Origin of the sequence: Pseudarthrobacter defluvii, assembly GCF_030323865.1 — a bacterium.
GTDB classification, from domain to species: domain Bacteria; phylum Actinomycetota; class Actinomycetes; order Actinomycetales; family Micrococcaceae; genus Arthrobacter; species Arthrobacter sedimenti.
Genome location: NZ_CP066362.1, coordinates 3,637,991 through 3,693,376, shown reverse-complemented (window position 1 = coordinate 3,693,376; position 55,386 = coordinate 3,637,991). Strand labels below are relative to the sequence as shown.

Below are 55,386 nucleotides of genomic sequence, written 5' to 3'. Positions count from 1 at the left end.
GTCGCCGATTTCGACGGCGGAGGGCAGCCAGGCGTAGGCGATGGGCTTGCGGACCGTATAGCCGTAAGCCGCGCTGGTGACGTACCCGGCGGCTTCGCCGGCCACGTACACCGGTTCCTTGCCCAGCACCACTGACGTGCCGTCGTCGACCGTCAGGCAGCGCAGCGTCTTGGCGGCCGGCTGTTCCTTGAGTCCGGCGAGTGCCTCGGCGCCGACGAACCCGGTCTTGTCCTTGGCCACGGAGAAGCCCAGGCCAGCCTGGTACGGGTGGTGCTCGGAGTTCATGTCCGTGCCCCAGAGCCGGTAGCCCTTCTCCAGGCGCATGCTGTTGAAGGCGCCGCGGCCGGCGGCGATGATGCCGTGCTCCCGGCCGGCTTCGAACAGCACGTCCCACAGCTTCAGCCCGTACTCGGCGGTGGTGTAGAGCTCCCAGCCGAGTTCGCCCACGTAGGAGAGCCGCATCGCCGTGACGGGGATGCCGGCCACGGAGATTTGCTTGGTCCGGAAGTACTTGAGGCCGTCGTTGGTCAGGTCGTCCTCGCTGACCTTGCCGATGACTTCGCGGGCCAGCGGGCCCCACAGGCCGATGCAGCAGGTGCTGCCGGTGATGTCCGTGACGTGCGCCCACTGGGCGGGATCCGCCGCCGACTGCCGGCGGGCCTCCACCCGGAGGTAGTCGAAGTCCACGTTGCTGTTCACGCCCAGCTGGAACTCTTCCTCCGCGAGCCTGGCCACGGTCACGTCGCTGCGGATGCCGCCGTCGTGCTCAAGTAGGAGGCAATACGTCACTGCGCCGGGCTTCTTGGCGATGTTGCCCGTGCTCAGCCGGTGCAGCAGTGCCTGGGCGCCGGGTCCGGTGACGGAGAGCCGCTTGAGCGGCGTCATGTCATAAAGTCCGACGGCGGTACGCGTCTTCCAGGCTTCGGCGGCGGAGATGGGGGAGTGGAACATGTTTGCCCACTCCTCGCGCTCCGGGGCGCGCCATTCTTCCGGCAGTTCGGCCAGGAGTCCGCGGTTGGCTTCGAACCAGTGCGGGCGTTCCCAGGCGGCGGACTCCAGGAAGAAGGCGCCGAGCTCCTTCTGGCGGACGTTGAAGGGGCTGACGCGCAGGTCCCGCGGTGATTCGCGGGGCTGCAGCGGGTGCATGACATCGTAGATCTCCACGAAGTTCTGCTGCGAGGTCTCGCTGACGTACGCGTCGGAGGTCTGCACCTTTTCGAAACGGGTCAGCTCGCAGCCGTGCAGGTCGGTCTGCGGCCGGCCGTCGACGATCAGTTCTGCCATGGCCTTGGCAACTCCGGCCGAGTGCGTAACCCAGACGGCCTCGGCCACGAAGAAGCCCTCAAGGTCCGGCGCTTCACCCATGAGCGGGCCGCCGTCCGGTGTGAAGGAGAAGATGCCGTTGAAGCCGTCCTGGATTTCGGTGCTGCGCAGTGCCGGCAGCAGGTCCTGGCTGTCCTCCCAGGCCGGCAGGAAGTCTTCGAGGGTGAAGTCCAGGCGGGAGGGCATGCGGTGGTCCGACATCTCCCCGGCCGGGACCTTCGGCAGTGCGGACATGTCCACGGGCATCGGGCGGTGGGCGTAGCTGCCGATGCCGATCCGGTCGCCCCATTCGCGGTAGTACAGGTCCTTGTCCTGGTAGCGCAGGATGGGCTTGCTGGCGCCCTTTGGAAGCTCGTTGACGCCCTCAAGTTCGGCCAGGGGCGTGCTGACGGCGTACTGGTGTGCCAGCGGCAGGAGCGGCACCTCCAGTCCCACCATCCGGCCGAGCTCACGGCCCCAGAACCCTGCGCAGGACACCACGATGTCGGCAGGGATCACACCGGCGGAGGTCTCGACGCCGGTGACCTTGCCGCCCTCCTGGGCGATGCCGGTGACGGTGGTGGAGCCGCGGTAGGTGACGCCTCGTCCGCGCGTGCGCTCGATCAGCAGCTGCACGGCCCGGGCCGCCAGGGCGATCCCGTCGGTGGGGATGAGCAGGCCGCCCAGGACCTCGCGGCCGCCGGAAAGCTTGCCGGAGTTCAACAGCGGGTAGATCTTTTCGCATTCGTCGGCGTCGATGATCCGGCTTTCGACACCCCAGGAGGTCATCAGGCCCATCTTGCGCTTGAGGTCGGCCAGCCGCTCGGGCGTGGTGGCCAGCTCGAGGCCGCCCACTTGGTTGAAGCAGGACTCGCCGTCCTTGCCCAGGGCGAGGAGCTTGTTGACGGTGTACGTGGCGAACTCCGTCATGGTCCTGGACGGATTGTTCTGGAACACCAGGCCCGGAGCGTGGGACGTGGAGCCGCCGGCGAGCTCCAGCGGGCCCTGCTCGACCACGGTGATGTTGTTCCAGCCGCGGCTTGCCAGCTCGTCGGCGAGGTTGGTGCCGACGATGCCGGCTCCGATGATGACGACGCGGGATGATGCGCTCATAGTTCCTGATTCTCCTGGTTGGTGCTGGAATCCGCCTGACCGGGTGATGGTTCGTGCTTCGCTATGAGCAACGCGCATCACTATATGCAACAGGGTGTCCTAGCTCACAGGCGATGTCAAGGGTTTTCTGCTTTGTTGCGGGGGTCCGGGGCGCTGTGTCGGGAGGTGACGAAGAGGCCCCCGCCGCTGGTGCGGCGGGGGCCTCTTGTAGTTACTGTGCAGTCCCGGTGTCAGTGGGTGACGTCTGCTGAGATTTCGGCGAGGGTACGTCCCTTTGTCTCAGGCGCGAGCCATTGCGAGAGGATTGCGCCGAGTAGGGCGACGGCGGCGGCTACAACCATGCTCGGGCCCATGCCGATGTTGCTGATCGCCCACGGCAGGGCGAACGTCCCGAGTGCGGCTCCGATGCGGCTGAAAGCCGCCGAGAAGCCCATGCCGATGCCCCGCAGGTGGCCGGGGAACAGCTCGGCCGGATAGACCTGGGTCAACGTGGTGTAGCCGGCGTTGAAGAAGGAGAAGGCGAGAAACAGGGCGAGCACGAGGATGGCTGGTGCGTCCGCCCAGACGCCGATGACCAGTAGGATGCCTGCGCAGAGCCACTGTCCGGGCACGGTGAGGATCCGGCGGCCCAGCTTGTCAATCAGAAGCACGGTGGTGACAACACCCGCGGTGGCAAGTGCGGAGAGCCCGACTCCACCGGCCCAGCCGCCGCCGAAGCCAAACTGGGTGAGCACGTCATCGGCGAAGGTCGCGATCGCGAAGTACGGCGTGACAGCGCAGAACCAAAAACCCGAGGTGAAGAGGGTGGTGCGCCAGTTCTGCTTCGAGAACAGCATTCCAACCGAGGCGCTCTTGATTTTGGTCCTGCCCTGCGCGGCCTGGGCTTCCTGGATCATCCTCAGGTCGATTTCTTCGGTGATGCTGTTGTGCATCTGGGGCGATTCCACGTATTTGTGTGCGATTGCGAGTGCTTCCTCACGCCGTCCCTTCGTGATGAGCCAACTCGGCGATTCGGGGAGGCCTATGCGTGCGAGGAACAGGACGAAGGCGAGAATCGTGCTCGTGCCGATGACAAGGCGCCAGGGGGTGCCGGCGTCGTGCAGGAGCGTGCCAATGATAAATGCCATCATGAAACCGACGTACCAGGCGATCAGGGTCAGCCCGAGCAGCCGCCCGCGGAGCTTTGGAGGGGAGAACTCTGACAGCAGTGGGCCGCCGATTGAGTACTCGCCGCCGATCGCGACGCCCATCAGGAACCGGATGAGCGCCAGCTGGATCACGGCGCCGTCTCCGGAGGTTACGAAGAACTGGGCCGCTGAGGCGACCAGGAACAGGCCCATGTCCACGAGGAACATGGGCTTGCGTCCAAACTTGTCAGTAGCCCAGCCGGCCAGCGGGGAGCCGATGAAGATACCTGCGAGGGGGCCTGCGGCGATCATGCCCAGCGACAGTGCGTCGAGCTGGAGATCTGACCGCATGGGTCCGGTGACGGGGCCGATGATTCCCAGGATGTAACCGTCGAGGAACATCCCGCCGATGAAGACCGCAACAAGCCGCACCATGAAGCGGCGTTTGAACCTGGAGCTGGTCTCTTTTGATGAGGAGGTGTCGACGGTTGCCGTCGTCTTGGTCGGATTGATCATTGAGATTCGTTCCCTTCCGGCTTCAGCGCAAACCGCTGAAGGTGCCAGAGTGCCGTTTTGTGGACGCAGGGACAGACTCCGGTGTCGCCCCCAGGTTCCGGCGCTCCGCGCTGCGTTGATCGATGGTGCTGCCACCTTTGATAGTCATAAACAGATTCCTTCTGTGACTTAGCGCTGCCGCATGGATGCTGGCAATGTTTGTGCGGCCGATGCGCGGGCAAGGGCCCCTTATGGATCGGCCATCGTGGACTCGTTCGTCTGTTCCCCAGGCCGGCCCGGGTGGTGTCCGGGGACGAGGGGAGCATGTCCGGGCGAATTTCGTTCCGTGATGATCAACAACGTTCGCTTTATGCAACAAAATCGTGCGCTGGGTCACACTCAATGTCAAGAGTGTGACCCGAGAAACACGGAGTATGTAGGCGTACTGGCTGGTAATCCCGGGCACGCCGAAGGCACCACCCGTTACGGGGCCCCGTTTTCCGAAAACGGTGCTTCGATGGGGAATACCTCCCCAGGTCTTAGGCCCACCGAAGCACCTTTTACGAAAAACGGGACACCCGTTGTTGACGCTGTGCTTTCCCTAGCCAGCGGCCTCCAGTACCTGGGCCTACCGCGCTTCGGCCGGCAGTGGCATGGAAGACGCTTGACGGCGTGCGGCCTCCACTGTATGCAGGAGCAGCAGCGCGGTGGTCACGGAGCCGACGCCGCCGGGAACGGGAGTGAGCCCCGCTGCGGTCCCGGTGACGCTGGCTTTGTCCACATCACCCACCAGCGAGCCGTCGGCAAGGACATTCGTGCCGACGTCGACCACTACGGTCCGGGAGGAGACATGGCGGCCGGTCAGCAGCCCGGCGCGGCCGGCTGCGACCACCACCACGTCGGCATCCTTCGTGTAGCGCTCCAGCGGGCCCGACCTCGAATGGCAGACCGTTACCGCGGCGTCCCGTGCCAACAGGAGGAGGGACAGCGGCTTGCCCACAACGGCGGACCGCCCCACCACCACCACGCCCTTGCCCGTGACGGGAACCTGGTAGTGGTCCAGGATTTCGACGACGGAACGGGCGGTAGCGGGAGCAAAGGCCGGCTGACCGACGGCCAGGCGTCCCAGGCTGAGGGGATTGGCACCGTCAATGTCCTTTTCCGGAGCGATGAGGCCCACGAGGTTGTCGGTCCGGACCCCCGCCGGCAGCGGGGTTTGCAGGATGATGCCGTTTACGGACGGTTCAGCGCTCAGGTCCCGCAGGACGTTGGCCAGCACTGGTTCCGTTGCATCATGGCCCAGGTCGACGATCCGGCAGCCGACTCCTGCGCGCTCCGCTGCCCGCTCGATGGAACGGACGTACCAGCGCGTTGACTCATCGGCGGTGGCCATGACCACCGCCACGAGCGGGCGGACGCCGTCCAGTTCAAGCGACCGGACCTGGTCCTGGACCTTCTGTTGGAACAAACCGGCCAAGGGCTTTCCGGAAAGTTCTGCGGCGCTCAACCGAGGATCCTTTCCCGGACGCGGGCGGAGAGGGCATCTGCGGCCAGGACCACCTTCTCTTCAATGCCGTCCGTCTGTTGGGCAAGCAGCGCGCGTGCCTTCGGATCCTTGACCGCCACGACGTTGATGTCGATGTTGACGCGCGCCGTGGTGGCAGCTGCGCGGGCGGCGTCAGCGGCCGCGGCAACGTCGCTGATGACGTTGGCGTTGGCCACGTCGAACAGCTCGGTGGCGAGGTCCACAACGCCGCCGGACAGCTCGATCAGCCGGGCTGGCGTCTGTGCCGCCTGGATGAGCGCGGACTGGATCCCGGCCGCCCGGGCGGCTTTGAGCTCGTCGGTGTCGGACGGGAGCTTGTAGGAGTCAATGACTGCCTGGAAGGCTTCTTCGTCCGCATCGGCCAGCCCCAGTGCCTCAACGACAAGGGTGTCGGCTGCCTGGGTGATGCGCTGCACCAGCGGTGCGTGCTGCTCGTATTTACTGCCGGTGGTGTAGCGCGCCACCATCGCCACCAGGGCAGCGCCCTGGGCTGCGTGCAGGGCAGCAGCAGCACCGCCGCCTGGCGTGGGCTGCTTTGCGGCCAACCGGGTGAGGTAGCTGCTGATTGTCTCTGAACTGATCATGGTGCTAACCGCGGAGCCGGGTCATGGTGGGGTCGTACAGCGGGTCCTGGGTGACCGTGGCGAGGATCCGGCGCCCGAAGTATTCGATCTCCACGGAGTCGCCGATGGAGACCTCGGCGGGCAGGTAGGAGTAGGCAATGGGCTTGCGGACGGTGTAGCCGTAAGCGGCGCTCGTGACGTAGCCGACCGCCTGGTCCTTGTAAAACACCGGTTCCTTGCCCAGCACCAGGCTGCGGCCGTCGTCGACCGTCAGGCAGCGCAGGCGCCGCGCGGAGTTCTCTTCGGTGCGTCCTTCCAGGGCTGCCTTTCCGACGAAGTTCTCCTTGGCCATCTTCACTGCGAAGCCGAGGCCGGCCTCGAAAGGGTCGTGCTCGGTGGTCATGTCCGTGCCCCACGAGCGGTAGCCCTTTTCCAGGCGGAGCGAGCTGAAAGCGGCGCGGCCTGCGGCAATGATCCCGAACGGCTGGCCGGCCTTCCACAGCGCGTCCCAGAGGCGCTGGCCGTTGTCAGCGCTGGTGTACAGTTCCCAGCCCAGCTCGCCGACGTAGGACAGGCGCATGGCCGTCACCGGGACGCCGCCGATAACCACCTGCTTGGACCGGAAGTACTTCAGGCCGTCGTTGGAGAAGTCGTCGCTGCTGACCGCGCCGACAACCTCACGGGCCAGCGGGCCCCAGAGGCCGATGCAGCAGGTGCCGCCGGTGGTGTCGCGCACCTGGACCCAGTCGCCGGCGCTGCCGCTCGCTGTCTGGTGCCGGGCGGCGCGTTCGAAGTAGGCAGTGTCGATGTTGCCATTGGCGCCGAGCTGGAAAGTGTCCTCGGTGAGGCGGGCGACGGTGATATCGCTGCGGACGCCGCCCTTCTCGTCCAGCAGGAGCGTGTAGGTGACGGCTCCGGGCTTCTTGTTCATTTCCGCGGTGGTCAGTTCCTGCAGCAGCTTCAGGGCGCCGGGTCCGGAGATTTCGAGGCGCTTGAGCGGGGTCATGTCGTACATGGCGACGGCGGTGCGCGTCTTCCATGCCTCGGCCGCGGCGATGGGCGAGCTGAACATGCCGGACCAGGAGTCGCGGGCCGGCGGCTGCCAGTCGGCGGGCATCTCCTTGAGCAGTTCGGCGTTGGCTTCGAACCAGTAGGGGCGTTCCCAGCCGGCGCCTTCCAGGAAGTAGCCGCCCAGCTGCTTGTGGCGGGCGTGGAAGGGGCTGACGCGCAGGTTGCGCGGGGAGAGCTTGGGCTGCAGTGGGTGCAGGACGTCGTAGATCTCCACGAAGTTCTGCTGCGAGGTTTCGCTGACGTACTCGGGGGTCAGCTGGACTTCCTCGAAGCGGTGGATGTCGCAGTCGCCCAGGTCGATGGAGGACTTGCCGTCCACCAGGAGCTCGGCCACGGCGCGGGCGATGCCTGCCGAGTGGGTTACCCAGACGGCCTCGGCCACGAAGAAGCCGTCCAGTTCCCTGGACTCGCCAACGAGGGAGCCGCCGTCGGGGGTGAAGGAGAAGATGCCGTTGAAGCCGTCCTCTATTTCGCTTTCGCGCAGGGCCGGCAGGATCTGCTTGGTGGCTTCCCATGCCGGGAGGAAGTCCTCGAGGGTGAAGTCCAGCCGGGACGGCATGTTGTGCTCGCTGATCTCATTCGGCTTGAAGCTGCCGAGTTCGTCCAGGTCCACGGGCATGGGCCTGTGGGCGTAGGAGCCGATGCCGTACCGGTCGCCGTGCTCGCGGTAGTAGAGGTCCTGGTCCTGGTGCCGGAGGATGGGCAGCTGCGCGCCGTTGGGCAGTTCGTTCTTGCCCTGCTGGGCCGGAACCGGGGTGGTCTTGACGTACTGGTGGGCCAGCGGCAGCAGCGGCACGGACATACCGATCAGCTCGCCCACCTTTGCGCCCCAGAACCCGGCGCAGGAGACCACGATGTCTGCCGGGATTACGCCGTCGGGGGTCTGGACGCCGGTGACCCGGCGGCCGGACTGCTCGATGCCGGTGACTTCGGTGTTGCCGATGTACTTCACGCCGGCGGCCTCGGTGCGCTTGATCAGGAGCTGTACGGCGCGGGCGGCCAAAGCGAGGCCGTCACTGGGAACGTGAAGGCCGCCGAGGATGTCTTCGTCGTTGATGAGAGGGTAGAGCTCCTTGCACTCGGCCGGGGAGAGGATGGAGCCATCGATTCCCCATGCCTGCGCGTAGCCGAGCTTGCGCTTCAGGTCCGCGAGGCGGGTTTCGGTGGTGGCGACTTCCAGGCCGCCGACCTGGTTGAAGCAGCTTGTCCCGTCCTCCGTCAGGGACAGCAGCTTTTCCACGGTGTACTTGGCGAACAGGGCCATGGACTTGGAGGGGTTGGTCTGGAAGACCAGGCCGGGGGCGTGCGAGGTGGAGCCGCCGGGCATGTTGAGGGGTCCCTGGTCCAGGACTGTGATGTTGTTCCAGCCGCGCGTGACGAGTTCATCCGCGAGGTTGGTGCCGACGATGCCGGCTCCGATAATGACAATGCGTGGTGACGATTCCAAGGAGTCTCTCCTGCTGCTTTACGGGTTATGTCTGCGGACGAGTGGTGCCTACCGGAACACCACGGTGCTGGTCTGGTCCAGCAGCACGCGGTGCTGGCAGTGCCAGCGGACGGCGCGGGAGAGGGCCAACGCCTCGGCGTCCTGGCCCACGGTGGACAGCTGCGCCGGGCCATAGGTGTGGTCCACACGGATGACTTCCTGCTCGATGATCGGACCCTCGTCCAGGTCGGCGGTGACGTAGTGGGCGGTGGCACCCACCAGCTTCACGCCGCGGTCGTAGGCCTGGTGGTAGGGGCGCGCACCCTTGAACCCGGGGAGGAAGGAGTGGTGGATGTTGATGGCCCGGCCCTCCAGCGCCCGGCAGAGGTCGTCGGAAAGCACCTGCATGTAACGGGCCAGGACCACGAGGTCGGCCTCGTACTCATCCACCAGTTCCAGCAGCCGGCGCTCCGCGTCGGCCTTGGTGTCCGGGGTGACGGGGACGTAGATGAAGGGGAGCCCTGCGGCTTCCGCCATTGCACGGTGGGTTTCATGGTTGGAAACGACTGCCACCAGTTCGCCGCCAAGGCTGCCGCCCCGCCAGCGGAAGATGAGGTCGTTGAGGCAGTGGCCGAATTTGGACACCATGACCAGGACGCGCTTGGCGGTCTGGTCGTGGAAGCTGAACTTCATGTCAAACCGGCTGGCGATGCCCGCAAACTCTTCCTCGAGCATGGCGGGCGTGTAGTTGGGGGAGCCGGAGAACGCGGTGCGCAGGTGGAGCGTCTCGCGCAGGCTGTCGTCGAACTGCTGGTGCTCGTCGATGTTGAAGCCTCGCTCGAACAGGAACGTGGTTACTGCCTGCACAATTCCTGCTTGCTCCTTGCAGGACAGGGTCAGCACGAACTTCTGCGCCTGCTCTTCCTTGAGCGCCGGCAGAGTGGCGGTTGCTGATGCTGCTTCCATGAGGGTCATACCCTCCTCCTTCTAGATATATTCCAATGCAACGGACTGATATATTAGATTGGCTGCCAGCGTATACTGGGTCACAGGCGAGGTCAATAGTTTTTTTCTTGTTGGGAAGAAAGGGCTCGGCATGGCATTCGAAGCTTTGGCGGTGACGGACGACTTGGGGAGGAAATCCCTGGCCGACGTTGCTTATGAGAGCATCCGCGACTGGTTGCTGACCCTTGAGATCAAACCCGGCGAGCTGCTGAACGACGAGCTCCTGGCCAAGAACCTAGGGGTGGGCCGCACTCCGGTGCGCGAGGCCCTGAAGCGGCTGGAACTGGATCGGCTGGTGAAGACCTATCCCCGGCGGGGCACCTTCGCTACGCGGGTGGACGTAACCGACCTTTCCTACATCTCGGAGATCCGCGCCCAACTTGAGCCCCTCGCGGCGGCGCGTGCCGCGCGGGTGGCTTCCCCTGCCGTCCGGGACGAGCTGCGCGCCACGCTCGAAAAGGTTGAGGCGTTCGATGTGTCCTCGGCGACCGTGACGGAGACGCTGCAGCTGGATGCCCGGGTGCACCAGGGCATCTATGCCGCCGCCGCCAACCCGCACCTCGAAGACATCCTGATCCGCTACGACAACTTGGCAACGCGCATCTGGTGCATGGTGATCGACCGGCTGCCGGACCTGTCCCGCCACGTGCATGAACACCTCGATTTGCTCCGCGCCGTTATCGACGGGGATGAGGAGCGGGCCGCGGAGCTTGCCCGAGTCCACGTGAGCGGATTCGAAAGTGCGGTCCGGGAGACGCTTTTCAAGGCCTAGGGCCACCCGCGCCGGCGCCGCTGTTGACATTGGATTGTGACCTGGACCATACTCGGAAACCAGATTGATATATCAATCAAATATCAGGGATGGAATCGAGCGGCGAAGGTGCCGGTGATCGGAGTGAGCAGTGAACTTCCAGGCAACCCTTGAAGCCCCAGGTGATGTCAACGACCTCGGACAAGATGGCCAGGGCGGCGGCACATTGAAAAAGGCCCTCGGCCTCCGTGCCGACTGGGCGCGCCTGCCCGGCCGCAGCGTCGAAGTGTGGCTGCACGGGGAGCATGTGGCCTGCGGGGTGGTGGACCAGGCTGCAGAGGACGGCTCGGTGCTCTGGATAGCGGCGGAGGGCATCAGTACCCGGCGTATCTTCGACAAGTCCTCCGGCTACCAGATCTGGGTTTAGCTCTCCCCTGCGCCGGCGTTGCTGCAGGTCCTAAGGCGGTCCGTCGACTCCGGCATCGTTTCGTGTTAACGCCTGTGGTAGCCCATGTTGGCGCTGACTTTGAGCCCCGCTTCCTTGAGGGTTTCGAGCAGTCCCGGGATCTTCTCGGGGTCGAACCGGAAAGCCGGGCCGGAGATGCTGAGGGCGCCGATCACGATGCCCTGGTGGTTGTAGACGGGAACGGCCACGGCATTCAGGCCGATTTCGAACTCCTCCCGCACCACCGCGTAGCCCTTCGCCGCAACCTCAAGCAGTTGGGCGTCCAGCTCCTTGCGGGAGGTGATGGTGCGGGCGGTGCGGGCAGTCAGGCCTGTCTCCTTCAGGATCCGGTCCCGGTCGTCCGCCTCCAGCGCCGCCAGCAGCACCTTTCCGCTGGACGTGGCATGCAGCGGCGTCAGGCTTCCCACCCAGTCGTAGGTGGCCAGGGTGGAGGGGCCCATGGCCTGGTCCACGTTCACCGCGTAGTTTGAGCGCAGGACGGCAAGGTTGACCGTTTCCTTGAATTCCTCGGCAAGGCTTTCCAGGACAGGACGTGCCTCGTGGACCAGGCTTAGCCGGCCGGGAATGGAACTGGCCAGCCTCAGGATGCCAAAACCGAGCTGGTACTTGCCGCGCTCGCTGTTTTGGTGGACCATCTCGCGGGTGACCAGCGAGCCCATCAGGCGGGAGACCGTGGACTTGTGGATGCCCATCTCCTCGGCAATCTCGCTTACGCCGGCATGGCCCTCCCGGGCCAGGATCTCCAGGACGGTCAGCGCACGCTCCACGGACTGGACCCCGCCGGACTGGCCGCCTTCGGCGTCGGTATCGGATTCGGGTTCATTTTTAGGAGCCATACTTCCTGATCCTATGCCGGGAATTGTGACGGCCGTGACATCAGGCGGTGCCGGTCGATGCCCTGGAGGCCCCGAAGCGGTCGGTTAGCTCCCCCGGTAGGTGGAGTACGCGAACGGGCTCAGGAGCAGGGGGACGTGGTAATGCTCGGGGCCGGTGACCTCGAAAACCAGGTCCACTTCCGGGAAGAACGTCTGCGTCTGCAGGTCCGCGTAGTACTTGCCCGTGGCGAAGTTCAGCTTGTAGTGCCCGGGTTCCAGCTGCTCCGGCCCCAGGTCCTTCGCGCGGCCGTCCGCGTCGGTGCTGGACGCTGCCAGCTCGCGCCAGGTGCCGCCGTCGTTCTTTGAAAGGACGACGGCGACACCCGCCGCCGGGCGCCCCGCGCCGGTGTCAAGGATGTGGGTGGTGACGTGGGAAACGCTCATTCGCTGATCAGTCCTTCGAGCCGCAGTACGGCGATTTCGCGCAGCTGCTGCGCCACAATGGTGTCTTCTTCTTCGGGGGAGTTGGTGAGCCGCTGGTTCAGCGCCGCCAGGATTTCCGGTGCGGTACGTCCGGCGGCCCGGATCAGGAAGACGCGGCCGAACTTCTCCTCGTACTCCCGGTTCCCGCGGGCCAGGGCCTCTGCGGCCCCGGCGTCTGCAGGGTCGACGCCGGCCTGCTCGGAACGGGACATCGACGCTTCGGTGCTGGCGGCCGTCGGGCGCTCTCCGATTCGGGGATGGTGCGCCATGGCGGCTTCGACCTCGGCGGGGGTGAAGGGGTTGGCGGCCCGGGCGGCGAACTCAAGGAGCTCGTCCCGGCCGGCGAAGGGGCGTGCCCCGGCCACAGCCTCCACCCAGCGGCTGATGTCGATGCACGGCCGGAGCGTGGCCTTGGCCGCGGTGGGATCCGCGCTGTTGAATTCGGCAAGCTTCATGCTGGTCGTAATCCTTGGTGTCATGCTGGCATCCATGGTGACGGCTATGCGGATGCCGGACTGCCCGGCGCCTGCAGCGAGCAAGCTTCCGCATCATGGAACTGTTATTTCAGCATACGTAATATTCAAGATCAGCTGCGGTGCCCTGTCAAGCGGTGACGGTGACGACTCAGTCCTCCGACGACGTCCTGGAAAGCACCCACGTGTTGGTTCCGTCCTGGCGCTCGAACGTCACCGTGGTCACCAGCGCCTCGATCAGGGCCAGGCCGCGTCCGGACTCGGCGTCGTCCCCGGGAATGGAGGCCTCCATGGGGCCGAACGGCGGCTTGGCGTAATAGGCGCTGACCCGCGCCTGCAGCAGGGCAGGCTGCACCGTGGTCTCCACACCCAGCTCCACTTCACGGTCCCCGGCCGGCTGCGCATGCTGGACGATGTTGGACGCGGACTCTATGACGGCCGTCGTGAACGTCATCTGGTCCATGTCATTCACGAACGGGACGTCCAGCCAGAGGCTGTCGAGGTCGTTGTGGACCGCCTCGATGGCGTCCTCCGCAGCTGGTCCGCGGAAGCTGCGTGAAGCAAGCACCTCAGTCATTGCTGAACGCCTCCTCGGCCGTGGGGTAGGCGGTGAGGACCTTGTCCATGCTGGTCAGCTTCAGGACCATGTTCACCTGCGGCTGCACGGCGGCGATGCGCAGGTCACCGCCGGCCTGGCGGGCGGCCTTGAGGCAGCCGATCAGCGCGCCCAGGCCGGAGGAGTCCATGAAAGCCGTATGCTCCAGGTTGACCACGATCCGGTTGGATCCGCCGGCGATGACGTCGGTGACGAACTCGCGCAGCTTGGGCGCGGAGACCATGTTGAGCCGCCCGTCCGCCTTGACCTCCGCGTACGAATCTTTGACCTCGTAACTGAACTCCATCAGGATTCCTCTCTGTTTGCAGGTTCTGGGGCCGGCTCGTACCCCTTGTAGAGCACGGCGCGGACCAGGATGCTCATGACCACCAGGTCAAAGACCACCCAGACAACGTTGACCAAGGTGCCCAACGGCTCGGCCAGTCCGGTGGCCAGGCGGATGATTCCGACGACGGCGGCCACGGCCAGCAGGACGGACACCACGATCTGGGGCCGGATGAGGCTCCAGCTGGGTCCGCCGCTTTGGCGTGCCTTGGGGGTGACGGCAAACCCAAGGGGACGGCCGAACCAGACGTTGCGGGCCGCCGTCGTGCATGCCTTGATCCAGGTGGGGAACAGCGCAAGGCTGTACTGCTGCCCGCGCCAGGTGGGGATGCCCCGGCCGGCCACGGCGAACAGGAGCTGGTTGACCACCATGAACGGGATAAACCGGATGAAGAAGTCCCAGCTCAGGCTGCTGACGGGAAGGATGCCCAGCAGCAGGTAGATGATGGGGGCAGCGAAGTAGATGACCGCCGCGAATCCGCTGAGGTAGGTCCACATGGTGGCGAAGTACATCAGGCGCTGGCCCAGCTTGAGGCCCTTCTGCACCAGGGGGTTCTCCCGCAGGAGCACCTGGATGGTGCCCTGGGCCCAGCGGAGGCGCTGGGTGAGCATGGTCTTCAGGTCCTCCGGGGCCAGCCCGTAGGCCAGGATCTCGTGGTGGTAGACGCTCTCCCAGCCCATGGCGTGCATGCGCATGGCGGTGGCCATGTCCTCGGTGACGGAAATGGTGGCCAGCGGCATGACCGGCTGGGCCTCGTTGCTGCGTTCCACGGTCAGCGCGTCAAGGACGGCCTGGACGGATTCCAGGGCGCCCAGCGGGGACCAGTCGCGGGCGGACATGCGCTGGACGGCGTCGTCCGCCACCACCGGAACGCCGGACTCGCCCACGTGGGCCAGTTCCATCGCGGCGATTTCCTCGAGGTCGGCCTGCAGGGCTGCGACGTCGGCCTGGACCAGGGTCTGCACGGCAGCGTCCACGCGGCGGCGGACCCGGTACGTGACCTCGCTAAGGGGGCGGCCGGCGTCCACTTCCTCCTGGGCTTCGCGGGTGGCGGCCTCCACCTCGTCCAGGACCTCCGCCACCAGGGGTGACTCCACGTCAGCCGATTTCCGGGCCTGCTTGATGGCGGCGCGGGAGGCGGCCAACGCGCGGCGGATGCTCTTCTCTGTTTCCTTGACGTAGCCCACCAGGCCCAGCTGCATCAGGGCCTCGCGGCGCAGGATGGCGTTGGAGCCGCAGAAGAAGGCGGCGTTCCAGCCGTCTTTGCCCTGCTGGATGGGGCCGTAGAACAGCGGTGCCTGGCTGCCGAGCGGATCGGAGGCGGGGACGTTGCTGAAGTACTGGGGCGTCTGGACCAGGGCAACGCGGCGGTTGTTGAAGTAGCCCAGGGTCTTTTCCAGGATGTCCGGCTCCGGGATCTGGTCCGCGTCCAGGATCAACAGGAACTCGCCGTGGGTCACCATGAGGGCGTTGTTGAGGTTGCCGGCCTTGGCGTGCCGGGGGAGGTCCTTGGTCCAGTCCTCGCTGCGCGTGACGTACCCCAGGCCGTGCTGTTCGCACAGGGCCCTGAGCTCGGGCCGGGCACCGTCGTCCAGGATCCAGGTGCTGTGCGGGTGCCGGATCTTCTGCGCCGCCCGCGCGGTGGTGAGGACCATGTCCAGGTCCTCGTTGTAGGTGGTTATGAAGACGTCCACGGTGGCGTCGGACGGCGGCTCCGGAGCGCCCTTGCGGATCTTCAGCTTCCATACCGTCATGCCGAAGAGCATGACGTCGATCAGGCTGTAGGTTTCGGCCACCACCAGGGGGAGCGCGATCCACCAGGCATCCCAGTTGAGGGACGCCGCCCACCGCCAAGCGATGTAGTTCAGGCCGGTCAGGACGGTGAGGACCACCACCACGCGGGTCCAGAAGCGGGTCATGCTGCCACCTCCAGGGGGAGCCGGCGGACCACAACCACAGTGACGTCGTCTTCGGCGGTTTCCGCCGGTGCGAGCGCCATGATGGAGTTGCTGGCCTCATTGGCCGACCCTGCAGACTGCGTTGCCAACTGCACGGCGTCCGTGAAGTCCTCCACCGAGTCAAACACGTCCAGCACGCCGTCGCTGACCACCACCAAGGAATCGCCCGGCGCAAGCTCCAGCTCTGCCTGCGGCCACTGCGTTCCGGGCCAGGCACCCACCGGAGGTCCTCCCGTGGGGAGCCTGTCCGCGGGACCTGCCGGCTGGACGTGCAGCGCAAGTCCGTGACCGGCGTCGACATAGCTGACCTTGCCGGACGCTGCATCAAGCCGGGCGTGGAACAAGGTGACGAAGGAGTTGGAGGAGTCCAGGTCGCTGGCGATCGCCTTGCTGGCGGAAGCGAACCCTGCGTCCAGGTCCTGCCGCAGGCCGGTGGAGCGCATCACTGCGCGGACCGTGGCCGCGATCAGCGCCGCGCCCATTCCCTTGCCCATGGCATCGGCGAACGTCAGGTGGAGCCCGTCCGGCGTCTGGTACCAGTCATAAAAGTCCCCGCCCACGCTGCGGGACGGGCGGAAAAGGCCGGCAACGTCGTAGCCGTCCACCCGGATATCCTCCTTGGGCAGCAGGCTTTGCTGCACCTCCGTGGCGCGCTCCAGCTCGCTGCGTGCGGCGGAGGCCGCTGCCGGGGACGGCCGGCGGCGGAACAGGGCGTTGATCCGTGACTGCAGTTCCCGGGGGCTGAACGGCTTGCTGATGTATTCGTCGGCGCCATTGTCCAGGCCGGTGAGCTTATCCAGTTCGTCCGCGCGGGCAGTGAGCATCACGATGAACGCGTCCGAGAATTCGCGCAGGAGCTTGCACACCTCCAGCCCGTCGAGGTCCGGCAGGTTGAGGTCCAGCGTCACCAGGTCCGGTTTTGTGCGGCGGACTTCCTCCACTCCGGGCAGCCCGGCGCCGGCCTGGGTGACGTCGAAGCCCTGCTTGACCAGGACGCGGACCAAGAGTCCGCGGATGTCCGGATCATCTTCGATGACCACCGCACGGCGGGATTCGGAGGGAGAGACCATAGCTCTACTTCTACCGTATTAAGGCGCATGGGGCATGTCTTATGCTTCACAGTTTCCGGTGACTTGCCTGACAGCGGCGTCATCGCCGCATCCCCGCCCTTGTTGCCGGTGGGGCACTCAGCAGATCTTGCGGGAATCTTGGCATCTGCTTGCCGGGACGTTGAGGTCCAGCGGTCACACTCGAAGGGACCAGCAGCTTCCACAACAGCGCACGACGACGAACCGCACGGAGGCTGTACGGCTTGCGGAAGGCGGGGAAGCCAAATGGAACAGACGAAGAGGAAGGGAGCGGACAAAGCCAAAGCATTGCTTCGCCTCTACTTCCACTCACGCAAAGTACGGGCTGCTGCCAGGGATCTGGAGCACGCGCTCGCCGAATCCCGGGAAGTATCCAGCTGGCCGGGGGACCGGCTGCAGGTGGGGGAGGACATGTCCAGGCAGGTGGAAAGGCTTACCCACCGGCTCAAGCTGGAGACCGAGACGCACCACAGGCTTGAGGCCCTTTTAAAGACTGCGGGTGGAGGGCATTCCTTCGCAGCCCTGTAGGTGCCACACTTAGCAGCAATCGATTGGCTGGGGGATAGTCAGGAGATTGCTGTGAGTTTGTTGCTGGGCTGGTCGTACCTGATGGCGGGACTCATGACCATGGACGCGATGCTGCTTGCGTTGTGGGCCATGGAAGTTGATTGGGGCAAGTACTGGCGGCGGAAATAGGTCCGGGCACCTTTGAAGCCCGCGCCTACGCCAACTCCACCCGCATCAGGACCCGGGGGAACCCGTTGAGCACCGAGGTGGTGTCCGCGGCTTTGGTGAAGCCGGCGTCCTCGAACAGCTTGCGGGTGCCCACGTAGGCCATGGTGAGGTCCACTTTGCTGCCGGCGTTGTCCACCGGATAGCCCTCGACTACGGGCGCCCCGTAGGCCCGTGCCATCTCGACGGCGCCGGCCAGGAGATGGTGCGAGATTCCCTTCCCGCGGTGGCCGGGGCGTACCCGGAGGCACCAGACCGACCAGGCGTCCCGGGCATCGACGTGCGGGATTTTTCGGTTGCGGGCGAAACTGGTGTCCGCCCGCGGGTGGACGGCTGCCCACCCAACCGGCTCGCCGCCGTCGTACGCCAAAACTCCGGGCGGTGGGTCCTGGGCAACCACCTGCCTGACCAGTTCTCCGCGCTCTTCGCCCCGCAGGGCAACGTTCTCTTTGGAAGGGATCCGGTAGCTCAGGCACCAGCAGACCGTGGCATCAGGCCGTTTGGGCCCCACCAGTGCCTTTACGTCCTCGAAGTTCGTCGCCGGGCGCACCTCAATCGCCATGCGGCCATCCTAGTCTTCCGGCATCCTGCCGATGCTCCATGCCGCCACCCTGCGGACATCCACCCTGGTTGCCTGGAGCGGCACCCTGACACCTCCGGAAAGCAGGACGGGTCCCAGGAAATGGATGTACCGTGGCTGGTCTGCCGTACTGGCTGCATCCGCCCCGGCTTCCCAGGAATCGAGGATCCCGGCGATGGCCCAGCTGCCGATCCGTACCTGGTCATTCTGCCGCTGGGTCCACGCATGCTCCGACACCACCGATCCCGAAATGACGGCACCGTCAACCACCACGGTGAGTTCCAAGGTGGCGTCGGGGCCTGTTCCAAAGACCGAGTCCAGCAGCAGACGGAGGCGTGCATCCGTCCCGTCTTCCGGCGGTTCCTTCTCCGTCACATTGTCCATGCCGGTCCTTTCCTCAATGGGTTGGGAGTTGAACGCCTGACCAGCCTAGTTTCCACCCTGTTGGCTCCTGTTGCCCCTCACTACACTGGGACGCATGACCCAGCAGGAACCGGGCAATGCCGCTGCGGATACCGATGCCGTCGGCACCTCACCGCGAACCCCGGCCCAGCGTTCCCGCACCTTTGCCGGAATCCTGGTCAACACCGCCCTGGCGAACATCACCACCAGCTACCTGTGGTTCGCCCTGACTTTCTGGCTCTACCTGGAGACGCGCAACGTGATCGCCACCGGCGTGGTGGGCGGTGCGTACATGCTGCTGATTGCGCTGTCCAGCATCAGCTTCGGCACTTTAGTGGACCGTTACCGCAAGCTGGCAGTGATGCGATTCGCCGCCGGATTCACCCTGGTGATGTTCGTGCTGTCCGGGGTGATGTTCCTGCTGACGCCTGCGGCATCGTTGCTGGATCTGGGGCAGCCGTGGTTCTGGGTGTTCACCCTGATCATCCTGATTGGCGCCGTGGTGGAAAACCTGCGGAACATCGCCTTGTCCACCACCGTCACCATCCTCATCGAACCGGAACGCCGCGCCAACGCCAACGGCCTGGTGGGAATGGTGCAGGGGCTGATGTTCATCGTCACCTCCCTGCTCTCCGGACTGTCCGTCGGACTGCTGGGCATGGGCTGGACCATCGCCGTGGCGCTGGTGCTCACGGCGCTGGCCGCGGCGCACCTGTTGACCCTGCGGATGCCCGAGGAGGTGCGGGCAGCGGCGACGGACGCCCACGGTGGGTTCGACCTGCGCGGCTCTTTCGCGGCGGTGCTGGCCATTTCGGGGCTGTTCGCGCTGATCGTGTTTTCCACGTTCAACAATTTCATCGGCGGTGTCTATATGGCCCTGATGGACCCGTACGGGCTGGAGATGTTTTCGGTGGAGATGTGGGGCGCCGTTTTTGCTGTTGGTTCCACGGGATTCATCATCGGCGGTGCGCTGATCGGCAGGTTCGGGCTCGGGGACAACCCGTTGCGCACCCTGCTGGCGGCGGTGGCGGTCATGGGTGTGCTCGGTGCGGTCTTCACGCTGCGGGAGTGGGCGTGGCTCTACATCCTGGGTATCTGGCTGTACCTGCTGCTGGTCCCGTTCGTGGAGGCGGCCGAGCAGACCGTCATCCAGCGGGTGGTGCCGCTGGAACGGCAGGGCCGCGTCTTTGGCTTCGCCATGGCATTCGAATCCGCTGCGGCACCGGTGACAGCGTTCGTCATCGCACCCATTGCCCAGTTTTGGATCATCCCTTACGCACGGTCGGCGGACGGCGCCACCGCCCTGGCGCCGCTGCTGGGTGAGGGCACCTCCCGCGGGATCGCCCTGGTGTTCCTGGTGGCCGGCATCATCATGATCGCGGCAGCGCTGCTGGCATTCTTCACCCCGGTCTACCGCCGGGTGTCGGCCTCGTACGCGCAGGTTGCGGCACAGACCGCAGGTTAAATGCCGGACGCCCCAGCACTGTGTGCCGGGGCGTCCGGAAAAAGCTGCAGGAAGTGACGGCGGGCTTAGACTCCCAGGGCTTCCTTGAGGCGGGCGACGTGGCCGTCGGCCTGGACCTGGTACTGGGCCAGGGTGACGTTGCCTGCGGGGTCCACCACAACCGTGGAGCGGACAATCCCTTCGTGGATTTCGCCGTTGACCAGCTTTTCGCCCCAGGCGCCGTAGGCCAGGGCAATCGTGTGGTCGGGGTCGGAGAGCAGCGGGAAGGTCAGGGAGAAGTCGCCGCTGAAGCCGGCCAGGGCTTCCTGGGCGTCGGGGGAGATGCCGACAACTTCGTAGCCCTTGCCCTGGAGGGAGGCAAGGCTGTCGCGGAAGTCGCAGGCTTCGGTGGTGCAACCGGGGGTTGCGGCCTTGGGGTAGAAGTACACGATGACGTTCTTGCCACGGTAATCGGCCAAGGAGGTTTCCCGGCCCTGGGCGTCCCGGAGGGTGAAATCAGGAGCCGGGGTGCCGGGCTGAAGCTTGGTGGTCAGGGTGGGGCTCATGGCGTTCCTTTGTAAGACTCGGTCAGTGATGGCCAAACATCAAGTGAAGCGGGTTGCCGCTTACTGATACAAACCAGCGCGTCATATGCAGTATTCCGCAGGACCCCGAACCGCCGCGTGGGGGCCGGGAACAAACTGGTATCCGCCGCCGCGTACGGTAGCTACGGCATGGCGGGCGTTGCCCAGTTTTTTGCGGATCCTGCCCACGTACACGTCGATGGAGCGGGCGGTGGCGCCGGGGAAATCCAGCGATTCCAGGAACTCCTGCAGCTCCTCGCGGCCCACCGTGCGGGACAGGTGGGTCACCAGGTACCGGAGCACCTTGTACTCGACGCCGGTCAGCGCCACCGGGCGGCCGTCCAGCAGGACGGTGTCGGCGGCAAGGTCCACGGCGACGCGGCTGACGGGGCCGGCCGACGGCGGCAGGCGGGTGCCGCCGTCGGCATCAGTTGCGTCGGGGTTCTCCGCCGCGGAGGAAGCGCGGGAGGAGTCATCTTTTGCTTCCTCCGCGGCGGACGTGGGGGCTCCGGCGGCAGGCCAATGGACTTCCGCCTCCGGAGCAGTTTCGAGGGCCCTTGCAAGGACCATTTGGGCGGCGTGCTGCAGGAGTTCCGGGGTGGTTCCTTCGGCAGGAACCACCCACACGGCCAGCCCGTGGGCCGTGGCCCGCCTGGCTGGAGGCCGGTGCGGAACCTGGTATGGGGCCGCCGTCCGTGGATGATGGGCTTCCACTGCCATGGCGCGCCCTTATACGCCGCCGCGGCGGATCAGCTTGCCCGTAGGGGTCTGGCCGTCCACTACGGCGCCGCGGAGGTAGGTCTTGCGCACCACGCCTGACAGCGCTTTGCCGTCGTAGGGGGTGATGGGGTTCTTGTGCTTGAGCTTGGAGACGTCCACCACGAAGGCCTCGTCCGGCGCGAAGATGGAGAAGTCGGCGTCGTAGCCCAGCGCCAGCTGTCCCTTGTTGGTGAGCCGGGCCAGGTTGGCGGGCTTCTCTGCCATCCAGGACACCACCTGTTCCAGCGGGATGCCGCGGTGGCGGGCTTCGGTCCAGATCAGGGACAGGCCCAGCTGCAGTGACGAGACGCCGCCCCAGGCCACGGCGAAGTCGCCGTTTTCCAAGTCCTTGAGATCCAAGGTGGAGGGGGAGTGGTCCGAAACGATGCAGTCGATGGTGCCGTCCTGCAGGCCCTGCCACAGCAGCTCGCGGTTGGACGCTTCGCGGATGGGCGGGCAGCACTTGTAGGCGGTGGCACCGTCCGGGATTTCCTCCGCCATCAGCGTGAGGTAGTGCGGGCAGGTTTCCACGGTGAGCTTCACGCCGTCACGCTTGGCGGAGGCAATCATGGGCAGGGCGTCCGACGACGACAGGTGCAGGATGTGCGCACGCGCACCGGTCCAGCGGGCCCGTTCGATGACCTCGGCGATAGCCTTGTTCTCGGCGCCGCGGGGGCGGGAGGCCAGGAAGGTTTCGTAGTGGTCCCCGCCCGGGTGGGGTGCGCGGTCGATGGCGTGGGAGTCCTCGGCGTGGACGATCATGAGCGAGTCGAAGGCCTTCAGCTCGGCCATGTCCTCTTCCATCTCATCCGCGTCCAGGTGCGGGAACTCGTCCACGCCGGAGTGCAGCAGGAAGCACTTGAATCCGAACACGCCTTCGTCGTGCAGGGGACGCAGGTCTGCCTTGTTGCCCGGGATGGCGCCGCCCCAGAAGCCGACGTCGATGAAGGCCTGGTCCTCGGCTACCTCGCGCTTGAGCTTGAGGTTCTCCACCGTGGTGGTGGGCGGGACGGAGTTCAGCGGCATGTCGATGATGGTGGTCACGCCGCCGGCCGCGGCTGCGCGGGTGGCGGAGGCGAAGCCCTCCCACTCAGTGCGGCCGGGTTCGTTGACGTGGACGTGGGTGTCCACCAGGCCGGGGAGCAGGGTTTCATCGTCGGCCAGATCGATGACTTCGGCGCCGGCCAGGCCGTTGCCCAGCGGTTCGATGGCCACGATCCTGCCGTTGCGGACACCTACCTCGCGCGGCGCGATGCCGGCGGTGGTCAGGATGCGCTGGCCCCGGATGACGAGGTCAAAACGTTCTTCAGACACGGAGGTCCTCCTTGGTACTTGCGGCGGCAGGCCTGTTGGCCGCCAGCCCCGCACTGATTTGGGTGCCCAGCTGCTCCAGCAGGGGTCCGGCCTCTGCTATGCACTTGTTTACATCGGTTTCGAGCGCCGTCAAAGCGTAGACGTCCTCGAATCCGGCGGCCGCCGCCTGGCCCTGGTCCAGGGTGGTCCGGCCGCAGACGGCGATAACCGGAACGCCCTGCGCCGCGGCCGCGCGGGCAACACCCATGGGGGTTTTGCCCAGCAGGCTTTGTTCGTCCAGGCTGCCTTCTCCGGTGATCACCAGGTCGGCGCCGCCCAGGCGGTCCGCCAGTCCGGTGAATTCGAGGACGACGTCGATGCCCGGCCGCCGCGTTGCGGCCAGTGCGGCGATGGCGGCGTAGCCCACGCCGCCGGCTGCCCCGGCTCCGGGAGCCTCGGCAGCCTTGACGGCGCGGAATCCGATTTCCCTGGCCAGGACTTCGACAAACCTGGCCAGGGCGGCGTCGAGCATGCCGACGTCTTGGGGTGTGGCGCCCTTCTGTGGACCGAACACCGCCGCGGCGCCCTGGGCGCCCAGCAGCGGGTTGTCCACATCGGATGCCAGCACAAACCGGGTGTCCACCAGGCGGGGTTCGAAATCGGTGAAGTCGATGCTGTGCAGGTTAGCCAGCGCAGCCCCGCCCGGTGGGAGTTCGTTGTTCCTGTTGTCCAGGAACCTGGCGCCGAGCCCCTGCAGGAGCCCCGCACCGCCGTCGGTATTGGCACTGCCGCCCACGCCGAGCACGATCCTCCGGCAGCCGGCGTCGAGCGCTGCGCGGATGAGCTGGCCGGTGCCCAGGCTGCTGGCCGTGGTGGCCTCGGCCGGGGTGGGCCGTCCGCCCTTCTGGACGCTTGGCACCAGGGCGAGCCCGGAGGCGGCGGCCATTTCGATGACGGCCTCGTGCCCGCGGACCGCGTAGTCCGCTTCCACCGGCTGCCCGGTGGGGCCGCTCACCGTTGCCGTGCGGCGGGTGAAACCGGAGCCGACGGCGGCATCGAGGGTGCCCTCGCCGCCGTCGGCCACCGGAATCCGGACGACGTCAAGATTGCCGCCCGCGCCGCGCTGCAGGCCCTTTTCCAGGTGGCTGCACACCTCCGGGGCGGACAGCGATCCCTTGAACTTGTCCGGGGCGATAACCACGCGCATGGTTATGCCTGCAGGGCCAGGATGGCGGTGGGGGCGTCGGCTGCGGTTTCGGCCAGTTCCTCGAACTCGTTCACGGCGTTGATTTCCACGCCCATGGAGATGTTGGTGACCTTTTCCAGGATCACTTCCACCACCACGGGAACCTGGAACTCACCCATCAGCGCCTTGGCCTTGTCGAACGCGGCGGCCAGGTCGCTGGGGTCTTCCACGCGGACGGCCTTGCAGCCCAGGCCCTCGGCCACCTTCAGGTGGTCAACGCCGTAGCCGCGGGTGTCCTCGGACAGGTGCGCGCTGTTGATGTTTTCGAACGCCAGGGACACGTTCTGTTCCATGTTGAAGCCGCGCTGGGACTGGCGGATCAGGCCCAGGTAGGAGTTGTTCACCACCACGTGGATGTAGGGCAGGTTGAACTGCGCGCCCACGGCCAGTTCCTCGATCATGAACTGGAAGTCGTAGTCGCCGGAGAGGGCCACCACGGTCTGGTCCGGATTGGAGCGGGCGACGCCGAGGGCTGCCGGGGCGGTCCAGCCCAGGGGACCTGCCTGGCCGGCGTTGATCCACTTGCGGGGGCCGAACACGTGCAGCATCTGTGCGCCGGCGATCTGGGACAGGCCGATGGTGGACACGTAGGTGGTGTCGCGGCCGAAGGACTTGTTCATCTCCTCGTACACGCGCTGCGGCTTGATGGGGATGTTCTCGAAGTGCGTCTTGCGGTGCAGGGAGGCCTTGCGGTCCGCGCACTCGGCAACCCAGGCGCTGTAGTCCGGCAGGGACCCTGCCGCCTTGCGCTCCTGGGCGAGCTCAACCAGCCCTGCCAGCGCCGCGCCGGCGTCGGACGCGATGCCCAGGTCCGGCGAGAACACGCGGCCGATCTGCGTGGGCTCGATGTCGATGTGCACGAACTTGCGGCCGGCCGTGTAGGTCTCCAGTCCGCCGGTGTGGCGGTTGGCCCAGCGGTTGCCGATGCCGATCACGAAGTCGCTCTGCAGGTAGTTCTCGTTGCCGTAGCGGTGCGAGGTCTGCAGGCCCACCATGCCGGCCATCAGCTGGTGGTCGTCCGGGATGGTGCCCCAGCCCATCAGGGTGGGGATGACCGGAACGTTGAGGGTCTCGGCCAGCTCCACCAGTTGCGCGGAGGCGCCTGCGTTGATGATGCCGCCGCCGGCCACGATCAGCGGGTGCTTGGCGGCGAGCAGCATGTCCAGGGCCTTCTCCAGCTGCTTGCGCGAAGCCTTGGGCTTCTCGACGGGGAGTGGCTCGTAGGTGTCGATGTCGAATTCGATTTCTGCCATCTGCACGTCGATGGGCAGGTCCAGCAGCACGGGGCCGGGGCGGCCGGAGCGCATCAGCTGGAAGGCCTTCTGGAAGGCGCCGGGAACCTGGCCGGGCTCCAGGATGGTCATGGCCATCTTGGTGACGGGCTTGGCGATGGACTCGATGTCCACGGCCTGGAAGTCTTCCTTGTGCAGCTTGGCCACGGGGGCCTGGCCGGTGATGCAGAGCATGGGGATGGAATCGGCCCACGCCGCGTAGAGGCCGGTGATCATGTCGGTGCCGGCGGGGCCGGAGGTGCCGATGCAGATGCCGATGTTGCCGTCCTTGGCGCGGGAGAAGCCGTCGGCCATGTGGCTGGCGCCTTCAACGTGGCGGGCCAGGGTGTGGCGGATGCCGCCGTGGGCGCGCATTGCGGAGTAGAAGGGGTTGATGGCAGCGCCTGGCAGGCCGAACGCCTCGATGGCGCCTTCCTTTTCCAGGATGGCCACCGCTGCATCAACGGTACGCATCTTGCTCATGGGGTGCTCCTTGAAAGCTTGAAAGTCTGTTTTTGGGTGTGGTGAGGGAACCGCCGTCGTAATTCACGACGGCGGGTTCCCTGCTGTGTGTCTTAGGCGGCTGTGTGCCTGCCCTATTTCCTGCCGCTGAGCTGCAGGACCTGCTTGAAGAGTCCGGAGTGGTCCAGTGCGCCGTCACCCTGGTTGACGGTGGCGGCGACGAGCTGGGCGACGACGGCGCCGAGCGGGATGGCGACGTTTGCTTCGCGGGCGGCGGAGGTAACGATGCCCAGGTCCTTGTGGTGCAGGGCCAGGCGGAAGCCGGGGTCGAAGTTGCGGTCCAGCATCTTCTGGCCCTTCTGTTCCAGGACCTTGGAGCCGGCCAGGCCACCGCCGAGGACCTTGAGGGCGGCGTCGGTGTCCACGCCGTAGGCCTCGAGGAAGGCGACGGCTTCGCCGAGGACCTCGATGTTGACGGCGACGATCAGCTGGTTGGCAGCCTTGACCGTCTGGCCGGAGCCGGAGGGACCAACGTGGACGATGGTCTTGCCGACGGCGTTCAGGACGTCCTGGGCGTCGTCGAAGTCTGCCTTGTCGCCGCCGACCATGATGGACAGGACGGCGTCAATGGCACCCTGTTCGCCGCCGGATACCGGGGCGTCGAGGGGGCGGATGCCGGCTTCGCGGGCTTCTTCCGAGAGGCGGACCGCGACGTCGGGGCGGATGCTGGAGGCATCGATCCACAGGGTCCCCTGCTTGGCGTTGGCGAAGACGCCGTCCTTGCCGCTGACTACGCCCTCAACGTCGGGGGAGTCCGGCACCATGGTGATGACCATGTCGGCATCCTTGACCGCGTCAGCGATACTCGCGGCACCCTTGCCGCCTTCGGAGACCAGCTTGTCGATCTTGTCCTGGCTGCGGTTGAAGCCGGTGACGGTGTGGCCGGCCTTGACCAGGTTGATGGCCATGGGCAGGCCCATGATTCCGAGTCCGATAACTGCAACGTTGCTCATGATGGTTCTCTTTCTGAAGTCTGTATGTGTTCGGCGGGAGGGGTCAGTTGGAAACGCGCTCGCGGATGGCCCAGCTGAAGGCCGTTTCCTGCGGTTCCTTGTACTCGAGGCCGATGTAGCCTTCGTAGCCGAGTTCGCGGCTGCGGGCGATCCATTCGCCGAGCGGGAGGGTGCCGGTGCCGGGGGCGCCGCGGCCCGGGTTGTCGGCGATCTGGATATGGCCGAAGTCCTTGGCGTGGTTCTCGATGACGGCCTGGACGTCATCGCCGTTGACTGCCAGGTGGTAGAAGTCGGCGAGGAGCTTGATGTTCTCTGCGCCGGCCTCTTCCTTGACGCGGGCGATGACCTTGAGTGCGTCGTCGGCGGTGAGGAGCGGGTACTTGGGTGCGCCGCTGACGGGTTCGAGGAGGACGGTGCCGCCGATGCGGGCGACGCCTTCGGCTGCTGCCGCCAGGTTCTTGGCGGCGAGTTCGTCCTGCTCTTCGGGGGTGAATTCGTCCTGCCGGTTGCCGTAGAGGGCGTTGAAGGCCTTGCAGCCCAAACGTTCGCCGATGCCGGCCACGACGTCGACGTTGTCCTTGAACTCGGAGCAGCGTCCCTTCCAGGAAACCAAACCGCGGTCGCCGCCGGGCATGTTGCCGGCGTTGAAGTTCAGGCCCGTGAGCTGGACACCGGCGTCCGTGATGGCGTTCTCGAACTTGGTGATCTCGCTGTCCGCCGGGACGGACGTCTCGAAGGGCCACCAGAACTCAACAGCATCGAAGCCTGCTGCCTTTGCGGCGGCGGGGCGCTCGAGCAGGGGCAGCTCCGTGAGGAGGATGGAGCAGTTCACTGTGTACGTCATCGTAGGTCCTTCCAGGGGAGGGGCTTTGATCTATCTTCCCTTGCTTCCGGCTTACGAGGCCGTTCCCACATTCCCTTGGGATTCCGCTTTGTGGAATTTAGATTCTGCTTTATGAAAAGTGTAGGGAAGGTGGGGCAGGGTAGTCAAGGGGAGCCGGCGCAAGCTCCGCGGCAACCATCCCGCATTTGTCGCTTCCGGGGGGAGGACGCCAACGCCCAGTTGTTGAAGCAAGGATTCCGGACCATGCCGATAGGATTGGGTCTACGTCCGAAGGCTGGGGCCCGCCTGCGGTCTGCCGGCCCCGCTGAAAGGCCGAAGGAAGACACGTGCCGGAAGACCTCCCCCAACACCCTCAGCCCTCGCATGGACATCAGCATGAACGCCTTGGCTGGACCCCTGGCGACGACACCTCATTCGCCCTGGCGCATGAAGGTGCCCGGATCGCCCGGGTGGTTATTGTCCATGGGGGATATGCAGACGTGATGTTACTTGTGGACGGGTATATGGCCAGTGAGACTGTTACGTTCAGTTCCGCCCTGGACGTAACTCCTGTAGCCGGAGACTGGGCGGCGGTCCGGGACGGAAAAATCCTGGGTTTGGCCGGGCGCAGGACTGCGGTGGAACGCCCCGATCCGGACGGCAACCGGACGCAAGTACTGGCGGCCAACATCGACGTTGTGCTGATAGTTGTTGCCGCCGTTCCGCGGCCCAGCCTCAGGGCCGTGGAACGCATGCAGGTCATGGCATGGGACTCGGGTGCAACACCGGTATTAGTTGTGACGAAGGCTGACTTATGCGCGGACCCCGAGGAACTACTGGACTATGTGGCGCCGGTCAGCGCTGGAATCGAGGTAGTCCTTAGCAGCATCGCCGATGGGCGCGGGTTGGACCACTTGCGTGGCCTGATACAGCATGGAACCACCACTATGCTCGGTGCTTCAGGGGCCGGGAAGACCTCGCTTCTCAACGCCCTCGACGGAGCTGACGCGGCGGTGGCAGCGGTCCGGCGCGATGGGCAAGGCCGCCACACCACCACCACGAGGCGCCTGTTCTTCATGTGGCCCAGCGGCGTCATGCTGGACATTCCCGGGATCCGGTCTTTGTCGCTGAAGGCTACCCAGGAAGGGATTGCGGATACGTTCGAGGACGTCGCAGGCGTTGCCCGGAACTGCCGGTTCGGGGACTGCACGCACGACGGAATCGCCGGATGCGCAGTTGCGGCTGCAGTCGCTGCCGGGGAGATTCCGGCGCGGCGGTTGGAGAGCTGGCTGGCAGTTCAGCGCGAGCTGTCCTTCCAGGAACGGCGGAACAACCCCGCGGCCATGGCCGAACAGCGGAAGCAGTGGAAACAGGCCACCAAAATGAGCAGGAAGCGTAGGTAGGCGGTTCACCCCGCGGGGACGGGATGAACCTCCTCGGCAGCTGGTTGCCGGGTAAAGACAATCAGCAGGCCCATTAGCGCCACAGTGCCCGCAACGGCGACCACAATGAACGGCGTGGATCCGGAAGCACCGGCAACACCGAAAAGCAACATGCCTGCGGGGACTCCCACGGTGTTGACGATCTGGTCACGCGCGGCAAATGCGTGGACTTCCAGCTCAGCCTCCAGGGACTGGCCCAACGTGTCCCATTGGATCCCGGATGCCGTAGTCAATGCAGCCCCAATGAACCCTGCGGCCCAAAGCAGCGCTGGAACAGGAACAAGCAGGAAGCAGAGCAGCTGGCCTGCGATACCCACGCAGCACAACAGGTGCAGGTACTTCCACGGTATTTCCCGCAGGACTCCGATCAAGGATGACGCAGAACCGACTAAAGACCCGGCGGCCATGAACGCCGCCGTAACGGCCCAGGTTGCCGGTGAGTTCTGCTCAATCACCAGTGTGGGACCGGCGGTTCCCAGAAATCCGATTGTCAAAGCCACGAACAGCCATGTCAGCAGCCCCATGTTGATCCCTGGTGGCAGGCTGGGACTGGACGGCTTGGCCGGGGACGGTACCTCTGAGGAAGTAGCCGGCACGCGGGAACCGGCGGACAGGCGTATGCCGGAGAGGACGGCGATGCCCAGTAGGAATCCGGCCGCGTCGATCAGCAGGATGGCTTCGAACCCCAAGGATAGGAAGATCAGCGAGCCCAAGAGCGGCCCGATGATGGCGAAGGCATCGCCGAGCACGGACAGCCAGGCGTTGACCTGGCCCCGGTGCTCAACCGGGATCAGGCGAGGAATTGCCGTGAACCGTGCTGGCTGGAAAAAGGCCAGGGCAGCACCGTAGATCCCGGATGAGATGGACAGGACGGTGATGGCCCCGCCCGGGCTTTCCCCGGTTCCCGTGATGAGCAGCCAGACCAGCAGGCCGGCCTGCGCGGCGAAGCGTACGAGGTCCGAGGAGATCATAACTCGCAGTGGATTGCGGGCGGGCCGGCTCCTCTGGACGATGAACATCCCGGCAAACCGGCCGGACCACAGCGCGAGCAACACAACAGTAAGTCCCCAGCCGGAGGGCTCGATCCGGTGGCTCTCAAGGGCGAAGGCAATGGGGACGAGGGCTCCGCCCAATCCTGAGACGAAGGTGGCAAAGAAGAGCCGGGGAAATCCGTGGACCCTGAACGGTTCGGCAGTCTGCAGCAACTTTGGCAGCATTACTGCGCCGGGTTGTGGAGAAGACCGTTCTTGAACCCGAAGGTCCAAAGATTCATGATGTCTTCAAGGCCGATGCCGGACCACTCTGCTGCCTGCGTCGGCGTTAGTTCAGGTTGCCTGGCCAGGTGGTGGAGGAGCGCTTCGAATTTTGCCGGGACGGCGAGTTTACCCGCGCCGGACCATACGTGGAGGGCTGCCGAATCTTCCGCTTTGTCAGGGACGTGGCTCACTGCTAGGCGTGCCGGGGTGTCCTCGCTGATGAGAGCGGTATTGATGGAGTAGGGGAGCCCCGATCCGCGGCGGCGGACGATCGATGATTCCGCGCTCTGCTCGGGAAGTTCCTGGAACTTCCGGCCGTCGAATGCTTCAAAGGCGATGGTGAGGTGCATGGAGATTTCACCGAGGCCGTGGACATCGTGCGGGGTTCCCTTGGGGTAAAAAGACACGGTCCCCGGCGAGTACACCGTGGCCTCGGGCGCGTGTACCGTCTCGGCAGAGTGGCGCCACTCCTTACTGCCGAACAATTGGACGATCACGAAGGCATGATCGTCCCGGTGCATGTCAAAAGCGGAGCTGGAGGCCTGGGTGATGTAGCACTGTACCCAGCACTTCGATCCGGTGAGGGCTTCAACCCGGTCCTGGATGGCCTGCGCAAACGGTACGTGGTCGTTCACATGGTCGAAAACCACCGTTGCGCCCCGCTCCAGATAATGGTGCAGGACCCGATCCTTGACGCTTACATGGTCAATCAGGCCATCACCGGTGCGGCTTTCAAGGAATTGGGCCGGATGAAGGTCTTTCCCTGCGTGGATGACGCGCACCGAGAACCGGGACGTGCCGACGTTGCCCAAGGCGTTGAAAAAGACGCCTGCGAGCCGCGAACATGTCTCCGGGGTGAGGGCCTGGCGCAGCGAGGTGTACATGCCGCCATCGTGGACGAGGCCCAGGTCATCGAGGGCACCGAGGAGCTCATCTTTTTCACAAACTTGTTGGGACAATTGCTGCTCCGATCATAACGAGCTTGGCGGTAAGGGCGCGGATGGCAGGGCTTGAGCCGGGTCCGTAGGAGGCAATAATGCCCCCAATTGTCTGCGACTCGATAATTTTGTGTTCATGGGACGAAATTGCAACGAAATTGCCGTGAAAGTGTATTCCTGTACTGGAATGGCGTATTCCAGATTCCCTTGAAATGCTGATCGGCGGAGGAATTGGTGCGGTCATGATTTCCTCTACCAAAGCTGAATCGTGTTTGGGGGCCCACGCCTTACCGGCGGCCAGTTGGGATATAGGGGATCCAGCCCCTGTCCCGTTCTGCCCCTCGGCGCTGATGCCCAGGAACATGCCCGGTCCGTTGGCGTGGAAGATATGCGGTTGCCGGGACCGGATGACGGCGACCTCTCCAGGTCCGATCCGATTGCGTGTTGATTCTCCGGCGTACTTCTTCCAATCGAAGGAGATACCGAAGAAGGACTGTGCCTCGTTCATTCTTTGTCCGTACTGCGCACCTTCAGGCCACGTCAGGACATCCCGTCCGGCTCCGTCGGCATCCAGGATGATGGAGTGCTCAAAGTCGACGTGGGCTCCGAAAGCTGTCCAGCCGGCGCCGGCCGAGATGAAGGCGTAGACGTCGGTAGCCTCAATATCACCGCCGGAAACTGTGGGCGGAAGCATCCGCTGGTCGTCAAGAAGGCACTGGCGGATGCCATCGTTCCACGCAGCAATGTCGTTGAGGGCAAGCACGGAGCCGCCGCCGGCAATCTCCCGCAACTGGTCCTGGGGCCTTCCGCCGTGCTGCCGCCACTTCATGGCGACGTCCGCGCAAGCGCGGTAATTAAGGTTGCCATCCTTGAACACACGGTACCGAGGTTCAGCTTTCCGGGAGGTCAGGGCGCGGTCGATCGCAGCCGTGAGTTCGTTTGTAAGACTCAATATTCCCCAAATAATTCTGTGCAGCCTGGTGGGTTCCGGACGTGGGCCCGGAACCCACCATTCGGTTAGTGGCCTACGTCCTGCCGAGGTGAGACGACGGGCGCTTCTTCGACAACAACCTCAAACAATGAATCAACGTCGCCTACAGTGGTTTCGTTTTCCATATTTCCCCCTTTTTTGGCAAATAACTTACCGGGGGAGACTACCGGCCTACTGGTGTAGTTTGTCAAGTTAATTGTTTTATTCTGTCAATAAACATCACAGAGCATTTGTCAAGTCAACTGGAGGGCCGCCGGAGGTGGGATGGCAGGCCGGGATTGGGGCGCCGGTCCCCGGTCCCCGGTCCCCGGTCCCCGGTCCCCGGTCCAATCCGGTTCCCCGGCGATAGACTGGACCGACTATGAACGGTGCCCGACTCCGTCTTCTCGCTTGGCTTCTTGGCCTGGTGACCGCGGCTGCCGCTTGCGCGCCGGCGGTCAGCCTGGATGAGGGCACCCCGGTTCCATCCGTGTCGGCTGCGCCGGCGCAGCCCGCCGTCGCCGAAGCTCTACCCGTCCCGCCGCCGGCAACGGCCACTACTTCGTCAACTGTCCCCGTCCCAGCGCAGGTTCCGGTCCCGGCGCCCGCGCCGGAGGCGTTCGCCCTGAACCTGTATCGCGAGGGGGACTTCGTTCCGCAGTACACCTTCGACTGGTGCGTGGCCGCGAGCATCCAGATGGCGCACAACCTGATTGACGACACCGGGGGCGGAACCTGGGCCGACCGTGCGCAGCAGAGTGAACTGTGGGAGATGGCCCGCGCCCGCTCGTCCGAATCGTTCAACGGTGCCAACCCGTTCGGCTGGGCGCAGGTGCTGACCCTGTCTGGAATGGGACCGTACGGCGTCGTCAGCGTTCCCGACTACCAGGAAGCGCTGCGGACGGCGGCGCGTGCCATCACCGAAACGGGTCGGCCCGTCGGCCTGGTGATGTGGAGCGGCCGGCACGCCTGGGTGATGAGCGGCTTCGAGTCGGTGGGCGACCCCCGCCAGTTTCCGGACTTCCAGGTAACCGGCATTCACGTCCTTGACCCGCTGTACCCCTACGGGAGCGGGCAGTGGGGGCCGTCGCCGGCACCCAATGCACTGCTGACGCCGGAGCAGTTGGCCACGCAGTTCGTGGTCCGCGAGCCGCGGCGGTGGAGCAGCTCCCTGCCTGCCGGTTATCTGTTGGTGCTGCCGCAGGCCGGCTGACCTGCGTGCATGCCTTGCCGGGCATCAGGCAACATCCGTTAGGGCCGATACCCTAGAGCCCAAAAGGTGGGTGGGAATCGGGTGAGCAACAGGACTATCGGCATCAAGGACGTGGCGGTGGCCGCCGGCGTGTCCGTCACCACGGTTTCCCATGTCCTGAACGACGTGCCCTACGCCAGGATCAGTCCGGAAACCCGCAGCAAAGTGCGGTCCGCGGCGGAGCAGCTGGGGTACGGGCCAAACCGTCTGGCCCAGGCCCTGCGTACCCGGCGGACCGGCATGCTGGGCCTGGTCTGCGAGGACATCGCCACCACGCCCCATGCAGGCAGGATCATCCTGGGTGCAGAGGAGGCCGCCAAAGCCAGGGGGTACAGCCTTCTGATCATCAACACGTCAGGTTCAGCCGGCCGTGCGTCCCGCCAGGCAGACTTCGGGGCCCTCCTGGACCGTCGCGTGGATGGCATCCTGTACGCCACCCTGCATCACCGAAAGGTGGAAGTCCCGGCCAGCCTGGGCAGTGTGCCGGCAGTCCTGGTCGGCTCCGGGGCTGGGGAATCAAAAGTTCCAGCAGTGGTTCCGGATGAGGAAGGCGGCATGCGCGACGCCGTGAACGCCCTCCTTGACGCAGGCCACACCCGCCTTGGCCTCATCGACAACGCCGACGACGTTCCCTTATCCCGCCAACTGGTCCAGGCCTTCCGGGCGACGCTTGACGAAGCAGGGCTCGACGGCGGCGCGGCACCTGTGGAGTCAGGGGTTCCCGAGGCGCAGGGCGGCTACGAGGCAGCCCTGCGCATCCTCACGCCCAAGCACCCCGCCGACATGCCTACGGCACTGTTTTGCTGCAACGACCGCATGGCGATGGGCGCCTACCGTGCGGCTGCCCACTTGGGACTCTCCATTCCGGGTGACCTTTCCGTCATGGGCTTCGCCGACCAGGAGTTGATTGCGGACAGTCTCCACCCGGCCCTGACCACCGTGGAACTGCCGCATTACAGGATGGCTGCCTGGGCGGCCGGGCTCCTTATTGACGCCCTCGAGGGGAAGGCCGACCTTTCCCGGACGGCAGCTGGGCCTGCCGTACTGGGCTGCACCATGATGGTCCGCGATTCCGTCGCCGCCCCTGCCGGCCCAGCAACCTGACCTGTTCCGGCCAGGACCATGAACGCGTTCACGGCAATGCCGCCATCGGTTCCCCTGCCGTCGCAGCGTTAGTCGGCCGGTTCCTGGGTACCTTCCTTTCATGCTTATCCCCAACGTCGCAGAAGGCGTCCACCTGATATCCCACGCCAACGTCAACTGCTACGTTGTCGAGGATGACCACGGCGTGACCCTGGTGGATGCAGGCCTGCCGAGCATGTGGCCCATGCTCACGCAGCTCCTGGAGGAACGGAACTGGCGCCCGCAGGACGTCAAGGCCCTGGTCCTCACGCACGGCCATTTCGACCATGTCGGTTTTGCGCTGCGGGCACACAGGCAATGGGGCATCCCGGTCCTGGTCCACGCGGAGGACGCCCGCCTGGCGGCGCACCCCTACCGCTACAAGCCGCAGCGCAACCGCTTCCTCTACCCCTTCACCCATCCCAAGTCGCTGCCGGCACTTGGCCGGATGGCGGCAGCAGGAGCCCTGACGGTGAAAGGCATCCCCGACACCAAGCCGTTGGGCACCGGGGTGGCTGACGCTGTCACCGGGCGTCCCGACGTCGTCCATACTCCCGGGCACACCGACGGGCACTGCATCCTGCACTTGCCGGACCGGGGCGTCCTCCTCACCGGCGACGCCCTGGTGACACTCGACCCGTACACCGGCCAGTCCGGACCCCAGATCGTGGCATCCGCCGCCACTAAGGACACAGGCCAAGCGCTGGCCTCGCTGGAGGCCATTGCGGCCACGGGAGCAACCACGCTCTTGCCCGGCCATGGCATGCCCTGGAAAGAGGGTGCGGAAGCAGCGGTCCGTGAGGCACGGCGGATCGGCGCGCACTGACCGGAGGGCTCGAGCAGGCATGAACCAAAGGTCCCCGGCGCCCATATGCGCCGGGGACCTTTCGACGGGCCAAAGCCTAGTGCGTCAGGTCCTTGCCCTTGGTCTCGGGGATGGTGAAGACGAACGCCGCGCTGACCACGAGCAGCAGCACTGCGTACACGTTGAACACCTGCGGCGCGCCCAGTGAGGAGCCCAGCCACTGCTGCAGGTACGGTGCGGTGCCGCCGAACACTGCCACGCAGATGGAGTAGGGGACGCCCACGCCCACGGTGCGGATCGACGTCGGGAACAGTTCCGCGTACACGGCGGGGACGATGGCGGCGCTCGCGGCGATGAAAATCAGCATCACGGACATGCTCACGGCCAGCTGCCAGGCGGAGTCCTTCAGCAGCCAGGTCATGGGGAAGTGCAGCACCGCGGAGCCGATGGCGCCGGCCCAGAGGACCTTTTTGCGGCCGATCCGGTCGGACAGCTTGCCCCAGACCGGCAGCGCGGCGATGAACACGATGTTGGCCACAACGCCGGCCCACAGTGCTTCGCCCCGGTCGATTTTCAGAGCGGTGGTGGCGTAGCTCGGCGCCACCACACCCCAGATGTAGTAGATCACCGTGAGGCCCACCGTCAGCCCGATCACCTGCAGGGCCTGCTTACGGTGGCGGACAATCTGCGGCCAGATCGCGGCGCGCTTCTCGGTGGCGGCCTCGCCCTGGAAGGCATCGGTTTCGTGCAGCCGGGACCGCATGATCAGGGCGTACAGGCCCATCGCGGCGCCGATCAGGAACGGCACGCGCCAACCCCATGCGTTCATCGCCTCGGTGCTCAGCGCCATGTTGAGCACGGCGCCCAGCAGTGTGCCGAACAGGATGCCCACCGTCCCGGACGTGTAGATCAGGGTGGCCCAGAAGCCCCTGTGCTCCTTGGGCGCCATCTCGGACAGATACGTTTGCGACGACGGCAGCTCACCGCCGTGCGCCAGGCCCTGCACCAGCCGGGCCGCCAGCAGCATCAGCGAGGCGAACGCGCCGACGCTGGCGAACGTGGGGGCGACACCGATCATCAGGCTGCCCAGCGAGGCGAGGCCCACGGCCAGGGTCATGGAGGACTTGCGGCCGATCCGGTCGCCGATCCAGCCAAAGAGGAAGCCGCCAAAGGGCCGGGCCACGAAACCGACGGCGAAGATCGCCAGGGTGGACAGCACTGCCGACGCCGGGTCCTCCTTGCTGAAGAGCTGGCTGGCGATGAAAGGGGTGAATGTGGCGTAGATGGCCCAGTCGTACCACTCGACGGCGTTGCCGATGCCGGTGCCGACGACAGTCTTGGCGGTGGACACGCGGCCCGTCCTGGGCTTGGTTGCTGCAACTGACATGGTCTTCTTCCTGGTCGGTTGGTCTGGAGGGGCAGCGGCGCTGCTGCCGGTTTGTTGGGCGGCGCTGTGCTCTTTTGGAGGCGCCGGGTTCTTTAGGAGGCGTTGGCGAGGGCGGCCAGCCGTGAAATGGCGAGTTCCGCATAGAGTGCGGCCCCGTCAGCCAGCACGCCGTCGTCGAACGTTGCGTACGGTGAGTGGTTGAACGGCGAGGTGTCGTGGTCATCGCCGGGGGCGACGGCGCTGAGCCCCACAAAGGTGCCGGGCACCTCGGCGAGCACGCGGGAGAAGTCCTCCGAGCCGCTCAGCGGGGTGGCCCAGCGGGCGAGGCGCCGCTCGCCGAAGAGTTTGGTGATCACCTTCTCTGCGGTGTGGGTTTCGTCCTCGCTGGTGATGGTGAGGGGGTACTCCTGGAGGTAGTCGACGGCGACCTCCACGCCGTGCGCGGCGGCGATCCCCTTGAGCAGGCGCGGTACCGCGTCCATCATCTTCAGGCGCGAGGCCTCGGAGAACGTCCGGATGGTCGCCTCGATGCGGGCCGATTCCGGGATGACGTTCCGCTTGGTGCCGGCGTGCAGCACGCCCACGGACAGGACCACAGGGTCGAACATGTTGAACTGCCGGGTGACCATTACCTGCAGGGCCGTCACCATCTCCGCGGCAACGGTGACGGGGTCCTTCGCGGAGTGCGGGGCGGAGCCGTGGCCGCCGGCGCCGAGCACTGTGACTTCCAGGCCGTCGGAGGCGCTGAGCATGACGCCGGGCTTGGTGCAGAACGTGCCGTGCGGCTCGAGTGAGGAGAAGACATGCATGCCGTAGGCCGCGCTGACCCGGGTGCCCGCGGCATCCAGGACGCCTTCGCGGAGCATGTAGCTGGCGCCGTCGAAGCCTTCCTCGCCCGGCTGGAACATGAGGACGACGTCGCCGCTGAGCTGGTGCCTCTTCTCGGCCAGGAGGGTGGCGGCTCCGGCGAGCATGGAGGTGTGCAGGTCGTGGCCGCAGGCGTGCATTGCCCCATCGGCCCGGGAGGTGAAGTCCACTCCCGTCTTTTCCTGGACGGGCAATCCGTCCATGTCCGCGCGGAGGAGGACGGCAGGACGCTGCCCGTCGTCTGCTTCTGCCTTTTGCTTCCCACCACCCGTGTTTCCGCTGCGCAGGACTGCCGTGACCGACGTCGTCTCCTTGCCCAGCGTGATCTCGTACGGCAGCCCATCCAGCGCCTCAAGGACCTTCTCCTGGGTGCGCGGGAGGTGGAGCCCGATTTCCGGCTGGCGGTGAAGGTCGTGGCGAAGGCGGATCAGGTCTTCCTGCAGGTCTTGGGCGTCGTCTCTCATGGGCACGGGTAACTCCTTGGCAGTCGGCATCAGGGCTTGGGGACTATTCTGAAGTGGCGCAGTTCACATCTCCAGAAACCGCAGGAATTATCCTTCCGCCTGCCATTCCTGGCAGGATTCGTGCAACCAATAGGAGGACGCAGTGGAGCTCAGCGAGGACGATCTCGCCCTGATCCAGGTCCTGCAGGCCATCCCGAGGCTGGGCTGGGCCGATGCCGCAAAGGTCCTTGGCGTGCACGCCACCACCCTGGCCGCCCGCTGGGACCGCCTGACGTCAAACGGGGCAGCCTGGGTGACGGCGCACCTGGCGGGTGACCCGAAGCAGATGCTCCTGGCCTACGTGGCGGTGGACTGCGAGATGAACCTGCGGGACAGCGTCACGGCGGAACTGGCGGCCGTCCCCGAGATCGTCACGGTGGAGGAGGCAGCCAGCAACCGCGATTTGATGCTGACCGTCATCACCCGCTCCCTGGAGGAATTCAGTGCCAAAATCATCACCCGCCTGAAGGCCGTCGAGGGGCTCACCAAGTACCAGGTGGCGCTGTGCACCCGCCTGCACAGCAGCGGGGACGACTGGCGGCTGAACGTCCTGAGCCGTGCCCAGCTTGCCACCCTGCGGACGCTTGCTTCCCCGCCTGCGCCGGAGTCCGTGCAGGCCGCCCAGCTTCCGCAGAGCCACCTCGACCTTCTGCCTTTCCTGGCCCGGGACGGCCGGGCGACGGCAGCGGACATCGCCCGCTCCCTCGGCCGCCATCCGGCCACCGTCCAGCGACAGTTGAACCGGGTGCTGGCCAGCGGCATCCTGTCCTTCCGCTGCGAGATCGCCCAGGCCTACTCATCGTTTCCGGTGACCTGCCAGTGGTTCGTCAATGTCCCGGCCGGCCAGCATGACGCCGCTGCGGCCCAGATCCGCACCATCAGCAATGTCCGGTTGAGCGCCTCCACCACCGGTCCCACCAACTTTGTGATCATTATGTGGCTGCAGACCCTGGCCGATGTGATGTCCGCTGAGCTGGCGTTGCAGCAGAAGGTGCCGGGAATCGACATCGTGGAGAGCGCAGTGATGTTGCGGACGGTGAAGCGGGTGGGCTGGATGCTGAAGGAAGACACGACGGCGAGTGGCGCCGTCGTCCATGCCGGAAACCTTGGTGCCGCCGACTGAAACGGCAAGTTCAGAGCCAGGGGCGTTGCCCTGGCTCTGAACTTGTGGCACTAAATCGCCTAAAGCCCGTGATGGTCCACTTCCACTACGGCGCTCTTCTCCCATGGCGTCCAGTCCGACCAATGGCCGCCGTGGTTCTCCACCCGGAACGACACGAGTTGGTAGACCTCTTCACCCTTGCGGTCGTGGTTGCGGACGTCGACATAGAAGTGGAGGGTCCTGGCGTCGTCATGGTGGCTGAACTCCTCCGTGACCTGCCGTTTGGCGAGCAGGTCGTCGTTGTGGCGAGGTCCGCGCTCGTCTTCATAGGCCCGCTGGCGGATCTCGACGGTCTTTGGGCCGTTGCAGTCCACGGTGATTCTGAAATCGACGTCGTTGCCGCGGACATCCTTTGGATCCAAGGGGTTCACGGTGCAGCCGTTGCGGCTTGTTTCCGCGTTGGCCGGCGCGGCCACTGCCAGGGAAACCGCGAGCAGGCCCAGTGACACCAACGGGACCAGGGCCCTCCGCGCCTTGGCTGGTCGGTTTGTTGCAGTGTTGGACATTTCTTGTTGCTCCTCAAAGGGTGTGATTCACCTTTGCGGGCAGCCTTCAGAACCGTCGCGAATAATGAGTATGTTGTGAAACCAGTGTGGCGGCCCCGGGCCTGCCCGTCCCATTTCAAACAGCTCACCCGCAAACGCGGGCGGCTTCGACTCCGGATTCGTCCGTCTGATGTTGATGCGGGTATCCGGTTTTTTAATCTTCCGCCGGCGTCTAGGGGCGGACTAGGGGAACGACTACCCTACTCGCGGGGGTTTTGCCGTGGGTAGGGGGAGTGGCACTCCGTTTGTCGGGGCCTTGCCGCACACTGTTCCCATGACATTTGCGAATGTGGGAATTCTTGGTACCAAGCCGGGGCAGCGGGATGCCCTCGTTGCCATACTGCTTCGGCCCAAGCCGGGGATGAAGGAAGCCGGTTGCTTGCTCTATGAAGTGGGCATCAACGACGACGTGCCGGACACAGTGTTCGTTTCCGAACTCTGGGAATCCGCGGAGGCACACCAGGCCTCACTGCAACTCGACAGCACCCGCGCGGCGATCGCTGAGGCCATGCCGCTGCTGTCCGGGGAGATGGGTGGCCATCGGTTCACAGTTCTGGGCTCGCCGCTGCGGTGACTTTCGGTCTCCCCAACAAGCCGCTTTTCCTAAAAGTGCGCTTGGGATAAAACGGGGCGTTCCGTGACGACTGGATGGCACTGATCGGGGTAAGGGACGTCACATGAAACCGTTGCCTGCACTTGAGCTTGTCACCCGCCTCGAGGACGCCGAATGGCTTGACCCGCTGGCCAAGAGCGTCAGGAAAGTCGTCAAAAAGGTCATCAAACCGCAGTGGGCCCGCGACATCATGCACGGCGTTCCCATCGGCCACCCCGTGCACCCCCTTGCCGTCCAGGTCCCGATCGGTGCCTGGGTGTCAGCCGGCGTGCTCGACGCGGTTCCAGGCGCTGAAAAAGCGGCCAGGCTGTTGATCGGAGTGGGCACCGCCAGCGTGCTTCCGTCGGCGCTCGCCGGCTTCACGGACTGGTCGCAGCTGCACCCGCAGCAGCAGCGGGTAGGCCTGGTGCATGCGGCGGCCAACGTAACCGCAACCAGCCTTTACATCGCGTCGCTTGTCCAAAGGGCCAGGGGCAGCGAAGGCAGCGGCAAGGTCCTTGCCTATATTGGACTTGCCGCAGTCGGCACCGGCGGTTTCCTCGGCGGCCACCTGTCTTATCGCCAGGCCGCGGGCGTGAACCACAGCGAGGAAATCCCGCACCGGTTCCCGGCCGGCTGGCATCCGCTGGCACCGTTGGTGGAACTGCCCGAGGGTGGCCTGCACAAGCGCGAGGTGGCCGGTATTCCGCTGCTGGTGCACCGCGAGGGCGACACCGTTAACGTATTGTCTGATGTCTGCAGCCACCTTTCCGGACCGCTTCACGAAGGCAAGATCAAGGACGACGGCGGGGACCCGTGCGTCGTCTGCCCATGGCACCGGAGCACCTTCTCGCTGCGCACCGGAGAGGTGAAGGCCGGGCCAGCAACTTCCCGGCAGCCCCTTTTCGAGACGCGCGTCAGTGGGGAGCTTGTGGAGGTGTGCCTGCCCGGGGCGGACGGTTAGAAAGGCCATTCGGCCCTACTGGGCAAGGTAGGACCGCGGAAAACTGGGTGCATGCGAGGTCCAGTGGTGCAACCGTCCGGCCGGTCCCCGCTGCAGTGCACCGGCATATCCCGTGCGCGTGGATCTTTTGCACGTCTGTGCGCCGCACACCCCCTTTCTTCCAGCGGTGTGATGCCACGGTGATGCGGGTTTCGGAACCGCGGGAGATTGCCTCCGGCGTGGTGCTCATGACTGCCGGCAGCGGGCCTAGGGCAGCAAACCTCTACCTTGTCCGTTCGGGCTCCGGCTGGGTGATGATTGACTGCGGGTGGGCTGGCAGTGCGAGGCCTCTTCTCGATGCGGTGGAGAAGATGCTCGGACCCGGGAATGCGCCGGCTGCCATCTTCCTGACACATATCCATCCGGATCACTCAGGTGCCGCCGGTGTACTGGCGCGCTCTTGGGGCATCCCGGTGTATGTCCATCAGGCCGAACTGCCCATGGCTGCCGGACGCTACATTCCCGAATTTTCCATGCCGATGGACCGCTGGCTGGTGGCCCCGTTCCTGTGGTCATTGCCCACCCGTGCCCGTCGACGCCTGGAAGCGGCAAACGACATCACTGACGTCGTGCAAAGTCTTCCGCTCAGCGGGGAAGTCCCCGGTCTGCCAGATTGGGTTGCCGTTCCGGCCCCTGGGCACACACCCGGACACGTCGCCTACTGGCGCTCCAAAGACGGCGTCCTGATGACGGGCGATGCGGTGGTGACGGTGAACTTGAACTCGCTGCGCGGAGTCCTGCTGGGATCGCCGGACCTGTCCGGTCCGCCCTGGTACACCACCTGGAACTGGAAGACCTCCATGGATACCGTTTCGCGACTGGCTGAGTTGGGCCCCCGGGTGCTGGCGCCTGGACATGGGCAGCCCCTTGCGATGGGGGTCGTTCCCCGGCTCCGCGCTGTCGCGACGAAGGAGCAGGCACAACGGCTGGCACTTCGACGCCGCACCGGCGGAGCGCCGAAAGCTGCATAACTCGGAGCACCCCAGGCTGCGGGTTGGGAGCTGCATAAGCCGGAGCATCCAGGGCTGCCGATTGAGAGCTGCCGTGGGGGAGCGTCGCGGTGACCTGCTGGGAAGCGCAAGGACGCTGCTATCTACGCAGGGCAGCCTGGCTTGGGCAGGGCAGGGCAGGACACTGCCATCTACTCAGGTCAGCATCACTTGGGCAGAGCAGCGCTACTTACGCGGGGCGGCATCACCCGGATGGTACGAGCGGCGTTGCGAGGAGTTCGGCCCAGAGGGGATCGTCCGGTGAGAGGTCGTCGGGGTCGATGAGTGAGTCGTCGTCGGGTTCCCATGGTGGGAGGTCTTCCGGGCCGGCGTCTACACACCGGGCATCTGCGCACCCCGCATCGAGGCACTGGCCTTTGGTGGGCATCAGCCATTGCGGCCAGTGTGGTGGTTCGGGGTCTGGGTGTTCGGGTTTGTAGTGGCGGCCGGTGGGTGAGGTCCAGCCGGGTGGGTCGTTGTTGGTGGCCGGGTCCGGTGTCCACTGGCTGTGGTGTTTGAGCCGGTGATGTTTGGGGCAGACCTGGGCCAGATTGGTTGTGCCGGTGGTTCCGCCGTGTTCCCAGGCTTGCAGGTGGTCGGTTTCGTTGTCGGGGGTGCGGTTGGTGCAGCCGGGGAAGGTGCATTTGGCGTCGCGCATCCTGATCCAGCGTTTGATGGACTCCGTCAGCCGGTAGTTCCTCCTCCCGATCTCCAGCGGTGCCCCGTCCCTGGGGTCGACCAGGACCCGGTAGAAGGACTCCGCCCCGTCCGCGACGAGTTTCCGGGCCATCGAGGCCGGGATCGGTCCCACCCCGTCCAGTACCGCCGGCTCATCCGTCGCACCCAGCAGGGAGAACACCGGCACCATGACCAGGACATCGGCCCGCGGGGCGGGTACCTTCCCGATCTCCCGGACGGGCCGCGAACCGGCAGCGGTGCCGGTCCCGTCGTCGTTACCGGTTCCTTCATCGTTGCTGACCGGCTCGGTTGCTGCAGCGGTGGTGTTGCGGTTGGTCTCCATGGCGTTGCCGGTGCTGAGGAGCAGGGACGCTGCGATGTCGGGGCGGAGTTGGGTGATGGTGCGTGGTTCGTCGGGGCCTTGGAGTCCGCGGGCGGTGGCGGTGGTGCGGTTCCAGATGGCGCAGGCGGTGTCGCCAGGGAGGTGGAGGGAGATCCAGGCCATGCCGTCGCGATCGGGGGTGTATTCCATGCGCCGGTCGGCAAAACCTTTGGCGTGGCGTCTTTCGATGGATTCGGGGTGGTGGCGTTCGCGCCAGCCACGAACCTTAGCCCGGAACCGGGACGGGACGAGTTCACCCGGGGCTGCCCCGCGGGCGGCGTGGGGTGCGTCGGGGTCGAAGAAATGCGCCACCAACTTCACCGCGCCCTCAGGAGTTAGGCCTTCGGTTTCATCGGCGATGACCTTTGCGTGCTGCCAGGACATGTCACCGGCGGCCAGGGCCTCGAACACGGGCGGGAGGGAGCAAACCTTCCGGGACTGTTCCAGAAACGCACCGGCGGCGGCGGAGCTGATGGTCAGGACCCCGGCGATCTCCTCCACCACGGACATCTCCGTGTAGGTGCGGTCGTGCAGGGAGGCGTCCGGCGGGGTCATGGCCTGCTGAAACCCCATAGCCTCGGCTGAGTCCCGGGCTTTCATCGCGGCGAGTTGCGCCTCCAGGCGTGCCGTGACCTCCAGGCGTTCCAGCCGGATCTCATAGCGCCGCTGCAAGACATCAACACCGGAACCAACAGCAGCACCCGAACCAACAGCAGTGCCGGAGGCCAGGAAAACATCTTCACGGTCCAGGGCATCAAGGGCACCCACGGAGGCATGAATACCCTCCGCACCTGCCCCAACACCGCTGCTGCTTGCCATACAAGAATCATCTAACAGGGGTCTGACAATTTGAGGTCGGGGCAGCAAGGGAGCGGGCAGCTACGTGGCAGGACATGGACTCATCCGGCCTCGTGCACCCACTCACCACCGCGCAGCACCCCAGCCAGCTGCAGATCCTGGCCAAGAATTACGATGTCTGCAGGCATCCCGGGGCGCAGGTCCCCTGCTTTCGTCGAAAGGCCCAGTACGGATGCCGGGACGGCAGAAGCGGACGTCACGGCATCTTGAAGGGGAACACCTGCAGCGATGGTAGCCCGGACAACGTCCAATAATGTGGCGGTACCGCCGGCGATGGCGCCCGTACCATCCACCCGCGCCACCCCGCCGCTCACGGTTACCGAGAGCGACCCCAAGCGATACTGGCCATCCTCCAAGCCCGTAGCGGCCATCGCATCGGTCACCAGTGCAATGTTGTCCGCTCCGACAAGGTCAAAGACAAGCTTCACCGTCTCCGGTGCCAGGTGCACGCCGTCTCCGATCAGCTCCACCACTGCCATGCCGGCCCGTGCCGCGCTGAGGCTGGCCGAGACGGGCCCGGGGGAGCGGTGGTGCAGCGGAGGCATCGCATTGAAAAGGTGCGTCACCGTGGGCCGGATCCTGCCGTGACTATCAGCCGCAGAGCGCAACCCGGCGGCCGCGCGCTCAAGGAAGGCCGCCGCCGTCATATGTTCCGCAGCGGTGTGGCCCAGGGACGGGACGATGGCGAGTGCACTGAGCTGATCCACCAGGTCGGAGGCACCTGGGAGCTCTGCCGCCAGCGTCATGGACACGAGGGAGGGTCCTGCCGCCTCCAGCAGTTCGGTTACCAACGCCGGATCGGGATTTATCAGCAGGTCAGGGTCGTGGGCGCCGCACTGTTGCTTCGAGAGGAAAGGGCCTTCCAGATGGGAGCCGGCAACCAAGCCCTGCTCGGCCAGTTCCTTGAGCATCCCGAGGTTACGGATTAGGTCCGGTTGTGTCCCGGTCACCACACTGGCCAGCAGGGTGGTGGTGCCGCGGCTGTGCAGGTATCGGGCCGCCCGGGACGCACCGTCCAGGTCGCCCTCTGAAAAGTCTGAACCGTAGGCGCCGTGGCAGTGCAGGTCCACCAGTCCTGGTACAAAAATTTGGCCGCCAGGCCCCTTTTCCGGAAGAACCCCCGGAAAATCCGGCGCCGGCCCTGCGAAGGTAATTAGGCCGCCGTCGACCGTTACAACCCCGTCCGGTAAGTCCATGGTGGCGGTGACAATCCGTCCGCGAAGGGTCAATTCGCTGTTCACGTTCCACCCGCCTCCCGCCTCGGATTATTCCACAGAGGCCGAAAGTGAACGCCGCCCAAAGTCGCGCCGCGTTATTTCACACTCCCGATGGGAACATCTACAGTGGAAGTTACTAAGCATGCTGTCTATTTCGGAGGGTGAACCTAATGCGAAAAGTTTCTGCGCTTGGAGTGGTTGCTGCGGCGATGCTGGCGTTGGCAGGCTGCTCGGGAGGAGGCAGCGGTACCGCCATCCCGTCGGGCACGGCAAGCACGTCGGCTTCGGCGTCGGCCTCTGCCAGCCAGACGGCGGACGCGAAGGTGTACTCGGAAGACCAGCTCCGCGACCTCATTTCCGGGATGAAGGACGCGGATGGGAACGAACTCAAGCTGTACTCCAAGGATCAGGTGGCCCAGGGCGGCAACATCGCCAACCTGCTCATGAGCACGGCGACCATTGATCCCAAGGACTGCAAGGACATCGCCACCGCCGGCCTGCTGGACAAGGTGGAGAACGGTGACGTAGCCGTGGCGCTTTCCGAAGGCAACCAGCCGCGCACACTGTCCGCACAGTCCGGCGGCGACGGCCCCGACGCCGTCAAGACCCTGACCGACATCAGCGACAAGATGGATCAGTGCGCCAAGTTCTCCGTCTCCGCGCTGGGGCAGAAGTATGACGTTTCCAGCGAGGAACTGCAGGCTGACACGGACGCGGAGAAGACCTTCGCCACCGTCAGTACCCGCAGCGGTGACAACCAGCAGAAGCTGATGCAGGTATCCGCTGCCCAGGGCCGCCTGCTGGTGGTCGCCACCAAGAGCGGCTCCGACCTGGGCGACAAGGACCAGAAGGAACTTGAGGGCCTCATTAACGACGTCCTGAAGAAGGCCGAGAGCGGCGGCGCAACGTCCAGCGCTACCTCCACCTCCAGCAGCTCGTCCGGTTCGGGAAGCATGTCCTCGCCGAGCAGCTCAGCCTCGTCGACGGCCTCGCCGACTTCTTCGTCGACGATGTCCTCCGGTACTGGCGCCTCGTCGTCGGCCTCCCCGACTGCTTCGCGGTAGCAGGCAACTTTCCAGCATAAGAAGAATGCGGGCCGGGACCTTAGGGTCCCGGCCCGCATTCTTTGCATGGGCAGGCGCTACTTGGCTTTGCCGCCAAGCCTGACGCTGGCGCCGGTATCGACCGGAAGTTCGGCAACGACGTCGCGGGTGGGTGCTCCGCTAAACCTGGGTGACGGTTCCTGTCCCTCCGTCAGCCGCTGCAGCTCCTGGCCCTCGAAGTCCTCTTCCTTGCCGAGCAGGATCGCGGAGTCGTGGTTGGTGATCTCACCGTTGAAGGCGCGGACCATGACGCTGCGGTCGAACTGGCCCTCCCACTTGGAGACGATGAAGGTAGCCACGCAGTTGCCGAGCAGGTTGACTACCACGCGCATCGAGTCCATGAGCCGGTCGGCTCCGAGGAGGAGCGCGACGCCGGCAACCGGGAAGATCCCGAGTGCTGCGGCGGTAGCCGAGAGGGCGAGGAATGACGAGCCCGGGACCCCTGCCATGCCCTTGGACGTCAGCAGCAGCACTCCGAGTGCCGCCAACTGCTGGCCCAGGTCAAGATGGTGCCCGAAGGCCTGTGCCAGGAACAGCAGCGAGATCGAAAGGTAGATCGCTGCGCCATCGAGGTTGAAGGAGTAGCCAGTGGGGACCACCAGGCCCGTCGTGGCCCTGGAGCAGCCGGCGTTGGTCAGCTTGGTCATGATCCTGGGCATCACCGCTTCTGTTGAGGCAGTGCCCAGGGCCAGGAGGAATTCCTCCCGGGTGTACTTGAGGAACTGCCACAGCGGCACCCGGGCGAAACTCCATGCCACAACGAACAGCAGGCCGATGAAGATAATTGCAGCGCCATAGCAGGCCGCGATCAGGACTGCGTAGGTGCTCAAGGTATCCAAACCGTACTGGCCGATGATGAATGCCATGGCCCCGAACGCGCCGAGCGGTGCGACTTTCATGATCCAAGCCATGATCTTGAAGATCAGTTCCAGGACCGTTTCCATGACGTTGATGACCGGCAGGCACTTCTCGCGGCCGATCACGACGATCGCGGCACCGAAGAAGACAGAGAAGAAGAGGACCTGCAGGAGGCTGTTGCTGGCAAACGCCCCGATGACGCTGGCCGGGATGATATCGAGAATGAAGGAAGCGGCATCCTTGGGGGCCGCGGAGCCGGTTTTTGCGTCCAGGTCTGCCTGGGACAGTGTTGACGGGTCAATGTTCAGGCCGGCACCGGGCTGGACGATATTTCCCACAATCAGTCCAAAGACCAGGGCAAACAGTGTTGCTGCCGTGAAGTAGAGCAGGGCCTTGACCCCCACCCTTCCAACCGCTTTGACGTCGCCGACGGCTGAAATTCCGGTAACGATCACCAGGAAGATCAACGGCGCGATGATCATCTTGATGAGTTTGATGAAGCCATCTCCGAGCGGCCTCAGTTGGGATCCGAGGTCCGGCCAGAAATGCCCGATGAGGACACCTGCCACGACGGCGATCAGAATCTGGAAGAAGAGCGACTTGTGCAGCGGCTTCCTCTTCGCGGGCACCGAACTCGCCTTCAGTGCCTCAGGGGTGGGGATCTTCATTGACCTTTGCCTATCAATTGGGAACAGCCCGTTTGCGGGGCCGTTTCCAAAGTAATCCTCGTCACACTATTCCGCAAGAGGAAAACCTAATTCCGCAATGCGGAATGCTAATGGGGCTTTGTGACTGCTACGTGGGCGAGCCACCTGTCCATCTCCGCCGCAACCTCGACCGCCGTACGCGACGCATCGATTCGCAAAAATGCCGCGTACTCCGGCAGTTCCCGGTACCCCCTGTTGAAGGCCGCGAGGTCATCAAGGGTCTCGGAATCGGTTCCCCGGGCACTGATCCGGCGGTGCGCTTCGGCGTGGTCCAGATCCAGGTGAAGGATGGCGTCCGGCTGCGGCAGGCGGGCCAACAACCAGGGAAGGAACCGTCCCCGGGGCAGCCCTTTCGCGCGCCGCAGTGCCAGCTGGCAGTGAAGGTGGCGGTCCATGACCACCAATCCGTCGAACCGGGTGGCGCGGAGGTGCGAGAGCAGCACGTTGCCCACCCGGAGGACTGTTTCGACGGCGTCAGCCAGCCGCGCGGGCAGCCGCACTCCGAGCCTGCCCGCCGCCAAGGACATGACCCGCCGGCCTGCGTGGTTGCTTACCAGCAGGGCCCGGCCGCCCCGGGCCCGCACCGATGCAACCAGGGACCGTGCCGCCGTCGACTTTCCCGACCCGTCAACGCCCGTCAGCACAATGATTATCCGGCCTCCTTCCGCCGCTCTGTTAACGCTTGAGCCGGACGCAGCGTCCCGGCTGGAGCGCGATTGCAGGCCCGAACCAGGATGTGCGCGCAGTGGGGTGGAAGCGAGGCAGCCTGGGACCAGTGACCGGGCCCGGGAGGAAATTGCGGTCCATGCGAAGCAATCGGAAAGACCCGCCGCCTGCATCCAGACCGTAGGCTGGAGGCTTGGCCGGGATTGCCCGGCTGAACATCAGGATCCAAAACAGGCAGTTCCCAGGTGAAAGGCAGGACCATGACCATTTCCAGCGACGATCCCCAGAACACCGCAGACCTCCGCGGGCCGGGCGACCCGGACGAGGCCAAGGACCAGGCCACGAAGGCACCCACATCCGGCCAGCACCTGGAACAGCCGGGCGCGGGAAACATCCGGGAGGAACAGCAGGCCCATGCCGCCGGAACGGTACCGGCGTCCTATGTGGGTGGTGAAGAAGCAGCGCGGGAACCCGAGCCGGAAGACGCCCTCAAGGATCAGGGAACCTGGGACGACGAAGTCTAGGCATGATCAGCCACGCCGATATCGATCAGGCAGCCCGCCGGACAGCAGGCCTGATCCGCAGGACACCCGTGATGCAGGCAGACCCCGGAGTGTTCAACGGCCCGGTCTGGTTCAAGTGTGAGTTCATGCAGCATACGGGCACCTTCAAGGCCAGGGGCGCCGTCAACCGCATCCTGGCCAGCAAGGAGCGCGGGGAGCTGCGAACCGACGTGGGAATCGTGGTGGCTTCCGGCGGAAACGCCGGACTGGCCAACGCCTATGCCGCGAAACAGCTCGGGGTGCCGGCCACCGTGTTCGTTCCCGAAGCCGCGCCGGCCGTTAAAGTTGCCAAACTCAAGGCCATCGGAGCCACCGTGGTTCAGGGCGGTTCCGAGTATGCAGCGGCCTACCAGGCCGCAGTGGCCCACGCAGGGGAAACCGGCGCGGTCTACTGCCATGCCTATGACCAGCCCGAAATTGCTGCCGGTGCCGGAACGGTTGGATCCGAGCTGCTGGAACAGCTGCCGGATGTCGATACGGTCCTGGTGGCCACAGGCGGAGGCGGGCTGATGGCGGGAGTGGCGGCCGCCGTCGAAGGTTCCGCAAAAGTGGTGGCCGTGGAACCGGAAGGTGCGCCCACCCTGCACGCCGCCCTTGCTGCCGGCGAACCGGTGGACGTGGCTGTATCCGGCGTTGCCGCGGACTCCCTGGGTGCCCGGCGCGTAGGCGACATCGGCTTCTCCGTCGCGGTCCGCTGCGGCGTCGTAAGCGTCCTGGTAACGGACGCGGACATCATCAAAGCGCGTTCCGCATTGTGGAGCGACTACCGCATCGTGGTGGAACATGGAGCGGCTGCCGCCTACGCGGCGCTGCTCTCCGGAGCGTACGTGCCTGCGGAAGATGAACGCGTTGCCGTCATTCTGTGCGGTGCCAATACTGACCCTGCAACGCTTTAGGCCACTGCCAGAAGGACCGGCCACCTGGACAGGGGGCCGGTCCTTTCATCCAAGCGTTTAGCCGGCCGCCTGGCCGCAGAACTTGCTGTAGGTTGCGCCGGCTTCCTGGTAGCCGGACTGGAGACCGGCCAGCTTGTCCTTGTCCGGGTTCTCCTTGGCCTGTTCGTCCGTGTACGCCAGGATCGAGGCGAGGGCGGGCTTGAGGTCGTCAGATGCCACCGCGTGGATGGGGCGGATCTGGTTGGCGAGGTTGTTCATGCCCGTCTTGCCGGCGTTGTTGGCGGGGTTCGACACAACGGCCTGGATCCGCTCGCAGGTTTCAGCGGTGGTCAGTTGATGCGTGGCGGTGCAGGCCGTGGCGGAAGCAACGAGGCCGGCGGCAAACAGGGCTGTGGCGAATTTCTTCATGGGTCCCTCGGTAGTGGTCAGAGGTTTCGATTGTAAGCAGATTGGGTACCCCGATGCCTTCCCGGTGCTGGATTCGGCCCGGAAGTAGGGCTCTTTAAAGAAGACTGGCCGGCAGCGGGAGCTGCCAGCCAGTCTTTGTATGGGAACGAATCAGATGGTCCGCGGCGCCTTGGCCAGGTTGTCCTTCAGCTCCGTGGCGTTCTGCCGTGCCACATAAGCCGGGCGGTCGCGCTCCACGCGCCAGCTCTCGGAGAGCGGGCCAACGTTGACGGTGTCAAAACCGAATTCGTCGTACAGGCGGGTTACAAGTTCGGCCGCGTCAGGGTGGTCACTGGCGGTGGCAAGGGCGCGGCGGTTCTCCGTGCCGGCCGGAGTCCCGTCAGTGGTGATGTCCTTGGCCATGATGTGGTTGAAGCCCTTGGCCACCTTGGACTGGGGGAGGTGTTCCTGCAGCATCCCGGAGGTGGTGGCTTCCCCATTGTCCAAGGCGGGAATGCGGCCGTCCCGCTCCCAGTAATAGTTGTTCGTGTCGATCACAATCTTGCCGGCCAGCGGCTCCACCGGGACGTCCTTGTAGTCCTTCAGCGGCACCGTGACCACCGCAAAGTCGCCGGCTGCTGCCGCTTCCGCTGACGTGGCCGCCCGGGCCTTCGGGCCGAGCTCAGCCACCAGGTCCTGGAGGGTTTCCGGCCCCCGTGAGTTGCTGATGACCACGTCGTAGCCCAGTTCCACGGCCTTCCGTGCAACCTGGCTTCCAATATGTCCTGCACCGATGATTCCGATTGTCGTCATATGGGCGCCAACACCGCCCCCTGCCAAGATATTTCAGCCGGTCCAGGGGAATAAAAGGCCAGGCAGGTGTCTACTTTCCGAGGTAGCGCCCCGGCCGATGGTTCAGCGCGAGAATGAGGTTCAGGAGGGTGGCGCCTGCAGCGGACATCGGCACCATCAATGGCGACACGAGGACGAGAGAAGCCAGGACGATGACCACGTCCAGCACCATCTGCACATAGCCGGCCCGCCATTTCAGCTTCTCCTGCAGCAGCAGGGCCAGGATGTTGAACCCGCCCAGGCTGGACTGGTGCCGGAACAGGATCAGCAGGCCGACGCCGGCGAGCAGGTTTCCACCCAGCACCCCATACGTGGGGTCGATGTGCAGTGACCCCAGCGCCGCCGGATGCAGGCTGGCCATCAGGGACACCAGGGCAATTGCCGCGCCGGTGCGGAGGGCGAAGTTCCAGCCTTTCTTCCACACCGCCAGCACGAAGAACGGCAGGTTGACGGAGAAGAAGATGACGCCAAAGGGCAGCGCCACCGAATAGCTGAGCAGCAGCGCCAGCCCGGCCGTGCCGCCGGTGACGGCGCCGCTCGACTTGAGCAGGAACAGCCCCAGCGATGCGGCGAACGTGCCGGTCAGGATGCCCAGGACATCCTCAACCACGGAGTGGCGGACGGCCGACGGCGGCGCGGAACTTGCCGCCGTCGGCTCTTCCAGGTGCCGGGCCGGGTCAGCGACGGTTGAGTCAGTTGGAAGTTTCGTGGAGGTGCTCATCGGGACACAAACCTCTTGCGGTCGGCCAGGACCGCCAGCACGCGGTCGTTGGTGGCTTTGTCAGCCAACGTGATCCGGACGCCGTCAACGGCATAACCGCGGGCCAGGATGTCGGCGCCGGACAGTGCGTCCAGGAGCTGCTCCCGCAGTTCGTCGGAGGCACGGAGCCAGTAGAAGTTGGCCTGGCTGTCCGGCACGTCCCAGCCGTAGCCGCGGAGGGCCCCGATCACCCGGGTGCGTTCCTGCGCCACTGCCTCGGTCCGCTCCAGGACCTCGTCACCGGCAGCGAGCGAGGCAACCGCGGCGGCCTGCGCCATGCGGTTCACGCCAAACGGAACTGCCGTGCGCCGAAGGCCCTCTGCGATGTCCGGCCGGGCAATGGCGTAGCCGATACGCAGCCCCGCCAGCCCGTACGCCTTGGAGAAGGTGCGCAGGATGCAGAGGTTGGGGTGGCGGCGGTAGAAGTCCAGCGAGTCCACGCCGGGCCCGCGCTGGAACTCGACATACGCCTCGTCCAGCACCACCAGGACCCGCGGGGGCACGGACTGCAGGAACTCTTCCAGCGCCTCCGCGCTGATGGACACTCCGGTGGGGTTGTTCGGCGAGCACAGGATCACCAGCCGGGTGCGCTCGGTGATGGCGGCTGCCATGGCCGGAAGGTCGTGGTGTTCGTTGGCCAGTAGCGGCACCGGCACCGATACGGCTCCGGCCACCGCCACCAGGATGGGGTAGGCCTCGAAGGACCGCCAGGCGTAGACCACCTCGTCCCCGTGCCCGCAGACGGCCGAAATGATCTGCTGCAGCACCCCTGAGCTTCCCGGGCCGGCGGCAATTTCGTCAGGGCTGACGCCGAAGTGCGCGGCGATGGCTTCACGCGCCTCCACCGCGCCCATGCTGGGGTACCGGTGGATCCGGTCCGCCTCCGCCGAAATCGCCTTGATGACAGACGGCAGGGGAGGGAAGTGGCTTTCGTTCGACGCAAGGGCGGCGGTCAGGTCAGACTGCGCGCTCTTGCCGGCCACGTAGGCAGGGAGTTGGGCGACGGCGGCGCGGACCTCGGGCGCCGCGGCTTCGGGAAGGGTGCTGGTCATGGACAGCATGGTGCGGGAAATTGGGACGCCTGCGCAACAGGGTTGGATCAGGCAGGACAGATCCAGCAGTTGGAAGGCCTTGGAGTGGCAAAATGCTCAGTATGCACCTTATTGACGCGCTGGACGCAGAGATCCTCCTCACACTGGACCGGGACCCGCAGGCGACGGTCCTGTCCCTCTCAAGGAGGCTGGGCGTGGCACGCAATACCGTGCATGCCCGGCTCCGCCGTTTGGCCGGCGACGGCAGCCTTGGCCCTTTCAGCCAACGGGTTCGGACCGAGGCGCTGGGCCTGCCGCTCATCGCCTTCATCTCGATTTCCATCAGCCAGTCCTCCAGCGACCTTGCTGTTGCAGCGCTGCAGACCATCCCGGAAATCATCGAGATGCACGCCACCACCGGGGATGCAGACCTGCTTGCCAAGGTGGCCGCGCGGGACCCGGCCGACCTGCACCGGATCACCAACGCAATGCTGGCAATTGACGGCGTCGTCCGTACCAGCACCGCCATGTCGCTGGTGGAAGTGATGCCCACCCGGACTGTGCCGCTGCTGCAGGCTATGGCGCGGAAGTAGTGGCGCCCTAGTCGAACAGTTCCAGGGCGTCGATGAGGGCGTCCACGAACGCTGTGAGGATCGCGGGTTGGGTGCGGCCGGTCATGGTCTGGATCTGGCCCTGCCGCTGGCGCAGCACCGGATGGTCCAGGTTGACCAGCACCAGGTCCTCGCGGTCCCGCCGGTCCAGGGACAGCCCGCTGACCAGGGAAACACCCACACCTGCCCGCGCGAATTGGATCACCGGGTTTATGTGGTCGCTTTGCAGGCTGATGGAGGGAGCGAGGCCTTCAATCTGCATGGCCAGGTCCAGGAGTTCGCGCTGGCTGGACCCCGGTGCAGTGATGGCCAGTTTGTAGCGGCACAGGTCCTGGAGGGTGGCTCGGGGCTGGCCTGCCAGCGGATGCCCGGGCGCCACCAAGGCGAAGGCGACGGGGGTGGGCATGGAGTGCTCCACAGTGACCCTGGACTGCGGTCCCAGGGAAAACACCGCGGCAATGTCCGCCTCTCCCTCGGCAACCCGCCGTGTGCCCTCCGATGATGAGACGACATCAAGGTGGAACTCCACGTCGTCATGCTGGCGGCTGAAGTTGGCGATGGCTGACGGGACCCAAACGCGGGCAAAACCTTCGGCGCAGGCCACGCGCAGGGTCCGGGTCTTCCGCTGCATGGACACCAACAGTTCTTCCCGGACAGCTGCCCCTTCGGCCTCGGCACGCCGCACATAGGCGAGCAGGAGCCGTCCGGCCTCAGTCAGCTCCACACCACGCGCATGACGGTTGAACAGTGGTGTGCCCAACGACGATTCCAGTTTGTTGATCTGCCGGCTGATGGCCGACGCCGAGACGTGGAGCTTCACGGCCGCCTCGGTGAGGGTGCCCTCCTGCGCGACGGCGTGGAAGTACAGGAGGGCCGGGGTGAGCATGTTCATGAGGGGGTGTTTCCTGCCGGTTTGCATCCAAGTCAAAGCTCGTCGACAAAATGATACTGGTTGTTTGGGCTGGACAGCCCTAATTTTGAACTCACGTTCCAACAGCAACGGGGAGTAATGATGCAGCAACGCGAACAACTGACGGCGGCAGCAAGGCAGTACGTGGATTCCGGCCGCTTCCAGGAGGACTTGGAGAGGATCGTCTCCTATCCGTCAGAAAGTTCGACGGCGGAAGGCCGGGTTGCGCTCAAGTCATACCTTGACGAGGTGGTTGAGCCGGCGTTTGTTTCCCTTGGCTGCTCGGTGGAGCGATTCGACTCCTGGCGCAGCGGCAACAATTCCTTCCTCCTGGCCACCCGGCAGGAAAGCCCCGAGCTGCCGACAGTTCTTTGCTACGGCCACGCGGACGTGGTGGACGGACAGGCCGCGGGCTGGACCAGCGGCAGGAACCCCTGGGTGCTGAGCGACGAGGGGGACCGCTGGTATGGCCGGGGTTCCGCCGATAACAAGGGCCAGCACTGGCTCAATATCGTGGCCCTGCGGCTGCTCCTGGAACAGCAGGGGAACCTTGGCTTCAACCTGGTGTTCCTCTTGGAAGGGGCAGAAGAGATTGGGTCCCCTGACCTGGCGGATTTCGCCCGTGAACACCGCGAGGCCCTGCAGGCGGACGTCTTTCTTGGGTCGGACGGGCCGCGCCTGGCCGCAGACAACCCCACGCTGTTCCTGGGTGCCCGCGGCGGCATGACCTTCCACCTGACGGCCGACCTCCGCAGCGGGTCCTACCACTCGGGCAACTGGGGCGGCCTCCTGCGGAACCCGGCCACCACCGTGGCAGCTGCGGTGGCATCCCTGGTGGACGG

The 55,386-nt window shown here is 65.4% G+C and carries 54 protein-coding genes (2 of these 54 only partly in view); 17 read left to right on the top strand and 37 right to left on the bottom strand.

Translation table 11 applies throughout. The annotated features are described in order from the left end of the window. The 6 genes from JCQ34_RS17225 to purU all read right to left on the bottom strand — a co-directional run. On the bottom strand, positions 1-2,415 hold the 5' portion of the coding sequence (locus tag JCQ34_RS17225) for a GcvT family protein (RefSeq protein ID WP_286399650.1). 93 nt of this gene lie to the left of the window's left edge; 2,415 of the gene's 2,508 nt are visible here — the first part of the coding sequence; it begins with the start codon at positions 2,413-2,415; the stop codon falls past the left edge of the window. Positions 2,416-2,645: 230 nt separating this feature from the next. Further along, positions 2,646-4,058 carry an MFS transporter gene (locus tag JCQ34_RS17220; protein WP_286399648.1) on the bottom strand — a complete coding sequence of 471 codons (1,413 nt, stop codon included), beginning with the start codon at positions 4,056-4,058 and terminating at the stop codon, positions 2,646-2,648. A gap of 607 nt (positions 4,059-4,665) precedes the next feature. Beyond that, positions 4,666-5,544 (bottom strand): bifunctional 5,10-methylenetetrahydrofolate dehydrogenase/5,10-methenyltetrahydrofolate cyclohydrolase, encoded by an 879-nt coding sequence (locus JCQ34_RS17215; protein ID WP_286399645.1) that lies wholly within the window; start codon positions 5,542-5,544, stop codon positions 4,666-4,668. Further along, on the bottom strand, positions 5,541-6,167 hold the full coding sequence (locus JCQ34_RS17210) for a cyclodeaminase/cyclohydrolase family protein (protein WP_286399643.1): 627 nt from the start codon (positions 6,165-6,167) through the stop codon (positions 5,541-5,543). Before JCQ34_RS17210 ends, JCQ34_RS17215 begins: the two co-directional genes overlap by 4 nt. A gap of 4 nt (positions 6,168-6,171) precedes the next feature. Beyond that, complete coding sequence (locus tag JCQ34_RS17205) at positions 6,172-8,664, bottom strand: GcvT family protein (protein WP_286399640.1); 2,493 nt, start codon at positions 8,662-8,664, stop codon at positions 6,172-6,174. 48 nt (positions 8,665-8,712) lie between these two features. Further along, entirely contained in the window at positions 8,713-9,618 is a 906-nt protein-coding gene (purU, locus tag JCQ34_RS17200) for a formyltetrahydrofolate deformylase (protein WP_286399639.1), read from the bottom strand. 121 nt (positions 9,619-9,739) lie between these two features. Here purU and JCQ34_RS17195 point away from each other — a divergent pair, with 121 nt between their 5' ends. Together JCQ34_RS17195 and JCQ34_RS17190 are read left to right on the top strand one after the other, a co-directional pair. Continuing rightward, positions 9,740-10,420, top strand: coding sequence for a GntR family transcriptional regulator (locus tag JCQ34_RS17195; RefSeq protein WP_286399636.1), 681 nt, complete (start codon positions 9,740-9,742; stop codon positions 10,418-10,420). A 130-nt stretch (positions 10,421-10,550) separates the two neighbouring features. Beyond that, positions 10,551-10,826 carry a hypothetical protein gene (locus tag JCQ34_RS17190; protein WP_286399634.1) on the top strand — a complete coding sequence of 92 codons (276 nt, stop codon included), beginning with the start codon at positions 10,551-10,553 and terminating at the stop codon, positions 10,824-10,826. Between the two features lie 65 nt (positions 10,827-10,891). On the opposite strand, the gene JCQ34_RS17185 is transcribed toward JCQ34_RS17190, so the two are convergent. From JCQ34_RS17185 to JCQ34_RS17155, 7 genes are all read right to left on the bottom strand, one after another. Beyond that, positions 10,892-11,701: an IclR family transcriptional regulator gene (locus JCQ34_RS17185; RefSeq protein WP_286399632.1), complete on the bottom strand. Its 810-nt coding sequence runs from the start codon at positions 11,699-11,701 to the stop codon at positions 10,892-10,894. Positions 11,702-11,785: 84 nt separating this feature from the next. Beyond that, the gene (uraH, locus tag JCQ34_RS17180) at positions 11,786-12,124 is read right to left on the bottom strand and encodes a hydroxyisourate hydrolase (RefSeq protein ID WP_286399629.1); all 339 of its coding nucleotides are present in this window, start codon (positions 12,122-12,124) and stop codon (positions 11,786-11,788) included. After that, positions 12,121-12,618 carry a 2-oxo-4-hydroxy-4-carboxy-5-ureidoimidazoline decarboxylase gene (gene uraD, locus JCQ34_RS17175; protein ID WP_286399626.1) on the bottom strand — a complete coding sequence of 166 codons (498 nt, stop codon included), beginning with the start codon at positions 12,616-12,618 and terminating at the stop codon, positions 12,121-12,123. The genes uraH and uraD overlap by 4 nt, the downstream gene beginning before the upstream one ends. A 169-nt stretch (positions 12,619-12,787) precedes the next feature. Further along, positions 12,788-13,213 (bottom strand): ATP-binding protein, encoded by a 426-nt coding sequence (locus JCQ34_RS17170; RefSeq protein WP_286399623.1) that lies wholly within the window; start codon positions 13,211-13,213, stop codon positions 12,788-12,790. Next, positions 13,206-13,538 (bottom strand): STAS domain-containing protein, encoded by a 333-nt coding sequence (locus JCQ34_RS17165; protein ID WP_142132465.1) that lies wholly within the window; start codon positions 13,536-13,538, stop codon positions 13,206-13,208. The genes JCQ34_RS17170 and JCQ34_RS17165 overlap by 8 nt, the downstream gene beginning before the upstream one ends. Further along, positions 13,538-15,496 (bottom strand): glycosyltransferase family 2 protein, encoded by a 1,959-nt coding sequence (locus JCQ34_RS17160; RefSeq protein WP_286399619.1) that lies wholly within the window; start codon positions 15,494-15,496, stop codon positions 13,538-13,540. Before JCQ34_RS17160 ends, JCQ34_RS17165 begins: the two co-directional genes overlap by 1 nt. Further along, complete coding sequence (locus JCQ34_RS17155) at positions 15,493-16,605, bottom strand: PP2C family protein-serine/threonine phosphatase (RefSeq protein WP_286399616.1); 1,113 nt, start codon at positions 16,603-16,605, stop codon at positions 15,493-15,495. Before JCQ34_RS17155 ends, JCQ34_RS17160 begins: the two co-directional genes overlap by 4 nt. 264 nt (positions 16,606-16,869) lie before the next feature. On the opposite strand from JCQ34_RS17155, the gene JCQ34_RS17150 reads away from it, so the two are divergent. Beyond that, positions 16,870-17,151: a hypothetical protein gene (locus JCQ34_RS17150; RefSeq protein ID WP_286399614.1), complete on the top strand. Its 282-nt coding sequence runs from the start codon at positions 16,870-16,872 to the stop codon at positions 17,149-17,151. Positions 17,152-17,344: 193 nt separating this feature from the next. On the opposite strand, the gene JCQ34_RS17145 is transcribed toward JCQ34_RS17150, so the two are convergent. After that, positions 17,345-17,917 (bottom strand): GNAT family N-acetyltransferase, encoded by a 573-nt coding sequence (locus tag JCQ34_RS17145; protein WP_286399611.1) that lies wholly within the window; start codon positions 17,915-17,917, stop codon positions 17,345-17,347. A 9-nt stretch (positions 17,918-17,926) separates the two neighbouring features. Further along, positions 17,927-18,319 (bottom strand): hypothetical protein, encoded by a 393-nt coding sequence (locus JCQ34_RS17140; RefSeq protein ID WP_286399608.1) that lies wholly within the window; start codon positions 18,317-18,319, stop codon positions 17,927-17,929. 94 nt (positions 18,320-18,413) lie between these two features. On the opposite strand from JCQ34_RS17140, the gene JCQ34_RS17135 reads away from it, so the two are divergent. Further along, a complete protein-coding gene (locus JCQ34_RS17135; RefSeq protein WP_286399606.1) occupies positions 18,414-19,802 on the top strand; it encodes an MFS transporter in 1,389 nt (462 codons plus the stop codon). A gap of 65 nt (positions 19,803-19,867) precedes the next feature. Here JCQ34_RS17135 and bcp read toward each other — a convergent pair whose 3' ends face one another. The 7 genes from bcp to JCQ34_RS17100 all read right to left on the bottom strand — a co-directional run bounded on the left by bcp (position 19,868) and on the right by JCQ34_RS17100 (position 27,253). Next, a complete protein-coding gene (gene bcp, locus JCQ34_RS17130; protein ID WP_286399603.1) occupies positions 19,868-20,347 on the bottom strand; it encodes a thioredoxin-dependent thiol peroxidase in 480 nt (159 codons plus the stop codon). An 81-nt stretch (positions 20,348-20,428) separates the two neighbouring features. Beyond that, the gene (locus tag JCQ34_RS17125) at positions 20,429-21,085 is read right to left on the bottom strand and encodes a winged helix-turn-helix domain-containing protein (RefSeq protein WP_286399600.1); all 657 of its coding nucleotides are present in this window, start codon (positions 21,083-21,085) and stop codon (positions 20,429-20,431) included. 9 nt (positions 21,086-21,094) lie between these two features. After that, positions 21,095-22,438 (bottom strand): allantoinase AllB, encoded by a 1,344-nt coding sequence (allB, locus tag JCQ34_RS17120; RefSeq protein WP_286399598.1) that lies wholly within the window; start codon positions 22,436-22,438, stop codon positions 21,095-21,097. Further along, positions 22,431-23,624, bottom strand: a complete 1,194-nt coding sequence (locus tag JCQ34_RS17115) for a glycerate kinase (protein ID WP_286399595.1) — start codon at positions 23,622-23,624, stop codon at positions 22,431-22,433. Before JCQ34_RS17115 ends, allB begins: the two co-directional genes overlap by 8 nt. A 2-nt stretch (positions 23,625-23,626) precedes the next feature. Next, positions 23,627-25,417, bottom strand: coding sequence for a glyoxylate carboligase (gene gcl / locus JCQ34_RS17110; protein WP_286399592.1), 1,791 nt, complete (start codon positions 25,415-25,417; stop codon positions 23,627-23,629). A 113-nt stretch (positions 25,418-25,530) separates the two neighbouring features. After that, positions 25,531-26,409 (bottom strand): 2-hydroxy-3-oxopropionate reductase, encoded by an 879-nt coding sequence (locus tag JCQ34_RS17105; RefSeq protein ID WP_286399589.1) that lies wholly within the window; start codon positions 26,407-26,409, stop codon positions 25,531-25,533. Positions 26,410-26,452: 43 nt separating this feature from the next. Then, on the bottom strand, positions 26,453-27,253 hold the full coding sequence (locus tag JCQ34_RS17100) for a hydroxypyruvate isomerase family protein (RefSeq protein ID WP_286399586.1): 801 nt from the start codon (positions 27,251-27,253) through the stop codon (positions 26,453-26,455). A gap of 503 nt (positions 27,254-27,756) precedes the next feature. On the opposite strand from JCQ34_RS17100, the gene rsgA reads away from it, so the two are divergent. After that, positions 27,757-28,635, top strand: a complete 879-nt coding sequence (rsgA, locus tag JCQ34_RS17095; RefSeq protein ID WP_286399583.1) for a ribosome small subunit-dependent GTPase A — start codon at positions 27,757-27,759, stop codon at positions 28,633-28,635. A gap of 5 nt (positions 28,636-28,640) precedes the next feature. Here rsgA and JCQ34_RS17090 read toward each other — a convergent pair whose 3' ends face one another. From JCQ34_RS17090 to JCQ34_RS17080, 3 genes are read right to left on the bottom strand one after another with little or no spacing between them, the layout of a single operon-like run. Continuing rightward, the gene (locus JCQ34_RS17090; protein ID WP_286399579.1) at positions 28,641-29,879 is read right to left on the bottom strand and encodes an MFS transporter; all 1,239 of its coding nucleotides are present in this window, start codon (positions 29,877-29,879) and stop codon (positions 28,641-28,643) included. Between the two features lie 11 nt (positions 29,880-29,890). Then, on the bottom strand, positions 29,891-30,889 hold the full coding sequence (locus tag JCQ34_RS17085; RefSeq protein ID WP_286399577.1) for a JmjC domain-containing protein: 999 nt from the start codon (positions 30,887-30,889) through the stop codon (positions 29,891-29,893). Further along, a complete protein-coding gene (locus JCQ34_RS17080; protein WP_286399573.1) occupies positions 30,870-31,820 on the bottom strand; it encodes a hypothetical protein in 951 nt (316 codons plus the stop codon). The genes JCQ34_RS17085 and JCQ34_RS17080 overlap by 20 nt, the downstream gene beginning before the upstream one ends. Positions 31,821-32,220: 400 nt before the next feature. Between JCQ34_RS17080 and JCQ34_RS17075 the strand changes: the two genes are divergently transcribed. From JCQ34_RS17075 to JCQ34_RS17065, 3 genes are all read left to right on the top strand, one after another. Continuing rightward, positions 32,221-33,051, top strand: a complete 831-nt coding sequence (locus tag JCQ34_RS17075) for a hypothetical protein (RefSeq protein WP_286399570.1) — start codon at positions 32,221-32,223, stop codon at positions 33,049-33,051. 81 nt (positions 33,052-33,132) lie between these two features. Further along, positions 33,133-34,194, top strand: a complete 1,062-nt coding sequence (locus tag JCQ34_RS17070) for a LacI family DNA-binding transcriptional regulator (RefSeq protein ID WP_286399568.1) — start codon at positions 33,133-33,135, stop codon at positions 34,192-34,194. A gap of 100 nt (positions 34,195-34,294) precedes the next feature. Then, positions 34,295-35,038 (top strand): MBL fold metallo-hydrolase, encoded by a 744-nt coding sequence (locus JCQ34_RS17065; RefSeq protein WP_286399566.1) that lies wholly within the window; start codon positions 34,295-34,297, stop codon positions 35,036-35,038. Positions 35,039-35,114: 76 nt separating this feature from the next. Here JCQ34_RS17065 and JCQ34_RS17060 read toward each other — a convergent pair whose 3' ends face one another. Together JCQ34_RS17060 and JCQ34_RS17055 are read right to left on the bottom strand one after the other, a co-directional pair. Then, the gene (locus JCQ34_RS17060) at positions 35,115-36,404 is read right to left on the bottom strand and encodes an MFS transporter (RefSeq protein WP_286399563.1); all 1,290 of its coding nucleotides are present in this window, start codon (positions 36,402-36,404) and stop codon (positions 35,115-35,117) included. Positions 36,405-36,496: 92 nt separating this feature from the next. Next, on the bottom strand, positions 36,497-37,735 hold the full coding sequence (locus JCQ34_RS17055; RefSeq protein WP_434738954.1) for a M20 metallopeptidase family protein: 1,239 nt from the start codon (positions 37,733-37,735) through the stop codon (positions 36,497-36,499). 142 nt (positions 37,736-37,877) lie between these two features. Between JCQ34_RS17055 and JCQ34_RS17050 the strand changes: the two genes are divergently transcribed. After that, complete coding sequence (locus JCQ34_RS17050) at positions 37,878-38,897, top strand: Lrp/AsnC family transcriptional regulator (RefSeq protein WP_286399557.1); 1,020 nt, start codon at positions 37,878-37,880, stop codon at positions 38,895-38,897. Between the two features lie 59 nt (positions 38,898-38,956). On the opposite strand, the gene JCQ34_RS17045 is transcribed toward JCQ34_RS17050, so the two are convergent. After that, positions 38,957-39,442 (bottom strand): hypothetical protein, encoded by a 486-nt coding sequence (locus tag JCQ34_RS17045; protein WP_286399555.1) that lies wholly within the window; start codon positions 39,440-39,442, stop codon positions 38,957-38,959. A 313-nt stretch (positions 39,443-39,755) separates the two neighbouring features. On the opposite strand from JCQ34_RS17045, the gene JCQ34_RS17040 reads away from it, so the two are divergent. The 3 genes from JCQ34_RS17040 (at position 39,756) to JCQ34_RS17030 (ending at position 42,047) form a co-directional block, all read left to right on the top strand. Next, on the top strand, positions 39,756-40,055 hold the full coding sequence (locus JCQ34_RS17040) for a putative quinol monooxygenase (protein WP_286399552.1): 300 nt from the start codon (positions 39,756-39,758) through the stop codon (positions 40,053-40,055). A 103-nt stretch (positions 40,056-40,158) separates the two neighbouring features. Beyond that, positions 40,159-41,037, top strand: a complete 879-nt coding sequence (locus tag JCQ34_RS17035; protein ID WP_286399550.1) for a Rieske 2Fe-2S domain-containing protein — start codon at positions 40,159-40,161, stop codon at positions 41,035-41,037. A 182-nt stretch (positions 41,038-41,219) separates the two neighbouring features. Next, positions 41,220-42,047 carry an MBL fold metallo-hydrolase gene (locus JCQ34_RS17030; protein WP_286404625.1) on the top strand — a complete coding sequence of 276 codons (828 nt, stop codon included), beginning with the start codon at positions 41,220-41,222 and terminating at the stop codon, positions 42,045-42,047. Positions 42,048-42,270: 223 nt separating this feature from the next. Here the strand turns inward: JCQ34_RS17030 and JCQ34_RS17025 are convergent, their stop codons facing one another. Together JCQ34_RS17025 and JCQ34_RS17020 are read right to left on the bottom strand one after the other, a co-directional pair. After that, positions 42,271-43,944 carry an HNH endonuclease signature motif containing protein gene (locus JCQ34_RS17025; protein WP_286399547.1) on the bottom strand — a complete coding sequence of 558 codons (1,674 nt, stop codon included), beginning with the start codon at positions 43,942-43,944 and terminating at the stop codon, positions 42,271-42,273. Positions 43,945-44,024: 80 nt separating this feature from the next. After that, a complete protein-coding gene (locus JCQ34_RS17020) occupies positions 44,025-45,224 on the bottom strand; it encodes an N-acetylglucosamine-6-phosphate deacetylase (protein WP_286399544.1) in 1,200 nt (399 codons plus the stop codon). A 146-nt stretch (positions 45,225-45,370) separates the two neighbouring features. Here JCQ34_RS17020 and JCQ34_RS17015 point away from each other — a divergent pair, with 146 nt between their 5' ends. Beyond that, on the top strand, positions 45,371-46,264 hold the full coding sequence (locus JCQ34_RS17015) for a hypothetical protein (protein ID WP_286399543.1): 894 nt from the start codon (positions 45,371-45,373) through the stop codon (positions 46,262-46,264). Positions 46,265-46,341: 77 nt separating this feature from the next. Here JCQ34_RS17015 and JCQ34_RS17010 read toward each other — a convergent pair whose 3' ends face one another. Both JCQ34_RS17010 and JCQ34_RS17005 read right to left on the bottom strand, forming a co-directional pair. Then, the gene (locus tag JCQ34_RS17010; protein ID WP_286399541.1) at positions 46,342-47,829 is read right to left on the bottom strand and encodes a cation:dicarboxylate symporter family transporter; all 1,488 of its coding nucleotides are present in this window, start codon (positions 47,827-47,829) and stop codon (positions 46,342-46,344) included. 107 nt (positions 47,830-47,936) lie between these two features. Continuing rightward, positions 47,937-48,521 carry an AAA family ATPase gene (locus JCQ34_RS17005; RefSeq protein ID WP_286404623.1) on the bottom strand — a complete coding sequence of 195 codons (585 nt, stop codon included), beginning with the start codon at positions 48,519-48,521 and terminating at the stop codon, positions 47,937-47,939. A 273-nt stretch (positions 48,522-48,794) separates the two neighbouring features. On the opposite strand from JCQ34_RS17005, the gene JCQ34_RS17000 reads away from it, so the two are divergent. Further along, positions 48,795-49,058 carry a hypothetical protein gene (locus tag JCQ34_RS17000; protein WP_286399538.1) on the top strand — a complete coding sequence of 88 codons (264 nt, stop codon included), beginning with the start codon at positions 48,795-48,797 and terminating at the stop codon, positions 49,056-49,058. Positions 49,059-49,060: 2 nt separating this feature from the next. After that, positions 49,061-49,993: a threonine/serine dehydratase gene (locus JCQ34_RS16995; protein ID WP_286399535.1), complete on the top strand. Its 933-nt coding sequence runs from the start codon at positions 49,061-49,063 to the stop codon at positions 49,991-49,993. 57 nt (positions 49,994-50,050) lie between these two features. On the opposite strand, the gene JCQ34_RS16990 is transcribed toward JCQ34_RS16995, so the two are convergent. The 4 genes from JCQ34_RS16990 to hisC all read right to left on the bottom strand — a co-directional run bounded on the left by JCQ34_RS16990 (position 50,051) and on the right by hisC (position 53,053). Next, positions 50,051-50,401 carry a hypothetical protein gene (locus JCQ34_RS16990; RefSeq protein WP_286399532.1) on the bottom strand — a complete coding sequence of 117 codons (351 nt, stop codon included), beginning with the start codon at positions 50,399-50,401 and terminating at the stop codon, positions 50,051-50,053. A gap of 150 nt (positions 50,402-50,551) precedes the next feature. Next, the gene (locus JCQ34_RS16985; RefSeq protein WP_286399530.1) at positions 50,552-51,193 is read right to left on the bottom strand and encodes an NADPH-dependent F420 reductase; all 642 of its coding nucleotides are present in this window, start codon (positions 51,191-51,193) and stop codon (positions 50,552-50,554) included. A gap of 70 nt (positions 51,194-51,263) precedes the next feature. Continuing rightward, entirely contained in the window at positions 51,264-51,953 is a 690-nt protein-coding gene (locus tag JCQ34_RS16980; RefSeq protein ID WP_286399528.1) for a YitT family protein, read from the bottom strand. Continuing rightward, positions 51,950-53,053 (bottom strand): histidinol-phosphate transaminase, encoded by a 1,104-nt coding sequence (gene hisC, locus JCQ34_RS16975; protein WP_286399525.1) that lies wholly within the window; start codon positions 53,051-53,053, stop codon positions 51,950-51,952. Before hisC ends, JCQ34_RS16980 begins: the two co-directional genes overlap by 4 nt. Positions 53,054-53,136: 83 nt before the next feature. Here hisC and JCQ34_RS16970 point away from each other — a divergent pair, with 83 nt between their 5' ends. Beyond that, positions 53,137-53,616: an Lrp/AsnC family transcriptional regulator gene (locus tag JCQ34_RS16970; protein ID WP_286399522.1), complete on the top strand. Its 480-nt coding sequence runs from the start codon at positions 53,137-53,139 to the stop codon at positions 53,614-53,616. Between the two features lie 7 nt (positions 53,617-53,623). On the opposite strand, the gene JCQ34_RS16965 is transcribed toward JCQ34_RS16970, so the two are convergent. Further along, on the bottom strand, positions 53,624-54,526 hold the full coding sequence (locus JCQ34_RS16965; protein WP_286399520.1) for a LysR family transcriptional regulator: 903 nt from the start codon (positions 54,524-54,526) through the stop codon (positions 53,624-53,626). Between the two features lie 117 nt (positions 54,527-54,643). Here JCQ34_RS16965 and JCQ34_RS16960 point away from each other — a divergent pair, with 117 nt between their 5' ends. After that, positions 54,644-55,386, top strand: partial view of a M20 family metallopeptidase gene (locus JCQ34_RS16960; protein ID WP_286399517.1) — the 5' portion only. 691 nt of this gene lie beyond the right edge of the window; only the first 743 of its 1,434 coding nucleotides appear in the window; it begins with the start codon at positions 54,644-54,646; its stop codon lies beyond the right edge, outside the window.

Excerpts from the sequence above, each read along its gene's own strand:
- JCQ34_RS17220 (WP_286399648.1), bottom strand. The coding sequence starts at position 4,058 with ATGATCAATCCGACCAAGACGACGGCAACCGTCGACACCTCCTCATCA.
- JCQ34_RS17210 (WP_286399643.1), bottom strand. The coding sequence starts at position 6,167 with ATGATCAGTTCAGAGACAATCAGCAGCTACCTCACCCGGTTGGCCGCA.
- purU (WP_286399639.1), bottom strand. The coding sequence starts at position 9,618 with ATGACCCTCATGGAAGCAGCATCAGCAACCGCCACTCTGCCGGCGCTC.
- JCQ34_RS17195 (WP_286399636.1), top strand. The coding sequence starts at position 9,740 with ATGGCATTCGAAGCTTTGGCGGTGACGGACGACTTGGGGAGGAAATCC.
- JCQ34_RS17185 (WP_286399632.1), bottom strand. The coding sequence starts at position 11,701 with ATGGCTCCTAAAAATGAACCCGAATCCGATACCGACGCCGAAGGCGGC.
- uraH (WP_286399629.1), bottom strand. The coding sequence starts at position 12,124 with ATGAGCGTTTCCCACGTCACCACCCACATCCTTGACACCGGCGCGGGG.
- uraD (WP_286399626.1), bottom strand. The coding sequence starts at position 12,618 with ATGAAGCTTGCCGAATTCAACAGCGCGGATCCCACCGCGGCCAAGGCC.
- JCQ34_RS17170 (WP_286399623.1), bottom strand. The coding sequence starts at position 13,213 with ATGACTGAGGTGCTTGCTTCACGCAGCTTCCGCGGACCAGCTGCGGAG.
- JCQ34_RS17165 (WP_142132465.1), bottom strand. The coding sequence starts at position 13,538 with ATGGAGTTCAGTTACGAGGTCAAAGATTCGTACGCGGAGGTCAAGGCG.
- JCQ34_RS17160 (WP_286399619.1), bottom strand. The coding sequence starts at position 15,496 with ATGACCCGCTTCTGGACCCGCGTGGTGGTGGTCCTCACCGTCCTGACC.
- JCQ34_RS17155 (WP_286399616.1), bottom strand. The coding sequence starts at position 16,605 with ATGGTCTCTCCCTCCGAATCCCGCCGTGCGGTGGTCATCGAAGATGAT.
- JCQ34_RS17150 (WP_286399614.1), top strand. The coding sequence starts at position 16,870 with ATGGAACAGACGAAGAGGAAGGGAGCGGACAAAGCCAAAGCATTGCTT.
- JCQ34_RS17145 (WP_286399611.1), bottom strand. The coding sequence starts at position 17,917 with ATGGCGATTGAGGTGCGCCCGGCGACGAACTTCGAGGACGTAAAGGCA.
- JCQ34_RS17140 (WP_286399608.1), bottom strand. The coding sequence starts at position 18,319 with ATGGACAATGTGACGGAGAAGGAACCGCCGGAAGACGGGACGGATGCA.
- JCQ34_RS17135 (WP_286399606.1), top strand. The coding sequence starts at position 18,414 with ATGACCCAGCAGGAACCGGGCAATGCCGCTGCGGATACCGATGCCGTC.
- bcp (WP_286399603.1), bottom strand. The coding sequence starts at position 20,347 with ATGAGCCCCACCCTGACCACCAAGCTTCAGCCCGGCACCCCGGCTCCT.
- JCQ34_RS17125 (WP_286399600.1), bottom strand. The coding sequence starts at position 21,085 with ATGGCAGTGGAAGCCCATCATCCACGGACGGCGGCCCCATACCAGGTT.
- JCQ34_RS17115 (WP_286399595.1), bottom strand. The coding sequence starts at position 23,624 with ATGCGCGTGGTTATCGCCCCGGACAAGTTCAAGGGATCGCTGTCCGCC.
- gcl (WP_286399592.1), bottom strand. The coding sequence starts at position 25,417 with ATGAGCAAGATGCGTACCGTTGATGCAGCGGTGGCCATCCTGGAAAAG.
- JCQ34_RS17105 (WP_286399589.1), bottom strand. The coding sequence starts at position 26,409 with ATGAGCAACGTTGCAGTTATCGGACTCGGAATCATGGGCCTGCCCATG.
- JCQ34_RS17100 (WP_286399586.1), bottom strand. The coding sequence starts at position 27,253 with ATGACGTACACAGTGAACTGCTCCATCCTCCTCACGGAGCTGCCCCTG.
- rsgA (WP_286399583.1), top strand. The coding sequence starts at position 27,757 with ATGGCCAGTGAGACTGTTACGTTCAGTTCCGCCCTGGACGTAACTCCT.
- JCQ34_RS17075 (WP_286399570.1), top strand. The coding sequence starts at position 32,221 with ATGAACGGTGCCCGACTCCGTCTTCTCGCTTGGCTTCTTGGCCTGGTG.
- JCQ34_RS17065 (WP_286399566.1), top strand. The coding sequence starts at position 34,295 with ATGCTTATCCCCAACGTCGCAGAAGGCGTCCACCTGATATCCCACGCC.
- JCQ34_RS17060 (WP_286399563.1), bottom strand. The coding sequence starts at position 36,404 with ATGTCAGTTGCAGCAACCAAGCCCAGGACGGGCCGCGTGTCCACCGCC.
- JCQ34_RS17055 (WP_434738954.1), bottom strand. The coding sequence starts at position 37,735 with ATGAGAGACGACGCCCAAGACCTGCAGGAAGACCTGATCCGCCTTCGC.
- JCQ34_RS17045 (WP_286399555.1), bottom strand. The coding sequence starts at position 39,442 with ATGTCCAACACTGCAACAAACCGACCAGCCAAGGCGCGGAGGGCCCTG.
- JCQ34_RS17040 (WP_286399552.1), top strand. The coding sequence starts at position 39,756 with ATGACATTTGCGAATGTGGGAATTCTTGGTACCAAGCCGGGGCAGCGG.
- JCQ34_RS17035 (WP_286399550.1), top strand. The coding sequence starts at position 40,159 with ATGAAACCGTTGCCTGCACTTGAGCTTGTCACCCGCCTCGAGGACGCC.
- JCQ34_RS17030 (WP_286404625.1), top strand. The coding sequence starts at position 41,220 with ATGCGGGTTTCGGAACCGCGGGAGATTGCCTCCGGCGTGGTGCTCATG.
- JCQ34_RS17025 (WP_286399547.1), bottom strand. The coding sequence starts at position 43,944 with ATGGCAAGCAGCAGCGGTGTTGGGGCAGGTGCGGAGGGTATTCATGCC.
- JCQ34_RS17015 (WP_286399543.1), top strand. The coding sequence starts at position 45,371 with ATGCGAAAAGTTTCTGCGCTTGGAGTGGTTGCTGCGGCGATGCTGGCG.
- JCQ34_RS17010 (WP_286399541.1), bottom strand. The coding sequence starts at position 47,829 with ATGAAGATCCCCACCCCTGAGGCACTGAAGGCGAGTTCGGTGCCCGCG.
- JCQ34_RS17000 (WP_286399538.1), top strand. The coding sequence starts at position 48,795 with ATGACCATTTCCAGCGACGATCCCCAGAACACCGCAGACCTCCGCGGG.
- JCQ34_RS16995 (WP_286399535.1), top strand. The coding sequence starts at position 49,061 with ATGATCAGCCACGCCGATATCGATCAGGCAGCCCGCCGGACAGCAGGC.
- JCQ34_RS16990 (WP_286399532.1), bottom strand. The coding sequence starts at position 50,401 with ATGAAGAAATTCGCCACAGCCCTGTTTGCCGCCGGCCTCGTTGCTTCC.
- JCQ34_RS16985 (WP_286399530.1), bottom strand. The coding sequence starts at position 51,193 with ATGACGACAATCGGAATCATCGGTGCAGGACATATTGGAAGCCAGGTT.
- JCQ34_RS16980 (WP_286399528.1), bottom strand. The coding sequence starts at position 51,953 with ATGAGCACCTCCACGAAACTTCCAACTGACTCAACCGTCGCTGACCCG.
- hisC (WP_286399525.1), bottom strand. The coding sequence starts at position 53,053 with ATGCTGTCCATGACCAGCACCCTTCCCGAAGCCGCGGCGCCCGAGGTC.
- JCQ34_RS16970 (WP_286399522.1), top strand. The coding sequence starts at position 53,137 with ATGCTCAGTATGCACCTTATTGACGCGCTGGACGCAGAGATCCTCCTC.
- JCQ34_RS16965 (WP_286399520.1), bottom strand. The coding sequence starts at position 54,526 with ATGAACATGCTCACCCCGGCCCTCCTGTACTTCCACGCCGTCGCGCAG.